52 protein-coding genes and 1 tRNA gene (2 of these 53 only partly in view) are annotated in these 57,671 nt (G+C 66.4%); 22 read left to right on the forward strand and 31 right to left on the reverse strand.

Going from position 1 to position 57,671, the window contains the following annotated elements:
• On the reverse strand, positions 1-901 hold the 5' portion of the coding sequence (locus A7G45_RS25045) for a patatin-like phospholipase family protein (RefSeq protein ID WP_260940974.1). 14 nt of this gene lie to the left of the window's left edge; 901 of the gene's 915 nt are visible here — the first part of the coding sequence; it begins with the start codon at positions 899-901; its stop codon lies off the left edge, out of view.
• Positions 898-1,782: an SDR family oxidoreductase gene (locus tag A7G45_RS25050; RefSeq protein ID WP_260940977.1), complete on the reverse strand. Its 885-nt coding sequence runs from the start codon at positions 1,780-1,782 to the stop codon at positions 898-900. Before A7G45_RS25050 ends, A7G45_RS25045 begins: the two co-directional genes overlap by 4 nt.
• Before the next feature lie 115 nt (positions 1,783-1,897).
• Here A7G45_RS25050 and A7G45_RS25055 point away from each other — a divergent pair, with 115 nt between their 5' ends.
• A complete protein-coding gene (locus A7G45_RS25055; protein ID WP_260940979.1) occupies positions 1,898-2,536 on the forward strand; it encodes a TetR/AcrR family transcriptional regulator in 639 nt (212 codons plus the stop codon).
• A gap of 8 nt (positions 2,537-2,544) precedes the next feature.
• Here the strand turns inward: A7G45_RS25055 and A7G45_RS25060 are convergent, their stop codons facing one another.
• Together A7G45_RS25060 and A7G45_RS25065 are read right to left on the reverse strand one after the other, a co-directional pair.
• Entirely contained in the window at positions 2,545-3,432 is an 888-nt protein-coding gene (locus A7G45_RS25060) for a diacylglycerol kinase (RefSeq protein WP_260940980.1), read from the reverse strand.
• Positions 3,429-5,009 (reverse strand): FAD-binding oxidoreductase, encoded by a 1,581-nt coding sequence (locus tag A7G45_RS25065; RefSeq protein ID WP_377042129.1) that lies wholly within the window; start codon positions 5,007-5,009, stop codon positions 3,429-3,431. The genes A7G45_RS25060 and A7G45_RS25065 overlap by 4 nt, the downstream gene beginning before the upstream one ends.
• Before the next feature lie 50 nt (positions 5,010-5,059).
• Here A7G45_RS25065 and A7G45_RS25070 point away from each other — a divergent pair, with 50 nt between their 5' ends.
• The 5 genes from A7G45_RS25070 (at position 5,060) to A7G45_RS25090 (ending at position 11,066) form a co-directional block, all read left to right on the forward strand.
• Positions 5,060-5,644, forward strand: a complete 585-nt coding sequence (locus tag A7G45_RS25070; RefSeq protein ID WP_260940984.1) for a TetR/AcrR family transcriptional regulator — start codon at positions 5,060-5,062, stop codon at positions 5,642-5,644.
• Positions 5,641-7,182, forward strand: a complete 1,542-nt coding sequence (locus A7G45_RS25075) for a glycerol-3-phosphate dehydrogenase/oxidase (protein ID WP_260940986.1) — start codon at positions 5,641-5,643, stop codon at positions 7,180-7,182. Before A7G45_RS25070 ends, A7G45_RS25075 begins: the two co-directional genes overlap by 4 nt.
• A 199-nt stretch (positions 7,183-7,381) precedes the next feature.
• Positions 7,382-8,515 (forward strand): LLM class flavin-dependent oxidoreductase, encoded by a 1,134-nt coding sequence (locus A7G45_RS25080; protein WP_043986533.1) that lies wholly within the window; start codon positions 7,382-7,384, stop codon positions 8,513-8,515.
• A gap of 2 nt (positions 8,516-8,517) precedes the next feature.
• Positions 8,518-9,717 (forward strand): acyl-CoA dehydrogenase family protein, encoded by a 1,200-nt coding sequence (locus A7G45_RS25085; RefSeq protein WP_260940989.1) that lies wholly within the window; start codon positions 8,518-8,520, stop codon positions 9,715-9,717.
• 65 nt (positions 9,718-9,782) lie between these two features.
• Positions 9,783-11,066, forward strand: coding sequence for an MFS transporter (locus A7G45_RS25090; RefSeq protein WP_260940992.1), 1,284 nt, complete (start codon positions 9,783-9,785; stop codon positions 11,064-11,066).
• A 65-nt stretch (positions 11,067-11,131) separates the two neighbouring features.
• On the opposite strand, the gene A7G45_RS25095 is transcribed toward A7G45_RS25090, so the two are convergent.
• On the reverse strand, positions 11,132-12,013 hold the full coding sequence (locus tag A7G45_RS25095; protein ID WP_260940994.1) for a LysR family transcriptional regulator: 882 nt from the start codon (positions 12,011-12,013) through the stop codon (positions 11,132-11,134).
• An 87-nt stretch (positions 12,014-12,100) separates the two neighbouring features.
• On the opposite strand from A7G45_RS25095, the gene A7G45_RS25100 reads away from it, so the two are divergent.
• Entirely contained in the window at positions 12,101-12,850 is a 750-nt protein-coding gene (locus A7G45_RS25100; RefSeq protein ID WP_260940996.1) for an SDR family oxidoreductase, read from the forward strand.
• Between the two features lie 10 nt (positions 12,851-12,860).
• Here the strand turns inward: A7G45_RS25100 and A7G45_RS25105 are convergent, their stop codons facing one another.
• The 8 genes from A7G45_RS25105 to aceE form a co-directional block, all read right to left on the reverse strand.
• Entirely contained in the window at positions 12,861-13,505 is a 645-nt protein-coding gene (locus A7G45_RS25105; protein ID WP_260940998.1) for a dihydrofolate reductase family protein, read from the reverse strand.
• A 119-nt stretch (positions 13,506-13,624) separates the two neighbouring features.
• The gene (locus tag A7G45_RS25110; protein ID WP_043400516.1) at positions 13,625-15,052 is read right to left on the reverse strand and encodes an acyl-CoA carboxylase subunit beta; all 1,428 of its coding nucleotides are present in this window, start codon (positions 15,050-15,052) and stop codon (positions 13,625-13,627) included.
• Between the two features lie 38 nt (positions 15,053-15,090).
• Complete coding sequence (gene kasB, locus A7G45_RS25115) at positions 15,091-16,344, reverse strand: 3-oxoacyl-ACP synthase KasB (protein ID WP_260941000.1); 1,254 nt, start codon at positions 16,342-16,344, stop codon at positions 15,091-15,093.
• Positions 16,345-16,369: 25 nt separating this feature from the next.
• Complete coding sequence (kasA, locus tag A7G45_RS25120; protein ID WP_260941001.1) at positions 16,370-17,620, reverse strand: 3-oxoacyl-ACP synthase KasA; 1,251 nt, start codon at positions 17,618-17,620, stop codon at positions 16,370-16,372.
• Positions 17,617-17,910 carry a meromycolate extension acyl carrier protein AcpM gene (gene acpM / locus A7G45_RS25125; protein ID WP_043400507.1) on the reverse strand — a complete coding sequence of 98 codons (294 nt, stop codon included), beginning with the start codon at positions 17,908-17,910 and terminating at the stop codon, positions 17,617-17,619. The genes kasA and acpM overlap by 4 nt, the downstream gene beginning before the upstream one ends.
• Before the next feature lie 75 nt (positions 17,911-17,985).
• Positions 17,986-18,906: an ACP S-malonyltransferase gene (locus A7G45_RS25130; protein WP_260941525.1), complete on the reverse strand. Its 921-nt coding sequence runs from the start codon at positions 18,904-18,906 to the stop codon at positions 17,986-17,988.
• Between the two features lie 198 nt (positions 18,907-19,104).
• Entirely contained in the window at positions 19,105-20,346 is a 1,242-nt protein-coding gene (locus A7G45_RS25135; protein ID WP_260941004.1) for a PucR family transcriptional regulator, read from the reverse strand.
• Between the two features lie 117 nt (positions 20,347-20,463).
• On the reverse strand, positions 20,464-23,253 hold the full coding sequence (aceE, locus tag A7G45_RS25140; RefSeq protein WP_260941006.1) for a pyruvate dehydrogenase (acetyl-transferring), homodimeric type: 2,790 nt from the start codon (positions 23,251-23,253) through the stop codon (positions 20,464-20,466).
• 110 nt (positions 23,254-23,363) lie between these two features.
• On the opposite strand from aceE, the gene A7G45_RS25145 reads away from it, so the two are divergent.
• The 5 genes from A7G45_RS25145 to A7G45_RS25165 all read left to right on the forward strand — a co-directional run bounded on the left by A7G45_RS25145 (position 23,364) and on the right by A7G45_RS25165 (position 26,911).
• Entirely contained in the window at positions 23,364-23,945 is a 582-nt protein-coding gene (locus A7G45_RS25145; RefSeq protein ID WP_260941008.1) for an Rv2240c family protein, read from the forward strand.
• Between the two features lie 58 nt (positions 23,946-24,003).
• Positions 24,004-24,486, forward strand: a complete 483-nt coding sequence (locus tag A7G45_RS25150) for a DUF3052 domain-containing protein (protein WP_043986520.1) — start codon at positions 24,004-24,006, stop codon at positions 24,484-24,486.
• Between the two features lie 97 nt (positions 24,487-24,583).
• A complete protein-coding gene (locus A7G45_RS25155) occupies positions 24,584-25,039 on the forward strand; it encodes a peroxiredoxin (protein ID WP_260941010.1) in 456 nt (151 codons plus the stop codon).
• Positions 25,040-25,080: 41 nt separating this feature from the next.
• Positions 25,081-25,155, forward strand: a tRNA-Val gene (locus A7G45_RS25160).
• Between the two features lie 142 nt (positions 25,156-25,297).
• Entirely contained in the window at positions 25,298-26,911 is a 1,614-nt protein-coding gene (locus A7G45_RS25165; protein ID WP_260941012.1) for a class I SAM-dependent methyltransferase, read from the forward strand.
• Between the two features lie 14 nt (positions 26,912-26,925).
• Here A7G45_RS25165 and A7G45_RS25170 read toward each other — a convergent pair whose 3' ends face one another.
• The 9 genes from A7G45_RS25170 to A7G45_RS25210 form a co-directional block, all read right to left on the reverse strand.
• Positions 26,926-27,636 (reverse strand): MgtC/SapB family protein, encoded by a 711-nt coding sequence (locus A7G45_RS25170; protein ID WP_043400659.1) that lies wholly within the window; start codon positions 27,634-27,636, stop codon positions 26,926-26,928.
• A gap of 156 nt (positions 27,637-27,792) precedes the next feature.
• A complete protein-coding gene (locus A7G45_RS25175) occupies positions 27,793-28,872 on the reverse strand; it encodes a hypothetical protein (protein WP_260941014.1) in 1,080 nt (359 codons plus the stop codon).
• A gap of 112 nt (positions 28,873-28,984) precedes the next feature.
• A complete protein-coding gene (locus A7G45_RS25180; RefSeq protein WP_260941016.1) occupies positions 28,985-30,187 on the reverse strand; it encodes a beta-propeller fold lactonase family protein in 1,203 nt (400 codons plus the stop codon).
• 18 nt (positions 30,188-30,205) lie between these two features.
• Positions 30,206-30,439, reverse strand: coding sequence for a hypothetical protein (locus A7G45_RS25185; RefSeq protein WP_043986517.1), 234 nt, complete (start codon positions 30,437-30,439; stop codon positions 30,206-30,208).
• Between the two features lie 46 nt (positions 30,440-30,485).
• Positions 30,486-31,340 carry a carboxymuconolactone decarboxylase family protein gene (locus A7G45_RS25190; protein WP_260941018.1) on the reverse strand — a complete coding sequence of 285 codons (855 nt, stop codon included), beginning with the start codon at positions 31,338-31,340 and terminating at the stop codon, positions 30,486-30,488.
• Between the two features lie 16 nt (positions 31,341-31,356).
• On the reverse strand, positions 31,357-32,169 hold the full coding sequence (locus A7G45_RS25195) for a mycofactocin-coupled SDR family oxidoreductase (protein WP_260941021.1): 813 nt from the start codon (positions 32,167-32,169) through the stop codon (positions 31,357-31,359).
• Positions 32,166-32,996 carry a mycofactocin-coupled SDR family oxidoreductase gene (locus tag A7G45_RS25200; protein WP_260941023.1) on the reverse strand — a complete coding sequence of 277 codons (831 nt, stop codon included), beginning with the start codon at positions 32,994-32,996 and terminating at the stop codon, positions 32,166-32,168. The genes A7G45_RS25195 and A7G45_RS25200 overlap by 4 nt, the downstream gene beginning before the upstream one ends.
• A gap of 24 nt (positions 32,997-33,020) precedes the next feature.
• Positions 33,021-34,478 carry an aldehyde dehydrogenase family protein gene (locus A7G45_RS25205; protein ID WP_260941025.1) on the reverse strand — a complete coding sequence of 486 codons (1,458 nt, stop codon included), beginning with the start codon at positions 34,476-34,478 and terminating at the stop codon, positions 33,021-33,023.
• On the reverse strand, positions 34,475-35,758 hold the full coding sequence (locus A7G45_RS25210) for a cytochrome P450 (protein WP_260941526.1): 1,284 nt from the start codon (positions 35,756-35,758) through the stop codon (positions 34,475-34,477). The genes A7G45_RS25205 and A7G45_RS25210 overlap by 4 nt, the downstream gene beginning before the upstream one ends.
• Positions 35,759-35,871: 113 nt before the next feature.
• Here A7G45_RS25210 and A7G45_RS25215 point away from each other — a divergent pair, with 113 nt between their 5' ends.
• Positions 35,872-36,471, forward strand: coding sequence for a TetR/AcrR family transcriptional regulator (locus A7G45_RS25215; protein WP_043400618.1), 600 nt, complete (start codon positions 35,872-35,874; stop codon positions 36,469-36,471).
• 181 nt (positions 36,472-36,652) lie between these two features.
• On the forward strand, positions 36,653-37,492 hold the full coding sequence (locus A7G45_RS25220) for a mycofactocin-coupled SDR family oxidoreductase (protein ID WP_260941527.1): 840 nt from the start codon (positions 36,653-36,655) through the stop codon (positions 37,490-37,492).
• A 166-nt stretch (positions 37,493-37,658) separates the two neighbouring features.
• On the opposite strand, the gene A7G45_RS25225 is transcribed toward A7G45_RS25220, so the two are convergent.
• Positions 37,659-38,345: a hypothetical protein gene (locus A7G45_RS25225; protein ID WP_260941027.1), complete on the reverse strand. Its 687-nt coding sequence runs from the start codon at positions 38,343-38,345 to the stop codon at positions 37,659-37,661.
• Between A7G45_RS25225 and A7G45_RS25230 the strand changes: the two genes are divergently transcribed.
• Together A7G45_RS25230 and A7G45_RS25235 are read left to right on the forward strand one after the other, a co-directional pair.
• A complete protein-coding gene (locus tag A7G45_RS25230; protein ID WP_260941028.1) occupies positions 38,284-40,314 on the forward strand; it encodes a cadherin-like domain-containing protein in 2,031 nt (676 codons plus the stop codon). The two genes, A7G45_RS25225 and A7G45_RS25230, sit on opposite strands and share 62 nt — an antisense overlap.
• Positions 40,315-40,344: 30 nt before the next feature.
• A complete protein-coding gene (locus tag A7G45_RS25235) occupies positions 40,345-41,805 on the forward strand; it encodes an aldehyde dehydrogenase family protein (protein ID WP_260941528.1) in 1,461 nt (486 codons plus the stop codon).
• A gap of 8 nt (positions 41,806-41,813) precedes the next feature.
• Here A7G45_RS25235 and A7G45_RS25240 read toward each other — a convergent pair whose 3' ends face one another.
• From A7G45_RS25240 to A7G45_RS25255, 4 genes are all read right to left on the reverse strand, one after another.
• A complete protein-coding gene (locus tag A7G45_RS25240; protein WP_260941030.1) occupies positions 41,814-42,152 on the reverse strand; it encodes a thiocyanate hydrolase in 339 nt (112 codons plus the stop codon).
• A complete protein-coding gene (gene scnC, locus A7G45_RS25245) occupies positions 42,149-42,880 on the reverse strand; it encodes a thiocyanate hydrolase subunit gamma (protein ID WP_260941031.1) in 732 nt (243 codons plus the stop codon). Before scnC ends, A7G45_RS25240 begins: the two co-directional genes overlap by 4 nt.
• A 30-nt stretch (positions 42,881-42,910) precedes the next feature.
• Positions 42,911-43,750 (reverse strand): SH3-like domain-containing protein, encoded by an 840-nt coding sequence (locus A7G45_RS25250; RefSeq protein WP_260941033.1) that lies wholly within the window; start codon positions 43,748-43,750, stop codon positions 42,911-42,913.
• A gap of 180 nt (positions 43,751-43,930) precedes the next feature.
• Positions 43,931-47,197, reverse strand: coding sequence for a helix-turn-helix transcriptional regulator (locus A7G45_RS25255; RefSeq protein ID WP_260941035.1), 3,267 nt, complete (start codon positions 47,195-47,197; stop codon positions 43,931-43,933).
• 151 nt (positions 47,198-47,348) lie between these two features.
• Between A7G45_RS25255 and A7G45_RS25260 the strand changes: the two genes are divergently transcribed.
• From A7G45_RS25260 to A7G45_RS25275, 4 genes are all read left to right on the forward strand, one after another.
• Positions 47,349-48,584: a cytochrome P450 gene (locus A7G45_RS25260; RefSeq protein WP_260941036.1), complete on the forward strand. Its 1,236-nt coding sequence runs from the start codon at positions 47,349-47,351 to the stop codon at positions 48,582-48,584.
• A gap of 69 nt (positions 48,585-48,653) precedes the next feature.
• Positions 48,654-49,451, forward strand: a complete 798-nt coding sequence (locus A7G45_RS25265) for a class II aldolase/adducin family protein (RefSeq protein ID WP_407667548.1) — start codon at positions 48,654-48,656, stop codon at positions 49,449-49,451.
• Positions 49,451-50,329: an alpha/beta fold hydrolase gene (locus A7G45_RS25270; RefSeq protein ID WP_260941039.1), complete on the forward strand. Its 879-nt coding sequence runs from the start codon at positions 49,451-49,453 to the stop codon at positions 50,327-50,329. Before A7G45_RS25265 ends, A7G45_RS25270 begins: the two co-directional genes overlap by 1 nt.
• A 73-nt stretch (positions 50,330-50,402) precedes the next feature.
• Positions 50,403-51,116 carry a DUF5666 domain-containing protein gene (locus A7G45_RS25275; RefSeq protein WP_260941040.1) on the forward strand — a complete coding sequence of 238 codons (714 nt, stop codon included), beginning with the start codon at positions 50,403-50,405 and terminating at the stop codon, positions 51,114-51,116.
• A 3-nt stretch (positions 51,117-51,119) separates the two neighbouring features.
• Here the strand turns inward: A7G45_RS25275 and A7G45_RS25280 are convergent, their stop codons facing one another.
• Both A7G45_RS25280 and A7G45_RS25285 read right to left on the reverse strand, forming a co-directional pair.
• Positions 51,120-51,515, reverse strand: a complete 396-nt coding sequence (locus A7G45_RS25280; RefSeq protein WP_260941041.1) for a VOC family protein — start codon at positions 51,513-51,515, stop codon at positions 51,120-51,122.
• Between the two features lie 28 nt (positions 51,516-51,543).
• Positions 51,544-52,371: an oxygenase MpaB family protein gene (locus A7G45_RS25285; RefSeq protein ID WP_260941042.1), complete on the reverse strand. Its 828-nt coding sequence runs from the start codon at positions 52,369-52,371 to the stop codon at positions 51,544-51,546.
• A gap of 36 nt (positions 52,372-52,407) precedes the next feature.
• Here A7G45_RS25285 and A7G45_RS25290 point away from each other — a divergent pair, with 36 nt between their 5' ends.
• Positions 52,408-53,331 (forward strand): cobalamin biosynthesis protein, encoded by a 924-nt coding sequence (locus tag A7G45_RS25290; protein WP_260941044.1) that lies wholly within the window; start codon positions 52,408-52,410, stop codon positions 53,329-53,331.
• A 12-nt stretch (positions 53,332-53,343) separates the two neighbouring features.
• Here the strand turns inward: A7G45_RS25290 and A7G45_RS25295 are convergent, their stop codons facing one another.
• Positions 53,344-54,621 carry a PucR family transcriptional regulator gene (locus A7G45_RS25295; RefSeq protein ID WP_260941045.1) on the reverse strand — a complete coding sequence of 426 codons (1,278 nt, stop codon included), beginning with the start codon at positions 54,619-54,621 and terminating at the stop codon, positions 53,344-53,346.
• A 202-nt stretch (positions 54,622-54,823) separates the two neighbouring features.
• Here A7G45_RS25295 and A7G45_RS25300 point away from each other — a divergent pair, with 202 nt between their 5' ends.
• A complete protein-coding gene (locus A7G45_RS25300) occupies positions 54,824-56,581 on the forward strand; it encodes a DUF3556 domain-containing protein (protein ID WP_260941046.1) in 1,758 nt (585 codons plus the stop codon).
• Here the strand turns inward: A7G45_RS25300 and A7G45_RS25305 are convergent.
• Positions 56,578-57,671 carry the 3' portion of a TetR/AcrR family transcriptional regulator gene (locus tag A7G45_RS25305; protein ID WP_260941047.1) on the reverse strand. 70 nt of this gene lie beyond the right edge of the window, so 1,094 of the gene's 1,164 nt are visible here — the last part of the coding sequence; the start codon falls outside the window, past its right edge; it ends in the stop codon at positions 56,578-56,580. The two genes, A7G45_RS25300 and A7G45_RS25305, sit on opposite strands and share 4 nt — an antisense overlap.

The raw sequence follows: 57,671 nt of genomic DNA on the forward strand, positions 1-57,671 counted from the left end.
CTCGACGCACCGTGTTCGGTGCGGTGGTCATGGCGGATTCGAAGGCCGCGCGCCGCCGGCCGCGCAGCATGAAGTTGGCACCCAGGCCGGCCAGATCGGTGGCGTCGGGCTGGATCAGGACAACCTCGGTGCCACGGGCGCGCGCCGCGGCGATCTCGGCGTCCAGCACCGTGGACATCGGGCGGCGGAGCAACCGGTGCTCGAGGATGCCGCCGAATCCCGGTGCGCGAACGCCGCTTTCGGAGGCCATCGGGGTGATGACGTAGATCAGGTCGGCTTCGTCATTGCCGATGAGGTCGACCGACGCGGTGGACGCGGCGCCGCCGTCGACGAACTTGCGGTCGCCGATGCTGACCGGGGGCATCCAGCCGGGGACTCCCCAGGATGCCCGGAGTGCTTCGCCGGCAGTTGCTTTCGGCGCGCCGGGCGCACCGAAAGCAATCCGCTCGCCGCGCTGGTAGTCGAAGGCCACCATGCGGGCCCCCGGGTGATCCACCCAACCGGAGGCATTGGCGAATCCAGCTGCCAAGTGCTGCAGCCATGTTGCGTCGCCGCGCCCGGTGGGGGCGATACCGGTCACCGCGGCCAGGCCCGATTGGCTGCGCAACAGCGCCGGGTTCAGCAGGCGAAGTGCCGGCAGGGGAGGCAGGCTCGGCGGCGTGGCGTCGATGTGCCGACTCAGGCGTTCGTCGGTGCTGGTGCCGCGGTGCATCGCCACCAGATCGTCGACGGATGCTCCGCCGCCGAGCATCGTGACGATCTCGGCACCCGCCGACGTGCCCTGCAACACGGAGGCATCGCGGGGATCCCAGCCCGTCTGTTCCTGCAGTGCGTGCAGCGCCGCGACAATCCACGCGCCGCCGATGGTTCCGCCGCAGCCGATGACCAGTGCCCGCTTCACGCCTGCAGCTCCGAGTCCGATTCGGCGGCATGCTCTTTCGACTGCCGCTCGATCCGGTCCAGGTAGGCCGACCGGCCGACGGGATCCATTGCGGTCAGTGCCCGCCGGTCGTCCATGAGCGAGCGCGCCGCGCGTTGGACGAACTCCGGGACCAGTGCGTCGACCAACGCCCAGCCGGGTGCCACCCATTCGGGCACCGACGTGCGAGCGGCCTTGGTGCGCAACGTCTTCAGGACCGCCTGCGCCACATCTTCGGGGTCGACCGTCGGCATGCCGCCGCCGAGTTGGACGCCCGATGAGAGTTCGGTGCGCACCGCCGAGGGCAGCACCGCGCACACGGTGACGCCGGTGCCGGCGTACTCGCTGCGCGCCGCCAGTGACGCTCCGACCGCGGCGAACTTGCTGGCGTTGTAAGTGACCATGCCCGGGATGGGGATCATGCCGGCCATCGAGGCGACGTTGACGACGTGGCCACTGCCGCGGGTGATCATGAAGGGGATGACGGCGCGCATGCCGTTCAGCACACCCCGCACGTTGACGTCGAGAATCAGGTCGGTCGTCGACTCGGCCTCGGACTCGAAGGCGCCCAGCGGCATGACGCCGGCGTTGTTCACGAGGATGTCGATGCGACCGGACTCTTTGAGCGCCTGCGCGACGAACTGGTCCCAGGAGTCGCGCCGGGTGACGTCGAGACGGGCGCTGCGACAGCGGGGGATGGTGCGGGCTGTCTGATCCGCGATGTCGGCATCGACGTCGCCGATCCACACGTTGGCGCCGTGCTGCGAGAAGAGCTCGGCAGTCTTGGCGCCGATGCCCCTGGCGCCTCCGGTGATGACGACAGTGGCACCGTCGAGTGCGATTGAACGTCGTGCTAGCTGCATCGATAGCCTCGAATCTGCTGGTAGGAGCCTCGGTGGCTCATTCGAATACTCACGGTATCCGAATTCTCCGAGTAAAGCTAGTACTCGCGGTATCGCAAACCAGTAATATCAGCGCATGCCGCGATTGACCAGGGTGCAGCGTCAGGAACAGACGCGCGCCGAGCTACTCGATGCGGCGAAGGCCCGGTTCCTCAAGCACGGCTATGCGTCCACCAGCCTCGAAGACATCGCCGACGACGCGGGCTACAGCAAGGGCGCGGTGTACTCGAATTTCGGCAGTAAACCCATCTTGTGCCGGGAAGTGCTCGAGGCCATCCACCGCGAGAAGTTCTCCGAGATGTCCCAGCTGGCGATGTCCGACGCCGACATCCCCAGCCGTGTCGAGGCGGTGAACGCCTGGCTGGAACGCACCGCCGGCGACGTGGGCTGGACGATGCTCGAACTCGAATTCGTGGTGCTGTCGCGCAACGATCCCGAGCTGGGGCAGATGGTCACGGCGCTACGCAACGAAGCGGCCCAGATGGTCGTCGACGTATTGCGTTCTCTGGCGGTCGATTTGGGGATCAACGAAGAGCAGCTGGTCGCTGTTGGCGTGATGGACAGCTTCGATGACATCGGCAACCTGTTCCTCAGCGCCGGCATCGGGCTGGGGATTCAGCGTGCGGTCGATCCGACGCTGCCGGCGCGACCGGTCACCGGCGCCATCACCCGGTTGATGAATCTGCTTGCGCTCCTTGCGGCTACGCAGGACTGAAAGTCGGGTTACGGCACCAGGACCCGCAACGCGTCCGGTACCGCGGACACCGTCACCGGCAGCGGGCAGACGAATTCGCCGTCGGCATAGGCGTTTATCCCGGGCACGTCGATGGTTACCGTGCGGGCCCGCCGCGTGGTCACTTCGTCGAGGTGCACGTGCGTGCCCTTGAACACCGTCGGGAACAGCCGGATCAACTTGGCCCGTGAAGCTGAGGCCGCCATGGTGACGTCGAGCAGGCCGTCGTTCAGGTCGGCGCCCGGGCAGATCAGCATGCCGCCGCCGTAGCTCCGGCCATTGCCGAATGTCGCCAGGGTCATCGGCATTTCGGTCTCCGGGCCGCCGTCGAAGCTCACCCGGCACGTCAGCAGCCGCAACTGCGACAGTTCGACCAGCATCGCCGCGTTGTAGCGCATCCGGCCGCGCGGCCACGTCATTCGGTTGGCTCGATCGGTGACCAGCGAGTCGAATCCCGCCGACATCACCGTGCCGAACCACCGCAGCGTGCCGTCCGATCCGTCGATCCGGCCGAGGTCGATGGTCCGGGTCTTGCCCGTCGCGACGATGTCGGCGGCGGCTTCGGGGTCGTCCCGTGGAATCCCGAATTCGCGAGCATGATCATTGCCGGTGCCGGCGGGAATGATGCCCAGCGGCACGTCGCCCTGTGCAAGTGCTTGCAGCGCAAGCGAAATGATGCCGTCGCCGCCGGCCACCACCACCGCGTCGGTGCCATGGTCCAGTGCTTCGTCGAGCAGTTGGCGGGCGTGGGCGGCATCGGATCCGATCAGCTCGACCACGTCGACGCCGCGGCGTTGCAGTCGCGCAACGGCCCGCTGCGCTGCCGCGGAGCCCCGACCCTGGCCGGACGCCGGGTTGGTCAGGAGCGTGATCCTCACGGGATCAGCTTGCCCGGGTTGAGGATTCCGCCGGGATCGAGCACGTTCTTGACCGCGCGCAGCACCTCGACGCCCAGGTCGCCGACCTCGGCCGTCATCCACGGTTTGTGGTCGGCGCCGACCGCGTGGTGGTGGGTGATGGTGGCGCCGCAGCGCACCATCGCCTCGGACGCAGCGGTTTTCGCCGCGCGCCACTGTTCGATCGGGTTGCCGCGCTGGCCGGCGACGACGGTGAAGTACAGCGAGGCGCCGGTGGGGTAGACGTGCGAGATGTGGCACATCACCAAGGCCGGTGTGCCGCTTTCCTGAAGCGAGGTGGTCAGCGCCTCGGTGACGGCCGCTTTGAGCGTGGGCACATTGGACCACGTCGTCGCGGTCTCCAGGGTCTCGCACAGCGCGCCGGCGCTCAAGAGCGAGTCACGCAAGTACGGGGCGCCGAACCGGCCGTGCTGCCAGGCGCGGGCCGGGGCCTCGCCGAGCGAGGTGCCGCCCTGGGCGGCCAGCAGCGCGCGGGTTTCGTCGTGGCGGCTTTCGGTGTGTGCGGCAGTGCCTTCGAACAGTGTGATGGCCAGGCAGCCGCCGGTGATGGTCTGCTCGCCGATGCTCTCGGTGGTCGCCAGGTTGATGCCGGTCTCGACCTCGTCGGACAGTCGGATGACCGTCGGGCCGGTGCCGGTCTGGACGACCGCCCGCAATGCCGCCGCGCCCGTGGCGAAGTCGGGGAAGGACCACGCTTCGTAGCGGGTCGTCTCGGGCACCGGGTGCACGCGCACCCGCACGCGGGTGATGACGCCGAAGGTGCCTTCCGAGCCGACGATCAGCTGACGCAGGTCGGGACCGGCCGCCGATGCGGGCGCCCGGCCCAGGTCGAGGACGCCGGCGGGGGTGACGACCGTCAGGCCGCGCACCATGTCGTCGAACCGGCTGTAGCCCGCGGAGTTCTGCCCCGACGACCGCGTTGCGGCGAACCCGCCGATGGTGGCGAATTCGAAGCTCTGCGGGAAGTGGCCGAGGGAAAAGCCTTCCGCACCAAGGAGTTCCTCGGCTTGCGGGCCGGTGACGCCGGCTTCGAGTTCGGCTTCGCCGGTCTCCTTGTCGATGGCGACCAGCCGGTCCAGGCGGCGTAGATCGAGCGAGACGACGGCGTTGAAGCCGTTGCGGATCGGGTCGACTCCGCCGACCACGCTGGTGCCGCCGCCGAACGGGACGACCGCGATGCGGTGCTCGGTGCAGTAGCCGAGGATGGCCGCGATCTGTTCTTCGTTGCCCGGCAACAGGATCGCGTCGGGCGCATCCTGCTCGCCGGTGTCCTTGCGGCGCAGCAGGTCCAGCGTCGACTTGCCGCCGGCGCGCAGCAGGCGGTCGTGAGCATCGGTGCGGCAGAACTCGTCGCCGACGATGGCCGCGAGCGCGACGCGGTCGGCGTCGGTCAGGGCGGAGGGACGCAACGTGACCTGATCGGCCTCGAGCTCGTCGACCGGGTTGGCGTCGATACCGAGGGCCGCGGTCAGCAGGCCGCGGATGCCGTCGGACAGTGGCTTGGCGGCAGCAGGGTCACCCCAGGCGTTCCACTTCATCGGCGGTTCGAGGTGGTCACGTGTTGCGGTCATGCGTTACAGTATTACACATGATGTCAATCAGTAACGATGAATCTCGGGATTCCCTGGATGCCCGAATCATCGACGCTGCGGCCGACTGCGTGATCGCCTTCGGGGTGGATCGCGTGACGTTGGCCGAGATCGCGCGCCGTGCCGGGGTCAGCCGGCCGACGGTGTACCGGCGCTGGCCGGATACCCAGGCGATCCTCGCGGCGCTGCTGACGACGCGAATCACCAACTCGCTCAAGGAGGTCGCCGTCAGCGGCGCTGATCGCGACGCGATCGTCAAGCGGATGGTCGGCATGGCCGAGCGGCTGCGCGACGACGAGGTCATCATGTCCGTGCTGAGCAGCGCACCTGCGCTGGCGATGGTCTACATCGCCCAGCGGATGGGCACCAGTCAGCAGATCCTGCTGGAAGTGCTGGCCGGCGCGTTGGCCACGGCGCAAGCCGACGGCAGCGTCCGCCCCGGCGACCCCAAACAGCTCGCCGCCATGTGCCTGCTGATCGTCCAGTCGGCCATCCAGTCGGCGCAGATGGTCGCACCCGTCCTCGACGTCGCCGCGCTGGACATCGAACTTGCTCACTCGCTGAACGGATACCTGAAGCCATGACCAGTACTCCTGATGCGGCCCGCCGCAGCTCCCTCAACGCCGCCCGGCGTACCGCCGAGCTGACGGCCCTGGCCGACGGTGACCGGGTCGACGTCGTCGTCATCGGCGGCGGCATCACGGGTGTCGGCATCGCGCTGGATGCCGCCAGCCGCGGACTGTCGACGGTGCTGGTGGAGAAGCACGACCTGGCCTTCGGTACGAGTCGCTGGAGTTCCAAACTGGTCCACGGCGGCCTCCGCTACCTCGCCACCGGCAACGTGGGCATTGCTCGGCGCAGTGCCATCGAGCGCGGCATCCTGATGAGCCGCAACGCGCCGCACCTGGTGCACGCCATGCCGCAGCTCGTGCCGCTGTTACCCGAGATGAACCGGGCCTCAAGGGCTTTGGTGCGCACCGGCTTCATCGCCGGCGACGGCCTGCGCCGCCTGGCCGGCACGTCGGCCTCGGTCCTGCCGCGATCGGGCCGCGTCAACGCGACGCGTGCCGCCGAACTGGTGCCCGCGGTCCGTCGCGATGGCCTCGACGGCGCGTTGCTCGCCTACGACGGCCAGCTGATCGACGACGCCCGCCTGGTCGCCGCGGTGGCGCGGACTGCCGCCCAGCACGGTGCCCACATCCTGACCCGCGTGGCGGCATCGGATGCCACCGGGACCTCGGTGCGACTGACCGACCAGCTCACCGGCGAGTCGTTCGAGTTGGCCGCCCGCGCGGTGATCAATGCCGCCGGTGTGTGGGCCGGCGAGCTCGACAGCGCGATCAAGTTGCGGCCCAGCCGCGGCACCCACCTGGTGTTCGATGCCGCGGCATTCGGCAATCCGACTGCGGCCCTGACGGTTCCGATCCCCGGTGAGCTGAACCGGTTCATCTTCGCGATGCCCGAGCAGCTCGGCCGCGTCTACCTCGGTCTCACCGACGAAGACGCACCCGGCCCCATTCCCGATGTGCCGGAACCGACTTCGGCCGAGATCACGTTCCTGCTCGACACCGTCAACACCGCCCTGGCGACGAGCCTGGGACCCGACGACGTCTTGGGCGCCTATGCCGGGCTGCGGCCGCTGATCGACACTGGCGAGGGCAACACCGCCGATGTCTCGCGCGACCATGCCGTTGTCGAATCCGGCGACGGCGTGCTCAGTGTCATCGGCGGCAAGCTGACCGAATACCGGTACATGGCCGAGGACGTGCTGGACCGGGCGGTGGCGCTGCGCGGGCTCGGTGCGGGGGAGTGCCGAACCCGGAACCTGCCGTTGGTCGGCGCCCCGGAGAACCCGGTGTCGGTGAATCATGTTGCAGCGCTGCCCGAATCGCTGGTGGCACGTTACGGCGCCGAGGCATCGAATGTCTTCGCCGCCGCCACGTGTGACCGTCCCACCGAACCGGTGGCCGACGGGATCGACGTCACCCGAGCCGAATTCGAATACGCCGTCACCCACGAGGGCGCACTCACCGCCGACGACATCCTGGACCGTCGGACCCGCATCGGGTTGGTCGGCGCCGATCGCGATCGCGTCGCTGCCGTGGCGCAGGAGTTCATCTAAGGGTCGCGCGTCCGACGCCGGCGTACGGTCGCCGAAATTTCCGTCGGCATGGTCCCGCGCGATCCGCCGGATCGGGTGCGTTGGAATCAGCATGATTTTTGCGGATTCGGCGACACGTCCGGTGGTCAAGCCTCTCGCGGCAACTCGGGCCGATTCAGGGCCGGTATCCGGTGGCACTGCTTGCCTTTACATTTCGCAGATGGCAATCACTCTGCACTGGTTCCTGCCGACCAATGGTGACTCGCGCACGGACCTGAGCCTTGGGAACGCGGTGGGTGCGGCAGGGAGTCGGGCAGACGCCTTCGGCGCGGACCGAGCTCCCGACCTCGACTACCTGAGCCTGGTGGCCGGTGCCGCGGAGAAGCTCGGGTTCACCGGGGCATTGACCCCCACCAGTAGCTGGTGTGAGGACGCCTGGGTGTTCACGGCGGCGCTGACCCAACGGACTGAACGCTTCAAGTACCTGGTGGCCTTCCGGCCGGGGTTGCAGGCGCCGACGTTGGTCGCCCAGGCCGCCGCCACATACCAGCGAATCTCGCGGAACCGATTGCTGCTCAACGTTGTTACCGGCGGCGACGACGTCGAGCAGCGCCGCTTCGGTGACTACCTCGGCAAGGCGGAGCGCTACGAGCGGGCCGCCGAATTCCTCACGATCCTGCGGCAGCTGTGGTCCGGCGAGCCGGTCACCTTCACCGGCAAGCACCTGTCGGTGGAGAACGCGACCATCATTCCTGCCGAGACCTGGCCAGAGATCTACTTGGGCGGCTCCTCGGCCGAGGCGCTGGAAGTGGCTGCCGAACACGCGGACGTGTACCTGACCTGGGGTGAGCCACCCGCTCAGGTCGCCGAGAAGCTCGATGCGGTGCGCCACCAGGTCAAGAACCTGGGTCGAGCGCGGCTGGCGGCCGGAGAACTGCGGTTCGGGATTCGCCTGCATGTCATCAGCCGCCCCACCGAAGAGGAGGCGTGGGCACAGGCCGACAAGTTGTTGGCGGGCCTTGATCCCGAGAGCATCAGTCGCGCCCAGCAGGTCCAGCGCAACTCGCAGTCAGAGGGTCAGCGGCGGATGTCTGCCCTGCACGGCGGCCGGACCGACAACCTGGAGGTGTCACCCAACTTGTGGGCCGGCATCGGACTGGTTCGTGGCGGCGCCGGCACCGCGCTGGTCGGCAGTCATGAGCAGGTCGCCGACCGCATCGCCGAGTATCACGAGCTCGGCATCGACGAGTTCATCCTGTCCGGATATCCCCACCTGGAAGAGGCCTACTCCGTCGGCGAGGGGGTCACCCCCATCCTCGCGGAGCGTGGCCTGCTCGCTGAACGGCACTCCTGAGCATGGTGCGAACCCGGGCTCCCAGGACGCACGAGCACGTCGTCGCCGTCGCGGAAGAGTTCGCGGCAGCGGTGAAACCCGGTGCAGTAGAACGTGACCGGGTCGGCGCTGTGCCCCGCGCGGAAGTCGCGGAGTTCGAGGACCTGGGCCTGCCGGCCATCACGGTGCCGGTCGACGATGGCGGAGACGGGCTGGGGCCTCGAACGCTGGCAGAGGTCATCAGGATCGTCGCGGCAGCCGATCCGGCCCTTGCCCAGACTCCGCAGGGTCATTACCTCGCCGTAGACATCCTGCGCCTCCTCGGCACGCCACTACAGCGAGCCCGAATCTTGCCCGCTGTCGTCGAAGGCGCACGCATCGCCCCGGTGCTCGCCGAGCGTGGTGGCCACCACGCCCAGGATCTCAAGACTCGCCTGATCAGCGACGGCACGCGCTGGCGCGTCGATGGCACCAAGTACTACTGCACCGGTGCCATCACGGCGCGCTGGCTGGCAGTCAGCGCGCTCGATCCCGACGGTCGTCTCGTGCTGGCGTTCGTCGAACGTGACGCATCCGGCGTGACCATCGACGAAGACTGGGCCGCCATGGGGCAGCGCTCGACCGTCAGTGGCACCACCACCTTGGATGGCGTCGCGATCGACAGCGACCTGGTGGTGCCCTATTGGTCGGCATTCGAGAAACCGCAATTGCTCGGCGCCCGCGCCCAGCTGGTCCACACCGCCATCGAAGCCGGTATCGCGGAGGGCGCCCTGGCCGATGCCGCCGAGTTCGTCCGCACCCGGAGCCGCCCGTTCTTCGAGGCGGTGCGTTACGGCGGCGCCAACGCCGCGAGCGACGATCCGCACATCCTGCTGCGATTCGGTCAACTCGCCACCCGGACCCGCGCGTCAACCCAGCTACTGCGTTGGGCCGCAGGCGAACTCGAAGACATAGGGCTCGACGTCGCCGATCCCGACGCTGCCGCGCACGGCTCGATCGCGGTCGCGCAGGCCAAGGCCTTCGCCAGCGAAGTGGCCGTCGACGTCGCCAGTCAACTCTTCGCTTTGACCGGCGCGAGCGGAACCGACCGCCGCCATGACCTTGACCGGCACTGGCGTAACGCGCGGACCCACAGCGTGCACGACCCCGTCGACTGGAAGTACCACCACATCGGCGCGTGGGAACTCTCCGGCGTGGCACCGCCGAATCACGGGCAGATCTGAGTGCACTTGCGATCCGGCGGATTCTGAATGTTCAGGCGCTGCCAGGTACCCGATAACGTCGTCACATGGCCGCGAATCTGGAAGAGGCACAAGTTGATTCGCCTCCGCTGAAATCGCAACCGTTCAAGCCGGCGCTGTTTGTCGCGGTGACGGCGGGACTTGGGTACGGCTTTGACTCCTACGCGGTGAACATCTACGGCTTGGTCCTGCCCGAGATCAAGAAGACCCTGCAGATCACCGAAGCGCAGGCCGGTTACATCGGGTCGATCTTCCTGGTCGGCTACACCATCGGGACCATCGGTTTCGGTATTGCCGCCGACCGGTGGGGACGCAAGGCCACCCTGGGCGCGTCGATCCTGCTCTACGGCATCACCACGGCATTGGCCGGCCTCACGACAAACCTGGCCGCCTTCACCGGTTTACGTTTCCTCACCGGTGTGGGCGGCGCCGGCGAGCTGGCGGTCGGCGCCCCCTACACCGCCGAGGTTTGGCCGACCAAGACGCGGGCAATCGGTGTGGGCGGGGTGATCTTCTCGCTGTTCTCGCTCGGCTATGTCCTCGCGGCGGCCGTCGCGCTGGTGCTGGTGCCGCGCTACGGCTGGCAATCGGCGTTCATCGTCGCCATCGTCCCGGCCATCATCTTGTTCCTTGTCCGCCAGGGCATCACCGAATCGCCGCGCTACACCGAGGTCAACGAGGCGCGGAAGCTGCACCGCATCCCGAGGACGAAACTGTGGCAGCTACCCGGTGTACGCCGGCGGCTGATCGTGGGCTGGCTGATCTACACGGCCAACGCGGTCGGCTACTGGGGTTCCACCCTGTTTCTGACGACGTACATCGTCAAGAGATTCCATGCGTCCACCACCGATGCAATTCGCTACGCCCTGGTGTTCTTCCTGCTGCAGGTCGTCTTCGTCTTCATCGGCACCGCGTTGGCCGACAGATTCGGGCGCCGTCCTTCCGCGATTCTCGGCGCCGTCATCGAGGCTGGTTCCGCGATCCTGGCGGCCACCTCGGATTCGCTGGCCGAATACCAGGTCTACGGAGCAATTTCCATCGCCACCCTCGGCTGGCTGTGGGGAGTCGGGGATGCGTACATTTCCGAGTTGTTCCCAACAGTGCTGCGTGGCACGGGATTTGGTGTCGCCGTCGGCGGCGGGCGCATCGCGTCGATCGCCGCGCCGACCGTCGTCGGCTGGGCCATCGGTCATTACGGCGTACAGACGCCCTATCTGGCGCTGTCGGCCATCTGGCTGCTGACCATCGTCGGCTATCTGTTCGGGCCCGAGACCAAGGGCAAGGAGCTCGACGACCTCGCCGACGAGGCTCTGGTGGCACGCGTCGGTTAGACAGCGCCGAATGGCCAGTTATTGCACGGGTTTTCGAGAAATGCGTGCCGCAACTGGCCAGTGGTCTAGGGCTGCTGGGCGAGCAACAGGTCGCGAATCGTCGAATGCGTGTGCCGCTGCCACATGGCCTGCACCGGTACCAGCAGCGGTGGCTGCAGGTCGACGACCGTCACCCTGCCGTCCATCACCGGCCCGACCGGATGCGTGACGAACGCCGCGGCGCCCGTCGTCAGCGGGGCGGCCACCGTCGCCGCGCCCTGGACGCGGCTGATCACGTAGTCCGGCTCGAAGCCGGCCCGTCGGCAGGCGCCGAGCAGCAGGTCGCTGTAGTAGGACGCGCCGGGCGGTGCCCAGAGCGCGATTCGTTCGTGGGCCAGGTCGGTGAGGTCGACGGCGTCGCGCTGCGCCAGCCGGTGCGAACTCAACACAGCCACGCGGACCGGGTGATAGCCCAGCACCGCGGTGGCGAGGTCGCGGTCCGGCACCACGCCGCGGCGCAGGGCGAGCTGGATCGATCCGTCGAGCAGCGCGGGGGACAGCTGATCCGGAAACATCTGGCGGAAGGTGAAGGACACGTCGTCGAGGGCGTCGATCACAGGCTCCAACAGCGCGTACGCCTCGGTGCTGTCGAGCGCTGGGGTATGCCCGACGACGTAGTTCTCCCGCGCGGCGCTGGCCGCCCGCTGCACGTGGTCGGTGACGGTCTGGGCGGCAGCGAGCAGAGTGCGCGCATCGCTGTGTAGTTGGCGGCCTGCGGGCGTCAGCGTGACCCGCCGGCCGTCGCGATCGAAAAGTGTTGCACCCAGCTCCTTTTCGAGTTGGCGGATGGAGCTGCTCAGGGCCTGCTGGCTGAGGTGCAGCTGATCCGCGGCGCGGGTGAAACCGCCGGCATCGGCGACCGCGAGGAAATGCTGCAGCCGGCGCAGATCGGGATACGGCCTGGTCATGCCGCCACCTTATCTACAACTATTGCTTGTGGATAGGTAGAAAAGATTCGTTTCTGTTTGTGGTTTGGCGTGGCTAGCGTGGGCGGCATGAGCAATCTCGAAGGCAAGTCAGCAGTCGTCGCCGCCGGCGCCAAGAACCTGGGCGGTCTGATCAGTACCACGCTCGGCGCGCGCGGCGTCAACGTCGCGGTGCACTACAACAGCGCCGCCACCGAGGCCGACGCCGACCAGACCGTCGCAGCGATCGAGGGCTCCGGTGCCAAGGCCATCAAGGTCCAGGGCGACCTCACCATCCCCGGCAACGTGGAGAGGCTGTTCGACGCGGCGGCCGAAGCGTTCGGCGGCGTCGACATCGCGGTCAACACCGTCGGTAAAGTGCTGCGCAAGCCGATCGTGGAAACGACTGAGGCCGAATACGATTCGATGTTCGACATCAACGCGAAAGCCGCGTACTTCTTCCTGCAGCAGGCCGGTCGCCGGCTGAATGACGGCGGATCGGTCATCACCATCGTGACGGCGCTGCTGGCGGCGTTCACCGACGGGTACAGCACCTACGCCGGCGCCAAGAGCCCTGTCGAGCACTTCACCCGCGCCGCGGCGAAAGAGTTTGCGGCGCGCGGGATCAACGTCAACAACGTCGGCCCCGGACCCATGGACACGCCCTTCTTCTACGGCCAGGAGACCCCGGAGCGTGTGGCGTTCCACAAGTCGCAGGCGATGGGCGGCCGGCTGACCCTCATCGAGGACATCGTGCCGCTGGTCGTCTTCCTCGCCGACGAAGGGCACTGGGTGACCGGCCAGACCATCTTCGCCAACGGTGGCTACACCACGCGGTAGGCGCGAAAGCTCAGCGGCGCCAGAACAAGTGGTGGATGACGCCGCTGGAACTGGGCACCACGTCGCAGTGGTACCGGTCGAGCAGCTCGTCGGGGGACTCCCAGAGTCGTGAGCCCTCGCCGAGCGTCACGGTGGGGGACACCACCACGTGCAGGGTGTCGATCAGGTCGGCGTCGAGGAACTCCCGCACCGTGGTGGCGCCGCCGCCGATGCGAATGTCTTTGCCCTGCGCTGCTTCTCGGGCGAGTTCCAGCACGTCGGCCGGCCCCGCGTCGACGAAGTGGAACGTGGTGTCCGACAAGGTGAATGACGGCCGTAGGTGGTGCGTCATCACGAACACCGGGGTGTGGAACGGCGGCTCGTCGCCCCACCAGCCCTGCCAGTCGAGGTTGGCCGGTCCGCGGTAGGGGCTGAACTTGTTGGCGCCCATGATCTCTGCGCCGATGTTGTGGTGGAAGTCGCGGACGAGGAAGTCGTCCAGGCCGCGCGTGCCGCCCGGCTCGGTGCGGTTGGGCCAGTTGGCAGTCGCGCCGGCCCAGGCGAACATCACGCCCGGATCGGCGTGGCCGAAGGGCCGCTCGAAGCTCTGCCCGACACCGGCGCCGAAGCCGTCCGCCGAGACGTTGAAGTTCTGCACTTTCACCAGTTGCGTCATGGTTGTACAGACTCCCATCGCCGGCAGAACTCATCGCCCATCAACGGCGAATGGCCAGTTATCGCACGAAATTCTGAAGAATACGTGCAATAACTGGCCACTCGGCGCCGGGAAAACCCCTAGAGCGCGATGTTCTTGTGGCGACCGCGACGGGCCGGGGCCTCGGCGAGGGCCTGGGTGATCTTCGACCGGGTGTGGGCCGGATCGATCTTCTCGTCGACCACGCCGATCTCGATGGCCGAGTCGACGCCACCGGCAATGCGCTCGTGCTCGAGGGCCAGCTCTTCGTGCAGCGCCTCGCGCTCGGCGGCGTCCTCGACAGCGGCGAGCTTGCGCTTGTGCAGGATGCCGACGGCAGCCTTGGCGCCCATGACGGCGACCTCGGCGTCCGGCCAGGCGAACACCTTCGACGCACCGAGCGACCGCGAGTTCATGGCGATGTACGCGCCGCCGTAGATCTTGCGGGTCACCAGCGTGACGCGGGGGACCTCGGCCTCACCGAACGCGTGCAGCAGCTTCGCGCCGCGGCGCACCACGCCGCCCCACTCCTGGTCCACACCGGGCAGGTAGCCGGGGACGTCGACCAGGACGACCAGCGGGATGCCGAAGGCGTCGCACAGGCGCACGAAACGTGCGGCCTTCTCGGCGCTTTCGGAGTTCAGGCAGCCGCCCAGGCGCAGCGGGTTGTTGGCGATGACGCCGACGGAGCGGCCGGCGAGGCGGCCAAGGCCGACCACGATGGACGGCGCCCACTTGGACTGGAACTCTTCGAACGGCACGCCCTCGTCGAGCAGGGCCTCGACGATCGGGTGCACGTCGTAGGCGCGCCGGGCCGACTCGGGCATGAGGGCGCGGATGTCGGTGTCGCCGGCCTCGGCCTTGTTGCGGTCGAAGTGGCCCTGCTGGCTGAACAAGCCGACCAGGCGCTGGCCGCGCGCGTAGCAGTCGAGTTCGTCGTCGGCGACGATGTGGCACACGCCGGACTTCTTGTGGTGGGTATCGGGTCCACCGAGGGAGACCATGTCGACGTCCTCACCGGTGACGCTGCGGACGACGTCCGGGCCGGTGACGAAGACGCGGCCCTCCGGGGCCATGACGATGACGTCGGTCAGCGCGGGGCCGTAGGCGGCACCACCGGCGGCGAAGCCGACGACCAGCGAGATCTGGGGGATGTAGCCCGAGGCCCGGATCATGGCCTCGAAGACCTGGCCGACCGCGTGCAGCGCACGCACACCCTCGGCCAGGCGGGCGCCACCGGAGTGCCAGATGCCCACGATGGGGGCCTGCTCGTCGATGGCGGTGTCGTAGGCGCGAACGATGTGCGCACAGCCGTCGACGCCCATGGCGCCACCCATGACGGTGCCGTCGGTGGCGAACGCGATGGTGTGCACGCCGTTGACGGTGCCGGAGGCGGCCAGGACGCCCGACTTGTCGCGCTCGTGCAGCGGCTTGACGCTGCCGGCGTCGAAGAACGTCGACAGGCGCAGCAGTGGGTCACGAGGATCAAGTGATTCGGCGGCCGTCGCCTCAGGTGCCAGGGTCGTCATTTTCTAATCTCCTTGATCTCGCGGACTGTGCTTGGCGCTCAGTACCGGCCGAAGGTGAGTGCGACGTTGTGTCCGCCGAACCCAAACGAATTGTTGATTGCGTACTTGTAGTCGCCCAACCGCGGAGCCTTGGAGACCACATCCAGATCGATCTCCGGATCCAGGTTCTCCAAGTTCAGTGTGGGGGGAACCACGCCATCGCGCAGCGCCATCACGGTGAGGATGGACTCCACCGCGCCAACCGCGCCGACCGAGTGGCCCAGCGCGGACTTGGGGGCGTACACCGCGGGCTTGTGGCCCTTCATGGCGTTGTTGATGGCCACGCCCTCGGCAACGTCACCGACGCTGGTGCCGGTCGCATGTGCGTTGATGTGGTCGATATCCGTCGGCTGCAGACCCGCGAGCTGGATGGACCGGCTCATGGCGTGTCCGGCCTGTTCGCCGTTGGGGTCCGGCGCCACGATGTGGAAGCCGTCCGAGGTCACGCTGGCACCCATCAGGCGCGCCAGGATGTTGGCGCCGCGGGCCTTGGCGTGCTCCTCGGTCTCGATGACCATGAGGGCACCGCCTTCGCCGAACACGAAACCGTTGCGGTCCCGGTCGAACGGCCGACAGGCGCCGGTCGGGTTGTCATTGGAGGTGGACAGCACGATGCGCATCTGAGCGAAGCCTGCGATCGGCACTGCCTCGATCTTGGTTTCCACACCACCGCAGATGGCGATATCGGCCTCACCGAGGACGATGTTGCGCCAGGCGTTGGCGATGGCCTCCGAGCCGGAGGCGCATGCCGAGATCAGGGTGCTGACGCCGGCCTTGGCCTTGCGATCGAGCCCGACCGCGGCGGCCGAGCCGTTCGGCATGAACATCTGCACGACCAGCGGGGACACCCCGCGCAGGCCTTTCGACCGCATGTTGTCGTAGGCGAACACCAGCTCTTCGGCCGAACCGATGCCGGTGCCGATCGACACCATCAGGCGCCGGGTGTCGACATCGGGCGCGCCGGCGTTTTCCCACGCACGGCGGCCGATGACCGTCGACATTTTTTGTAGATACGACAGCCGACGCAGCTCGACGCGCGTCAGCTCACTCTCGAAGTCCTCGTGGAGGTGACCGCCGATGCGGACAGGCAGGTCGTACTCCTCGATGAACGGGTCATCGAGGAGGCGGATCCCGCTCTCTCCTGCGAGCAGCTTCTGCCAGGTGGTTTCTGCGTCGGTCGCCAACGCGGTCGTCATGGCAAAGCCAGTGACGACCACGTTGGGCAGTCCGTTCCCCGTCGAGAGTGGAGACATCTACGTGCGACTTTCCTCTTTAACCTCAGTACTTACCGAAAGCGAGTGCCACATTGTGGCCACCGAAACCGAACGAGTTGTTGATGGCGTACTTGAAGTCGCCATAACGAGGCTCGCCCGCAACCACATCGAGATCGATGTCGGGATCCGGCGTCTCGTAGTTCAGCGTCGGGGGGATGACCCCGTCGCGCAGTGCGAGCACTGTCAACACCGACTCGAGCGCACCGACCGCACCGATGGAGTGGCCGAGCGCCGACTTGGGTGCGTACACCGCGGCGTTCTGACATCCGGCGACCCGGATGGCATTGGCCTCGGCAGTGTCACCGATCGGAGTCGCCGTGCCGTGGGCATTGACGTGGTCAATGTCCTTGGCGTCCAGCCCTGCGGTCTCCAGTGCACGCTTCATCGCGGCACCGGCCCGCAGGCCGTTGTCTGCCGGGGCCACCATGTGGAACGCGTCCGAGGTGATACCGGCACCCATCAGCCGGGCCAGCGGCTTGGCGCCACGGGCCAGGGCGTGCTCTTCGGTCTCGATGATCATCAACGCGCCGGCCTCGCCGAACACGAAGCCGTCCCGGTCCTTGTCGAACGGGCGGGATGCGCGCTCGGGCTCGTCGTTACGCGTCGACATGGCGCGCATCATCGAGAACGCCGCGATCGGCAGCGCTTCGATGGTGCCCTCCACACCGCCGACGACGGCGAAGTCCGCGTCGCCCATCACGACCTGACGCCAGCCGTGGGCGATGGCCTCAGAACCCGACGAGCACGCAGACACTGGGGTGATGACCCCGGCGCGGGCGCCGAGCTCAAGACCGGCGACCGCAGCCGCGCCGTTGGGCATGATCATCTGAACGGCGAGCGGGCTGACCTTGCGGATGCCGCCCTCGTTCATCGCGTCGTAGGTTTCGACGATCTTCTCGCCACCACCGAGACCGGTGCCGATCACGACCGAGAAACGATCGGGATCGACCTCGGGCGCGCCGGCGTTCTGCCAGAGCCGCCGGGCCAGCACGAGCGACAAGCGCTGCACATAGGAATTGCGGCGCAGTTCGACACGAGTCAGCTGGCTCTCGATGTCATCGACCAGGTGGCCACCGATACGCACCGGAAGGTCCCACTTGGTGACGAAGTCGTCGGTCAACTCACGGATGCCGCTTTCGCCTGCCAGGAGGCCCTTCCACGTGCTCTCGATGTCAGCAGCGAGCGCCGTGGTTGCCTCCACGGCGGTCACCACTACGTTCGGGAAGCCTCCGTTAGCAGTGGAAGGCCTGGTCACTTCGTGAACTTATCGCGCAGCGCGGCAGCAGCCTCGGGGTTCTCTTCCTCGAGCTTCTGGATGTAGGCGACGACGTCACCGACGGTGCGCAGGCCAGCCAGATCCTCGTCCGGGATCTTCACGCCGTACTTGTCCTCGGTCTGAACGGCGATCTCAACCATCGACAGCGAGTCGATGTCCAGGTCGTCGACGAAGGACTTCTCCGGGGTGACCTCAGACGGCTCGATACCGGTGACCTCTTCGATGATCTCGGCGAGGCCGGCGATGATTTCTTCTTGGTTGGCAGCCACGATGGCTCCTTCTTTTTGTTGTGTCGGCACACCGGATTTGGTGTGCCGGGTTGGTTGTTTCGGCAAACAGCCCTGTCAGAACTCGGTGAGTCCGTCCAGGTCTGCGGGTGTCTTGATGGCGAAGGTGGGCACGCCCTTGACTTCGCGCTTGGCGATCCCGGTGAGGGTGCCGGCCGGCGGGAATTCGATGATGCCGGTGATTTCCTGGCCGTCGAAGCGCTCGCGCAGCGTGGCCGAGCACAGGTCCCAGCGGACCGGACGGGTCATCTGGGCGACCAGCTTGGTCATGGCGTCCGCGGCGTCGGCGACCGGCTGGCCGTCGGCGTTGGACAGCAGGGTGGTGGTCGGCTCGCTGGGGCTCACGGTCGCCGCGGCAGCCGCGTACGGCTCCTGCGCCGAGCCCATGAAGTGCGTGTGGAAGGCGCCGGCGGTGGCGAGCACCCGGACCCGGGCCTTTGCCGGCGGGTCCTCGGCCAGCTTCTCCAGCGCCGCGACGGCACCGGCGGCGACGATCTGCCCAGCCGCGTTGCGGTTGGCCGGGACCAGTTCCAGGGCTTCGAGACGGGCCAGTACCTCGGCCTCGTCGCCACCGAGCACCGCGGCCATACCGGTGGGCTCCAGTGCGCAGGCCTTGGCCATCTCCGCGCCGCGGGTGGCCGCGAGCTTGATGGCCTCGTCGGCGGAGATGACGCCGGCGATGGCGTAGGCGGCGATCTCGCCGACAGAGTGGCCGGCCACGATCGTGGTGGCGCCGGCCAGCAGGCCGCGCTTGGTCAGTTCTTCGTGTGCGAGCAGCGTGGCCGCGACGACCAGGGGCTGGGTCACCGCGGTGTCGGTGATCTCCTCGGCGGTCGCCGTGGTGCCCAGCTGGGCCAGATCCAGGCCGCTGATCTCCGACCAGGTGGCCAGACGGTCTGCGGCGCCGGGCAGCTCCAACCAAGCGGTGAGCATGCCGGGCGTCTGAGATCCCTGCCCGGGGGCAAGCAGCGCAAGCACAGGTGTTTGAGGCACGGATTAAGAAAACACTGTGAAGGGGGTTTTATGCCGTGTAAGAGATTATGAACCTCGTCTTAAAGTTTTGTGGAATGTCTACAAAAACGCACGTTATGCAACGTTGGCGAGACCTCGCTGCGATGTGGATCACCCCTCGGAGTCGCTTATTACCGCCCAGTAGGCCACGTCCGGGTGCTCTGATCAGGCGATTTGTGGGTTGTTTTGGGGTGTCTGACGGCTCAATCGACCCACTGTGGACGCCACACGGAGCACATACGCATCCCTGGGCACCATGGGATCGCGGCCGGTGAAGTCCGCGATTCGGCGCAACCGGTACCGGACGGTGTTTGGATGAACGAACAATTTGCGGGCACACGCTTCTATGGCGCCGCCCGCGTCGAGGTACGCGTCGAGCGTCTCCGTCAGCGCCGGACCCGCGTCTGCCAACGGCCGGACCACCTCGAGTTCCAGGGCCGCCATGGCCAAACGGTCGCCCAATAGCGCCCGTTCGGGCAGCAGTTCACGGGCCGGCACCGGGCGGGGCGCGCCCGTCCACCCACCTACCGCGTTCATCCCGGCGATGGCCTCCGTGGCGCTGTAATGCGCCGCCGCCAGCGTGGCTGCCGTCGGCCCGATCACCACCGGGGCGTCGGCGAACACGGCCATCAGCTCACCCAGGAACCGGTCGGTGGGGGAGAGCTGCCCGGACACGATGGCCACCAGCCAGGTGCCGTGTACGTCAGACAGTGCGACGCGGCCGTGGCGGGTGACGACGTCGTGCACGTCCTCGCTGGCCAGATCGGCCCGGTCGGGCCGGGGGAAACCCACCACGACGGTCGCGGGCGCGGTGGCGTCCCAGTTCAGCGCCGCGGCCTGGGATTGCAGTCCGGGGCCGACGTCGCCGCGCACGACAGCGTCCACGACATTGGCTTCCATTCGGGTGTCCCAGGCGCCGCGGGCCTCGGCCTGGTCGGCATAGGCGCTGGCGGCCGCGAAGGCCAGGTCGCGGCTGTACCGCAGAATGCCGGCGGTCAGCGCGGTCAGTTGCTCCTCGGTGCGGGCCAACAGCGGCACCACTTCCTCGAAGAACTCCATGGTGGTCCGCACCATCTCCACCGACTGCCGCAGCGCGATCCGGCGCCGTAGGTCCTGGGGCACCACCTCGAAAGCCTCAGCGGTGTAGCTGACGTCGCTGTTCGGATCGCGCATCCACTCCACGAAGTTGACCACCGCGGTCTGCACCACCAGATGCACGCTGGCGCGCTGGGAGGCCTCCAACTCGGCGAAGAATGGCAGCCGCTCTTCGAGGGCATGTACTGCCTGGGTCGCCAACGTGCCGGAGTACTGCTTGAGGCGACGCAGCACCGTCTCCGGCACGTTCTCGAGCACTTCGAGCGTCGACTTGGGCGGAACGAACCGATTGCCGGCCGTGTTGTCGGGCATAGCTAAAAGCTACGCCTGATTTCTAGAGATTACTGCCAACTGGAGACGCCGAGATGACGGTTTCTGACGTATATCGGGCGATTTTCGTCAGAAAGCGTCATCTCGGCGCACGTGTTGCTACGCGCTGCCGGTGTCCGCGTACGACACCTCGGCCGCGGAGACGTCATCGATCCGGTACTGCTTGGCGGCAGCGACGGCCACCGACGGATCGATCTCGCCGTCGCGGGCGAGCGCCTCCAGTACCGCGACCACCACCGACTCGGCGTCGGTGTTGAAGTAACGACGGGCCGCCGGACGGGTGTCGGAGAAGCCGAAACCGTCAGTGCCGAGGGTGACGTAGGTGTTCGGCACCCACGGACGGATCTGCTCGGGCACCGCGCGCATCCAGTCCGACACCGCGACCACGGGGCCCGCGGTGTTCGCGAGCTTGGCGGTCACGTACGGCACCGGCGCCTGCTGGTCCGGGTGCCGCAGCGCGTGCCGGTCGATGGACACGCCGTCGCGGTTCAGCTCGCCCCAGCTGGTCACCGACCACACGTCGGCCGCCACATCCCAGTTGGCGGACAGCATGTCCGCGGCGCGCAGCGCCTCGGGCATCGAGACACCGGACGCCAGGATCTGCGCCTTGCTCGAGCGCTTCTCCGGCGCGGCGCGGAACCGGTACATGCCGCGCAGGACGCCCTCGGGATCGAAGTTCTCGGGCTCGGCCGGCTGCTGGTACGGCTCGTTGTAGATGGTGATGTAGAAGTAGACGTTCTCCGAGTTCTCGCCGTACATGCGCTCGAGACCGTTCTCGATGATGTACGCGATCTCGTACGCGAACGCCGGGTCGTACGCCACTACCGCGGGGTTGGTCGAAGCCAGCAGCAGCGAATGTCCGTCCGCGTGCTGCAGGCCCTCGCCGGTGAGCGTGGTGCGCCCGGCGGTGGCACCCAGCACGAAGCCGCGGCCCATCTGGTCGGCCGCCGCCCAGAACCCGTCGCCGGTGCGCTGGAACCCGAACATCGAATAGAAGATGTAGATCGGGATCATCGGCAGGTCGTGCGTGGCGTACGACGTCGATACGGCGGTGAACGACGCCGTCGACCCGGCCTCGTTGATGCCCTCGTGCAGGATCTGGCCGATCTCACTTTCCTTGTACGCCAACATCAAATCGGCGTCCACGGCGGTGTACAGCTGGCCGTTGCGGTTGTAGATCTTCAGGCTCGGGAACCACGAGTCCATGCCGAACGTGCGGGCCTCATCGGGGATGATCGGCACGATGCGCGGCCCGATGTTCTTGTCGCGCAACAGTTCTTTGAAGGTACGCACCGTCGCCATGGTGGTGGCCACGGCCTGGTTGCCCGAGCCCTTCTTGAGCGACTTGTACACCTCGCGGCTCGGCAGCGGCAGCGGCTTGGACTTGGTGCGCCGCTCCGGCAGGAAGCCGCCGAGCGTCCGGCGTCGGTCGAGCATGTAGCGGAGCTCCGGCGACTCGGACCCGGGGTGGTAGTACGGCGGCAGGTACGGGTTCTCTTCGAGCTGGGCGTCGGTGATCGGCACCCGCGTCGCGTCGCGGAACTTCTTGAGGTCGTCGAGCGCCAGCTTCTTCATCTGGTGCGTCGCGTTGCGGCCCTCGAAGTGGCTGCCCAGGGTGTAGCCCTTGATGGTCTTGGCCAGGATGACCGTCGGCTGCCCCTTGTGCTCCATGGCCGCGCGGTAGGCCGCGTACAGCTTGCGGTAGTCGTGGCCGCCGCGCTTGAGGTTCCAGATCTCCTGGTCGGTCATCGGGTCGACCAGCGCCTTGGTGCGGGGGTCGCGCCCGAAGAAGTGGTCGCGCACGTACGCGCCGTCGTTGGCCTTGTAGGTCTGGTAGTCACCGTCGGGCGTGACGTTCATCAGGTTGACCAGCGCGCCGTCCTTGTCGGCGTGCAGCAGGGCATCCCATTCGCGGCCCCACACCACCTTGATGACGTTCCAGCCGGCGCCGCGGAAGAACGACTCCAGCTCCTGGATGATCTTGCCGTTGCCGCGGACCGGGCCGTCGAGGCGCTGCAGGTTGCAGTTGACGACGAACGTCAGGTTGTCCAGCGCCTCGTTGGCGGCGACCTGGATCAGGCCGCGGCTCTCGGGCTCGTCCATCTCGCCGTCGCCGAGGAAGGCCCACACATGCTGGTCGCTGGTGTCCTTGAGTCCGCGGTCGTGCAGGTAGTGGTTGAAGCGCGCCTGGTAGATGGCGTTCATCGGCCCCAAACCCATTGACACCGTGGGGAATTCCCAGAAATCGGGCATCAGGCGGGGGTGCGGGTACGACGGCAGGCCGCCGCCGGGGTGGCTGTGCTCCTGCCGGAAACCGTCCAGCTGGTCGGTCGACAGGCGGCCCTCGAGGAAGGCGCGGGCGTAGATGCCGGGGGAGGCGTGGCCCTGGATGAAGATCTGGTCGCCGCCGCCGGGGTGGTTCTTGCCGCGGAAGAAGTGGTTGAAGCCGACCTCGTACAGCGACGCCGACGATGCGTACGTCGAAATGTGCCCGCCCACACCAACACCGGGGCGCTGCGCGCGGTGCACCATGATGGCGGCGTTCCAGCGGATCCAGCGGCGGAAGCGGCGCTCGACCTCTTCGTCACCGGGGAACCACGGCTCGAGATCGGTAGGGATGGTGTTGACGTAGTCGGTGGACGTCAGCGCGGGGATGGACACGCGCATCTCGCGCGAACGCTCCAGCAGCCGAAGCATCAGGTAGCGGGCACGCGCCGGCCCGGAACGGCCCAACAGGTCGTCGAACGATTCCAGCCATTCGGCGGTCTCGTCGGGGTCGATGTCGGGTAGGTATGACGCGACACCGTCACGAATCACCCGGACCCGGTCGGGTTCGGCTGAAGTACTGGAGTTTTGAGCCAGGTCTTGGCGCACGAACTCAGTGGTCAACTGCCACTCCTTGCTATTCGATTTTGGCGGTGCTTTTGGCACTGCCAATCGTCCACCTATCGTGCCGCAGGATAGGCGGCGGGGTGGGCTACCGGCGAGTACGCGTTGTGATGACGATGATTGGCGGAATCACCCTGTACGGTCAGCTGATGGTGACGAGCGCGGTAGGTGTCTCGCGGCTTCGCGCAGCCGCTCTGGCGTTCGGGGGCCTGGCGGTATCCGCCATGGTGATCGTCGGTTGCAGTAAGTCCGTAGAAGGCAGCTCCACGGTCGACCAGCCTGGCGCAGCGGCGTACCGAACTTCGGTGTCGTTGTCGGCAGCGGCGTCGGCCAGTTCGAGTTCGTCGAGTGCCTCGGTCGCGGCGACCCAGGCGGCGTGCCAGGTCTTCGTCGACACCGGTAAACCGGCGATGCAGGCGGTCAACGCCTACGTCGATGCCGAGAACGCCGGTGGCACCGATGCCGCCAAGTTGCAGGCCGCGGTTGACGCGCTGCACCACGCGGCCGACTCGGTGACCAAGAGTGCGACGACAGTGCAGTCGGACACTCTCAAAGCCGCGCTGGCCGGCTGGGCCGCAGCGGCCCAGACGCTGGCCACGGCGATCAGTACCAATGCGTCGACCTCTGATTTCAATGCGGCGGTCGACTCGTTCAATGAAGCCAAGTCGTCGACCGAGACGGCGTGCGGGTAAATCTCGCGCTTATCTCGGCGAACAAAGATGTGTCTTGCGTCGAATGAATCGTCGTCGCATGCGACTATTGGGTTCCACACACACAGACTGCATATCAGCAGGTAAGAGGAGGACACCGGTGGCCGCGGCGGACGCGCCGAACTACGCCCAGAGACTGGGCATTCAAAAAAATCAAATCGTCCAAGAGCTGGGCTGGGACGAGGACACCGACGACGACATCCGTCTCGACATCGAAGATGCGTGCGGTGCAGAGCTTCTCGACGAGGATTCCGACGAAGTCGTGGACGTCGTGCTGCTGTGGTGGCGCGATGACGACGGCGACCTGGTGGACCGTCTCATGGACGCCATCACCCCGCTGGCCGAGGACGGCGTGATCTGGGTGGTCACCCCGAAGACCGGCAAGAGTGGCCACGTCCAGCCTGCCGAGATCGCCGAGTCGGCGCCGACGGCGGGCCTGGTGGTCACCTCGTCGGCCAACCTCGGGGACTGGATCGCCAGTCGCCTGGTGCAGCCCAAGTCGAAGGCTGCGGGCCGGCACTAGTGCGGTTGGGTTTGCTCCCGCAGGTTTCCTGTGGCGCGAGCCTGACCGGGTGGCGGAATTTCGAACCCCATTTCGCCCTGTGGTCAGGCTCGCGACCGTGATCGACGTCGGGTCCGTCGCGCCGGACTTCACGCTGAAAGACCAGCACGGCCGTGCGACGACGTTGTCGGCGTTGCGCGGCCGGTCTGTGCTGTTGGTGTTCTTCCCGCTGGCGTTCACTCCGGTGTGTGCGGGGGAGCTCGGCGAGATCCAGGAGAACCTGGCCCGGTATCGGAATGACTCGGTGGCGACGCTGACCATCTCGGTCGGCCCGCCGGCCACCCACAAGGTCTGGGCCCGTGAATCGGGCTTCGAGTTCCCGATCCTGTCCGATTTCTGGCCGCACGGCGCGGTGTCCCAGCTCTACGGGGTGTTCAACGCCGATGCGGGCTATCCGGACCGTGGGACGTTCCTCGTGGATCGGGACGGCGTGGTGCGGTTCTCCGAGTGCACATCGCCGGGCGAGGCGCGCGACCAGTCGGTCTGGGTCGACGCCCTGGCCGCCCTTGACTGATTTTCCCTTGGCACGTCATCCCGTGTAGCGTGCCCGAGGCGGGGCGCGTAGCTCAGTGGTAGAGCTCTGGTTTTACACACCAGCGGTCGGCGGTTCGATACCGTCCGCGCCCACCAATAAAACGAGGATTCGTTGGACCGGCCATCGCAGCCGGCGGCTCTGTCGATAGTTCATCGGCCGGCTGTACAGCGGATTCGCGGCAATGGCACAGGGCTGTCAGGCCTTGGTCTCACGTTGGCCGGGCATCCTGACCTGCTGATGGACAGTGCACTGGAGAAATTGCGGGCCAGCTACGACGAGTCGCCGTATCCGCTGAATTCGTATCCGCAGTCGGCGCCGGGACAGCTCGCGGCCGTCGCCCACCTGTTTGGCTTGGACGCGCCGCCGGTCGCTGACGCCCGCGTGCTGGAGATCGGCAGCGCGGTCGGCGGAAACCTCATCCCATTCGCCGCGGAGCATCCGCGAGCGCACGTCGTGGGTGTCGATCTGTCGCCGGCGCAGACTGCCGCAGCCCGCCGCTACGTCGGTGCGGCCGGACTGGACAACGTCACGCTCCTTGCCGGTGACATCTCCGATATCGATGTCGCGGCGCTGGGGCCGTTCGATTACGTCGTCTGCCACGGTGTGTACAGCTGGGTTCCAGAAAATGTCAGAGCATCAATACTCGCCGTCATGCGCCGGGTGCTGTCGGCGGACGGAGTCGGGTATCTGAGCTACAACGTCTACCCGGCTTGGAAGTCGAAAGAGATCGTGCGCGAGGCGATGCTGCTGGCAGCGGCCGGCGCTGATACGCCGGCGGCCCGGGTGCAGGCGGCGCGCGGGGCGGCCGAATTCTTGGGGGAGGTCGCGCTTCCCGGCGGAGCCGCGGCGCGGGCAGTCGCAGAGCACCGCGCCACCGCCGCCGGACATGAGGACTACTGCCTGCTGCACGATGAGCTTGAATTGTTCAATACGCCTTGCTATTTCATCGACCTCGTGCGGCAGGCCGAGTCGCACGGCTTGGCCTATCTGGCCGAGGCCCAGCCGCAATACATGCTCGCCCGAAATTTCGGTGACGATCTGGCCGACCGGCTGGCGACCAGGTGCGGGGACGACCGGGTGCTGTTGCAGCACTACTTGGATCTGGCCATAAACCGGTCATTCCGCCAATCGCTGTTGGTGCCTCATGAGCGCATCGCAGACGTTCGAGACACGCTGGACCGTAAGCGTTTTGGCGCCCTGCACTTCGCCGCCTGGCTACCTCCCGTCGAAGGGGAGACGCGGCTCGACGGATCGGCGCAGGAGTACCGAGGGGAAGAAGGAACTCTGACGGTCGCAGATTCGGTGCACAAGGTGGCTCTTGATCTGCTCAACGTCAGTTGGCCGTGGACGGTATCGCGCGCCGAGCTGATCGAATCGGCCCAGGTATCGCTGCCGTTCTCGGGTGGCGCCGATCGGTTGGAATCCCGCATCGATGAACTGCTGGAGACGTTGATTGTGCAGGGCAAGGTGCGCTATCGGTTGGATCCGATACTGCCACAGCAGCATTCGATGCTCCGGCTGGTCAGCGCGGCGCGGATGTTGGCGGCGGCGACGCGTGATGACCCGGAGGCCTACAGCTTCACTGCCTGGCACGAGATGACGGCTTTGCCGCCGTTCGACCGCTATCTGTTGCCATTGCTGGATGGCACACGTAGCCGCGCAGAGCTGATCGAGACGATGCTCGGCTACGCTCGTCGTCATCTCATCGGGTTTCGCCGCGGCGGACGGGAACTGACCGATGGCACCGAACTGCGTGAGGTCGTCGGTGGGCAGATCGATGGGCTCCTTGGCCGCTATCCGGGCTTGCAGTTGACCGAGCTCCCCGAAATGGAGCAGCAGACCCCGGCGTGAGCTTTCGTTTGGCCTCAGTCGACCGGGCTCATGTCGTCGGCGCTCCACCGCACCGCCGTGACGGCGGGGGCCTTGATGACATCTGCCAGCGCGGCCTCGATGCGGTGGTCGTCGCGTTCATCGGCGATGACGGTGGCGGTGATGCGCACCCCCTCGTCATCGGGCAGGTCGACCGCGGAGATGGATCGCACCGTGAGGTTCGGGTGCGAAATCGCGTCGAAGATGAGGCTCCGGATGTGGAGTTCGGCGCTCGTGGCGCACCGCACCTCGAACCGGTATTCGGCAGAGGACTCTTCGGCGCCGGGCCGGCGGTGCCGGTCCAGCGTGCGTCCGACCGGTCGCAGGAAGATGTTGGCGGCGATGACCGCGCAACTTCCGATCACGGCGGGCACCATCAGTCCGCCGCCGGCCAGGGCCCCGATGGCGGCCGACGCCCATAGGGTGGCCGCGGTGTTGAGCCCGGAGATCGTCGCGCCTTGCTGCATGATCACGCCGGCACCGAGGAAGCCGATACCGGATGCGACCTGGGCGGCGACGCGGGTGGGGTCAGCGTGTTCCCCCGCGAAGGTGTAGCCGCCCATGATCACGAACAGCGTTGACCCGAGGCTGACCAGAGCGGCGGTGCGCAATCCGGCGTTGCGGGACCGCCATTGCCGCTCCAGCCCGATCGCCGCGCCGAGGCCCAGGCCGGCGCCGATCCGCAGCGCGATATCCAGTGTGTCGATCACCTTGTGCTCCTGTTGCTTTCGAGTTGATGCACGCGCTCTCAGCGCGCCCATCGGCTGCGACGGCAGTAGGGGCGGATGGTAGGGACAGACTGCGAACTCAAAGTGAACAGTGGCCGACTCGCAGTGAGACGCGGATACCGTTGATGCTCGGCCTCAGGCGGCGGCCTGCGACGTCGCGGCGGCCTTCGTGCTCTGGGTCTTCTTGCCGGACTTCGACTTCGGCTTCTTGGTGCTCGTCTTCTTCTCGGTCTTGCTGCCGGTGTCCGACGTGCCCGAATTGGCGTTCGAAGTGGTTCCGGCACCGGTGGCGTCCGGCTTGGTCCCGTTGTCAGCACCGGTGGTGTCCGGCTTGGTGGCGTCCTTGGTGTCTGTCGGGTCCTTGGTGTCCGTCGGGGTGGTCGCCGCGGGCTTGGCTGCTGTGGGCACGGGCTTGAGTGCAGGCTTGACCTTCGTCGCCGCAATCTTCGGTACTGCGGTGACCGCGACCCCGGACGCTGGGGTGGGTGTCACCGCCGCGATCGGCGCCGGTTGAGTGGCCAGCGCGTTGGCGATGGTCTGCTGCGCGAAGGCGATCCCGTCGACGATCTTGCCGGCGCCGGTGTTGAGCCCCTGGACGACGAGCTTGACGCCGTCGACGACGGCAGTGACGAGGTTGCCGATGTTGATGGGCAGCAGGGCGGCCACGACGTTTTGGGTGGCGATGATCGCCGAGGTCGCGAAAGCGTTGAAGCCGCCGAGCAGGCCGGTGCCGAGACCGATGAGTGCTACCGGGACTGCCTGCACCAACGCCTGGTCCACCGCCAGCGCGCGTTGGTCGCGCGCGATGATGGACACCAGGATCGGTCCGCCGATGACGGTCACTGCGCCGATCACTCCCGCTTCGACGGTGCCGAGCGCGCCGACGAAGTCTCGGGCCAGAATCTGCTGGGCGACGGTGGCCACGAGCCCCGGGATGGCGCTGATCGTTTGTCCGACGCCCTGGCCCGCTTTGGTCAGGCCGACGCCGACCGTCACGACGTCGGTGATCTGGTTGACCACCCACTGCTTGAACGCGGGGAACTGCAGGATGTCCGCGATGGTGGCGGTGAGCTGGACGTCCGGCATCTGCACGCTGTGGATCACCGGTGCAGGCAGAGCGGTCAACACCGGTGGTGGGGGTGCGGTGACGATGATGCCCGCGGCCATCACGGCGGCGGCGGTGGGCAGGCTCAAACGAGTTGTGAGTGTATGCATTTGAAAGCTCCTGACCGAGGGTGTGGAACTCAAGCAATATTGACGGTATCGACAAATTTGCCTCGGTGCTGAGCTATTTGCAATGTTTTTGGTGCGACGACTTCGGCTGCGACTAGTGCTGCGGGCGATGCCCATCGGGGTGGAAGCTCCCGGGCGCCATTTTCGGGGCTTCGGGATCGGACTCCAGGGTGCGGCGCAGGCGCTGGCCCAGCTCGTGGTTCTGCACCGGCTTACCGACGTGTGGCGAGAGTGCACGCGCAATGGCCTGGAGTACGGGCTCCCGGGGTGGGATCGGATAGAAGTGATCGCCGATGACCAGCCAACCGTTCCCGCCCGCGGCAGCGCCACCAATCAGCTTGCCGACCAGATCCGGCAGGTCGATGCCCCCGGGGAGGGTGTGCAATTGCGCGATCACCGACACCGTGTTGTTGAAGCGGTTGGTGACGTAGATCCGCGAGCCATTGGGCGAAACAGCAACGGCCCCTGCGTAATTACCGACGTTGACGGTATCGGTCACGGCCATGGTGGCGGTGTCGATCCGGCTCACATCGCCGGTCAGCTGGGTGGCGTAGAGCGCCGAGCCGTCGGGCGCGACAGCAATGTCGGTGAGCTCCTGGCCGAGCGGGAAGGTGACGCCGGTGGTGACCGCACCGGTGCCGACGTCGACCACGGTCACATTGCTCGTGGTCACCCCGAACTTGACTCCGCCCATCACATAGATGCGACTGTTGTCGGGGCTGACGACGAGCCCGCTGATCGGCTTGCCGAGGTCAACGGTTTTCACGATGCTGTGGCTAGCGGTGTCGATGGCCCAGATCAGGCCGCCGGTGTAGCCCGCGACGTAGAGCCGGGTGCCATTGGGGCTGACGGCCAGGTAGTACGCCTCGTCGACCTTGATGGTTCCGGTCACCGTGTTGGTGGCGGCGTCGATCAGCATGACCTTCGGGTCAGAAGTGCCATCGGTGTCGCCGCCCGAGGCGAGATAGACGGTGGAGCCGTCGGGGTGGACCGCCACCTGTCCGGACCAGCCGGACAGCACCACGGCCACAACGGATTTGGTGCTGACGTCCATCACCGACAGCCCACCGAGGTTGTTGCAGTACAGCCGAGTACCGTCCGGATGCACGACCAACTGCTGGGCGCCCTGCAATCCGACGCCGGGGCCGATGGCGTCGACCACGGCGTTGGAGGCCGTGGCGATCACGGAGACCGTCGAGCTACCGCTGTTCCCGACGTAGAGGCGATCGCCACCCGGACTCGGCACCGCCGATACGGGACCGCCGCTCTCGGGGATCGTTGCGATGACTGCGAGCATGGCGACGGCTCCTTCGGGCTACAGGGATTCGATGACCCGGGTTGCGGTGGGCAGGTCGACTCCGGCCTCATCGCGGTAAGCCTTGACGGCGGCAATCTTGTTGCCGGAGGCCAGCAGTTCGAGCACTCGGTCCGACACTTGTGATTGCGCCATCGACCGCACGTCGGGCACGGGGATCCCGGTCTGCGCGTAGAGATGTCGAACCAATTGCTCCAGCGCGCCGAGCCGCTCGTAGATATCGTTCGTCGTCACGTCGCCAGTGTGGCACCTATGCGCCGGCTGTGGACCGAAAGTGACATCAGGTATCGGCGGACTCCGGGCCGAATTCATCGGCAGGTGGTCGTCCGGCTCCATCTGTCTCGGCAGCCCATTCCTGCGTGACGCGCTGTTTCTGCTCGGCTGCAACCCGACTCAGGTGTGCAGCTTTCGGCCAACCGTAGTGCGCGGCGAAATGCAGTATCAGTTCGTCCATTTCTCCGAACGACAGGTCACGGCTCTTCAACGCGGCGTAGACGTGGCTGATGATCGGGAACGGTGCGTCCTGAAAGGCGACACAGGCCACGGTGATCAGCCGCCGCTCTTTCCTGGCCAGCCCAGGCCGCAGCCACATTTCGCCGAAAACGAAGTTCAGGATGCCGGCACCCTGGAATGGGTTGTCCTGGTTGGGTGCGAACGACAGGCAGTTGATGTCCTTGAAGCACGCCGCTCCGACCGCCAGCCGTTCTTCGGGGTCACTGGGGGTCGAGAGCGGCAACAACGGTTCGGGCTCCGGTACCGGCAGGCCGCGCTCCTGATGGATTCGGCTCCACTCCTGGTCGACGATCATGTTGAACCGGGAAGCCTTCGGCCAGCCGGCGTACACCGCGAAATGTAGAACGGTTTCCCGGATTTCGAGGATGGTGATGTCACCACTGTTCAATGCCGCATAGACGTGCGCGCGTAACGGGTCTTCGGCATCGGCGTCCGCGACGCAGGGGAGGGCGATGAATCGTCGTTCCCGCCGGGTCAGCCCCGGACGCTGCCACACGTCGGCGAAGACGAAATCCCGCAAGTGGTCGTCCACCGGTGTGGATTCCGGTGGTGCGGGAACGGTCATGACGTCGGCGTACGCCAGCTTGCCGCGCTCCATACGGTCGGTGTCGAGTCTGGTCATGCTCGTCCTATCTGACTCACCGAATGGTGACGCCGGCATCGACCTTGAATTCAAGGCCTGTGACATATCGGGATTCGTCGGACATCAGGTACAGCACCGCGTTGCTGATGTCGATGGCTTCAGCCATGACGATCGGTAGTGCATTGGCGAAAAGCGGTGCCAGATCGGGCCGTTTGTCCCGAAGCAGGCCATGTAGGGACCCCGGCTGCATTCCGGTTGCCACCCCTGTCGGATGCACGGTGTTCACGCGAACGCTCTGCGCGGCAAGCTCATTGGCCAAACTCTTGCTGAGCCCCACGATCCCGTGCTTGGAGGCCGTGTAGGGATGGTGGAGGGGGGTTCCTTTGGTGCCGGCGGCTGAGCTGATGTTGACCAGGCTGCCACCGCGGTCGACCAGGTGGGGCAGCGCCGCCGAGCACGTGTTCCACGTCCCGATCAGGTTCACATCGACGACAGTGCGCCATTGTTCGGCGGTGGAGGTATCCCACGTTCCCGCAGTGAGCACACCGGCATTGGCGACGGCCCCGTCGAGGCCGCCCAACTGGCCGACGCCGTCATCGACCGCGGCACTCAATGCGTCGGCATCGCGAACGTCGACGACGAACGTCACGGCGCGGCGGCCGTATTTCCTGACGAGCCTGGCAGTTTCGTCGAGGTCCTCACGCGTGGCCAGTGGGTACTCGAGGGCGGAGAGGGACTGGCAGATGTCCACGAGGATGAGGTCTGCTCCCTCCTCTGCCAGACGTATGGCGTGGCTGCGGCCCATCCCGCGTGCTGCGCCCGTGATGAGGACTCTCTTGCCGGCCACGCGTCCGGTTGCCGCGCTCATAGCTTGTTGCAGAAGCCGGCGTCGACCGGGAGGGTGACTCCGGTGATGTACTGCGCAGCATCGGAGACCAGGAAGGCTACGGCGTGACTGATGTCTTCCGGCTCGAGTAACCCGACCGGCATGGGGTTCTGTAAGTGTGGTCCGCCACCGGGATAGTTCTCCAGGAACGCCGTCATCGCCGGGTTGACCGCCATCATGGTGTTGACCGCGGTCGGGTGCACAGTGTTCACCCGGATGCTTTGTGGGGCAAACGCATTGGCCAACGTCCGCATGAGTCCGACGATGCCGTGCTTGGATGCCGCATAGCCCAGACCGCCGGCCTGCGAACCACCGAAGCCCTTCAATCCCGCAGTGGAGCTGGTGAAGACGATGGACCCGCCGCGTCCGCCGGCGATGATATGGGGGATCGCGGCCTTGGCGGTGTGCAATGCCCCGGTCAGATTGACGTCGATGACGTCGGTCCACATTTCGAGCTCTCCTTCGATCGTCAATTCACGGAACGCCATCGTGGCGATACCGGCGTTCGCGCACACGATGTCGAGGCGGCCGAACTGCTCGACGCCGGCATCCAGTGCTGATTTGAGTCCGGCGAAATCACGGACGTCAGCGACGGCGGTGACGATCTTGCCGCCCACCGATTCGACGAGGGTCGCGGTCTCGGCGAGTTCGTCGCGGCTCGCCATGGGATAACCGCTCGATGCGATGTCGGCGCAGATGTCGACCGCGATGATGCAGGCGCCCTCTTTCGCCAGATGCACGGCGTGACTACGCCCTTGCCCACGGGCCGCTCCGGTGATGAAAGCGACCTTCCCGTCCAACAATCCCATCTGAACTCCTTGCTCGTCATGCACTCAAAGTTGGGCGTAAACCGTCTTGGTCTTCAGGAAGCTCTCGATGCCGTCGCGTCCCCACTCATGGCCCCAGCCGGACTGCTTGTAGCCCCCGAAGGGCATCGAATGGTCGAACACCATCTGGCAGTTCAGGGTTACGGTGCCGGCGTCGAGCCGCTTCGCCAGCCGGTGCGCGCGGCTGATGTCCTTGGTCCAGGCGGTCGCGGCCAGCCCGTACTCGGAATCGTTGGCGAGGGCGACGACTTCGTCGTCGTCATCGAACGGCAGGATCGCGACCACTGGCCCGAAGATCTCCTGCTGGTACAGGCGAGCGGTGGGAGCGACGTCGGTGAGAACGGTTGGGTGCACGAAGAACCCACTGCGATCCAGCCGGTTTCCGCCGGTGACCACCTCGACCCCGTCCCGGCGGCCCCCTTCGATGAAGCCCAGTACCTGGTCGAGTTGTTTGGCGCTGATGATCGGGCCGATCAGGACGCCATCCTCTGCCGGTGCGCCGAGCTTCACCGAGTTCGCGATGTTCGTGACGCCCTCGACCACCTTGTCGTACACGTCGCGCTGTGCGAAGATTCGCGATCCGCTGATGCAGCCCTGCCCGGAATGGATGAAGATGCCCATCGCGGCCATCGTGATGGCGGTGTCCAGGTCAGCGTCGTCGTAGATCAAAACCGGTGACTTGCCGCCCAATTCGAGCGCGACCCGCTTGAGGTTGCCGCTGCCGGCGGCCTGCACGATCTGCTTACCCACCACGGTGGAGCCGGTGAACGCGACCTTGTCGACGCCGGGATGCGCGGTGATCGCGGCCCCGACCGTGTGGCCGTATCCGGTGACGAGGTTGACCACGCCGTCCGGAACCCCGGCCTCGGCCAGGACTCGCTCCAGCAGCAGGGCCGAAAGTGGCGTTTCTTCAGCAGGTTTGACGACACAGCTACACCCCGCGGCGAGGGCGGGCGCGAGCTTGGTGCAGGCGTTGAACACCGGCCCGTTCCACGGGAAGATCAGCCCGACGACGCCGTAGGGCTCCTTGAGCGTGTACGCGTGCATGTTGGTGAACGCGCCGGTGATGCCGCCGGTCTGTTGTACGTCGTGAGCGATGCCGTTGAGCTTGGTGCACCAGCCCGCGTAGTAGCGGAAGGATTCGGCGCACGTCGACATGATCATGAACGCCTGGAAGTACGGCATTCCGGTATTCAGCGAATCGATCTGGGCGAGTTCGTCGGCGTGCTGATCGATCAGATCGGCCGCCCGCCACAGCACTTTGGCGCGCTCGCTACCGGGCAGTCCACTCCACACTCCGGACGTGAAACTCTCGCGCGCACGGGCCACGGCTACGTCGACGGCTTCGGCGCCGCCGTCCCGGAACTCCGCCAGCACTTCCTCGGTGGCGGGGTTGATGATCGGGATGACGTCGCCGGCTCCAGGCCGACTCGCGATGGCGTCCAGGACCGACTGCACCGTCATCGCGGCACCTCGGTGAACTCGATGTGCAACTCGGTGAGGCCGCGCAGCAGGAAGGTCGGCTCGTAGCCGTAGGTGCGGTTGTTCGGGCCGCCGTGCTTGGCCTCGCTGATGCGGATGTCGCGCGTGCGGTCGAGCAGTCGGCTGATGGTGACGCGGCCCTCGACCCGGGCCAGGGGAGCGCCGGCACACGTGTGGATGCCACGCCCGAAGGCGATGTGCTCGCGTACGTTCTTGCGATCGAGGTGGAAGTTGGTGGGGTCCTCGAACTTTCGGGGATCACGGTTGGCTGCGCCGAGGCACAGCATCAGGACCGTGCCGGCTTTGATCGGCACGCCACCGAGAGTGGTGGACTTGCGGCAGAGCCGGAAGTCCACCTTGGTGGGGCTCTCGAGGCGCAGCGCTTCCTCGATGAACGGGGAAATCAGATCACGGTTTTCCCGGAGATGGTGCTGCAGCTCCGGCTGGTCGCCGAGCACCTTCACCGCGGAGCTGAGCAGCTTCGTCACTGTTTCCTGCCCGGCGGCGAAGAGGAACGTTGCCGGACGTACCACCTCCAGCAGCGGCGGGACGGAGCCGTCGGGGTAAGTGGCGGTGGCGAGCCCGGTCAGCACATCCTCCCGGGGGTTCGCCCGGCGGTCGGCGATGTACCCGCTGAACAGATCATCAAGGTACTGAAGGGGATTGGAGCCCACGGGCTCGTGGTCGAGGGCGCCGACCCGGGAGCCCGGGGCGTTGCCGGCCCCGAGGTTGCGCCGGATTTCCGGACGGTCCTCTTCCGGAACCCCGAGCAGATCCGCGATGGCCAGGGTGGCGAAAGGCTTGCCGTATTCGCCGAGGAACTCGCACTGGCCGTTCGCGATGAACTCATCGAACTGGCGGTCGGCGAGGTGCCAAATGTAGTCCGCGTTCTCCTGCAGGCGGCGCGGCGTCAACAGCCGGCTCAGCAGGGATCGGGCATTTTCATGCTGGGGTGGGTCCATCACCACCATGTGTTCGAAAATCGGGAACTCGTGACGGTGCGCCTCGATGAGCACGCTGATGTCGTCCCCGTCCGGGGTGAACGGGAGCGGTGGGAACGGGCCGCCGATGGCGTTGACAGCGGAAAACGAATCGACATCCTTGAACGCCGCCTGGACTTCCTGGTACCCCGTCACCGCGACCACGCCGTAGTGCGGTTCGCGCACGACGGGTCCCTGCTGGCGCAGGTGGTCCCAGTACGCGTACGGGTCCTGGGCGATCTCGGGGTTCGTGAAGTAGTCGACGTCGGCGATGTCGGTCACGGTGGACTTGGGCTGCATGACAGCAACTCCTGATCGATCGATCAAATGTTAGACTGCCGTATGCCTATCACGCGCCGCGACGGCCGGTCAAGCATTTCGGGGCGGACTCGTCGATGACTCAGGGGCGCAAATCGAAGGCCGATGACGGCGGTGCTCGGCAGCGCCTGATCGAGGCGACGGTGCAGATCATGCATGACGAGGGGTATGCCGCGGCCACCTCGCGGCGGGTCGCGGCCCTGGCCGGCGTCAAGCAGGCGCTGGTCTATTACTACTTTCCGACCATGGACGACCTGTTCGTCGAGGCCCTGCGCGCCGGTGGGGAAGTAGCGCTGGAACGGCTGCGGGAGGTGCTGCTCGACGAGGATCCGCTGCGTGCGTTGTGGCGTATCAACAGCGACCCGCGGCAGACCGTGTTGAGCACGGAATTCATGGCATTGGCCAACCACCGCAAGGCCGTTGGCGCCGAATTGAAGGCGTATTCGGAGCGCGTACGCGACATCGAAACCGCGGCGGTGACGCTGGTTTTGCGGGCGGGCGGCGTGGATTTGAACGCCTACCCGCCGGTGGTGATGTCGATGATCGTCGCCCAAATCGCGCGCAGTGTCGGCAATGAGGCTGCGGTCGGTGTGACCCGGGGGCATGAGGAGCTCCGCGCGTTCATCGACCGGCAGATCGATCTGCTGTCGAAACCTTCGGAAGTCGTGCGCGACTGATCGTCGGGCGGTTTGCTCGGCGCCCGTCCGTTCGGCGATCCCGCGATCTTCCTGGTATCTGGTCATTGACAGTGCGCTGCATCGCATGTCATGGTTCCTGATCGATCGACCAAATTGTGAGTCGACGAGCCGAACCGTCCTTTCCGCGGCGGTGGCGACAACCAGACAGTGAGGTGGACTCATCGTGGGACGGGTAGCAGGCAAGGTCGCGTTCATCACCGGCGCAGCACGCGGTCAGGGGCGCAGTCACGCCGTGCGGCTCGCCGAAGAAGGCGCCGACATCATCGCCATCGACATCTGTGGACCGGTCAGCAGCAACCCGCAGATCGCACCGGCGACCCGCGACGACCTCGCCGAGACGGCGGACCTGGTCAAGCAGCTGAACCGGCGCATCGTCACCGCCGAGATCGACGTGCGCGACTACGCCGCGGTGAAGGCGGCCGTCGACAGCGGGGTCGAACAGCTCGGCAGGCTGGACATCATCTGCGCCAATGCCGGCATCGGCAACGGCGGCCAGACGCTGGACCACACCAGCGAAGAAGACTGGACGGACATGATCGACGTCAACCTATCCGGCGTCTGGAAGTCGGTCAAAGCCGCAGTGCCACATCTCATCTCGCAGGGCCAGGGTGGCTCGATCATTCTGACCAGTTCAGTGGGTGGCCTGAAGGCCTACCCGCACACAGGTCACTACATCGCCGCCAAGCACGGCGTGGTCGGACTGATGCGGACCTTCGCCGTGGAGCTGGGGCGCCACTCGATCCGGGTGAACTCGGTGCACCCCACGAACGTGAACACCCCGCTGTTCATGAACGAGGGCACCATGAAGCTGTTCCGTCCGGATCTGGAGAGCCCGGGTCCCGACGACATGAAGGTCGTCGCGCAGATGATGCACGTGCTGCCGGTGGGCTGGGTCGAGCCGGTGGACATCAGCAATGCCGTGCTGTTCCTGGCGTCGGACGAATCCCGTTACGTGACAGGCCTTCCCATGACCGTCGACGCCGGAAGCATGCTCAAGTAACCCTCTCGCGTCACCGAACGGCAACCAACTGAATAGGAATCAACCCAACGGCAACGGAGCCAAAGCCCATGGCCAGTAACAGTTCTCGTGTCAACCCCCTGTTCGCCGCAGGCACACCTGACGTGCCTGCCCACCACTCATCTCAGCGAGCCGCGAAGATCAGCGGTTACGGCGGCCTGGCGGTCGCGGCCTGGCTGGTCACCGCGGTGGCGACGGGCCACGGGGTCGCCGTCGCGGATACCGCCGGCGGATCGGCGAGTTCGTCGTCATCGAGTTCGTCAAGCTCGTCGAGTGGTTCGACGTCCTCGGGTTCTCCTAGTTCGTCCGGCGGGACATCGGGTACCGCGAGCGGTGCGGCGTCCGGGTCGACGGCAACCACCGGCGCAACCGGCACGGCGGGGACCACGGGAACGACCGGGCCTACCGAAGCGACGGGCGCCACGGGCAGCTCCAGCGTCAGCGGGTCGTCATCGACATCCGCGACATCGGGATCGACTTCGTCGAGCACCGACGTGGCCTCGGGGGTGATCGTCAGCAGCAGCGGCGGAGCCCATACCGGCAGTTCGTCCACGACTCCGAAAGACAGCACCCACGAAAGCGCCGGCGGCAGTGAGGTATCCGGATCGACCAAGTCGAGCACAACTGCCAAGCCCTCGTCCAAGTCGGGTACGAGCCCCAAGTCCTCGGCCAAGCCGACGCATGCGGAGACCACCAGCGCCGCCCCGAAAACCTCGGTGCAGACGACGGTGAGCGCCGCCGCCAGCACGAACGTGACCGCAAAGACCTCCGCGGTGACCGCGGCGGCCGTGGCCCCCGCGGCGCAGATTGTGCAGGCCGCCGCGACGCCGGCCACGCTGTCCGCCGCTGCGGTGCCGGTCGCCGTGGTGTCTCAAATTACTGCTCCGGCAACGAGTTTGGCGGGGTTCATCAACAATGTGGTGACCAACCTGCTCAATCCGTTCCTCAAGCCATCACCCAACACTCAGGATCCGTTCACCCCCGCGGTGTGGGCGGTGCTGGCCTGGGTGCGGCGCAACGTGTTCAACCAGGCGCCGACCATCTCCTACAACCCTGCCACCACCGTCCAGACCGGGCAGACGGTCACCGGTAACGTCGGCGCCTCCGACGCCGAGGGTGACACCCTGACCTACAAGGTGACCACGGCGCCGAAATACGGCACCGTGACCATCGATCAGGCCACCGGCAACTTCACCTACACCCCGAACGACATCAATTACACGGCGGTGCAGACCGATTCGTTCTCGGTGTCGGTGACGGACGGCAAGGTCAACCTGCTCGGTTTGTTCAGCCCACACAGCGCCAAGGCGGCCGTCGACGTGTCGGTGCTCAACCCTGAAGTCCAGCGGGTGATCCTGAACCTACCCAATACCATTGCCAGCCCGGCCAATCCGCGTTACTCGGCCGACGGCAAATCCATCTTCTTCGCCGGCCAGCCGACCGCCGGGGGCCGCTCGGAGATCTACCAGATCAAGACCGACGGTACTGCCCTGCAATGTGTGACCTGTGGCGTCAGCGTCAGTGAAACCGGGAATCTGGCCAAACCCGTTCCCGTCGACGATGGTTCGGGCCGCGTGCTGGTGCTGGTGAATGTCGCCGGGCAGACGCCGCGGTACTCCATGTTGGAAACCGGAATCAATGGCGCCCAGCTGGTTTCGATCACCACCCCGGCCGGCGGTGGATTCGCTATCGACCCGCAACGCGAAATGCGGGTGTCGCCGGACGGCACCCACGTGCTGTACACCCGTGTCGTGATCGGGCCCAACAACCTCCTGCAGGCCCTGCCGATCGTCGGCACGCTCACCCGCACTGACACCGGCTACACGGTTACCGATGCCCGGGTGGTGTACGCCACCGGTGAAGGCAAGCAGTGGACACCGGACGGCAAGGGCGTGGTGATCCTCGGCGGTCAGTTTGATGCGGGCAATGTGGACGACATCAAGGTCGACCTCGCCACCGGCAAGATCACCCGGGTGACGGCCAACCTCGACTATGACGAGGACATGGACTACTCGCCCAATATGCAGTGGATCGCGATCGGCAGCACTCGCGGTCTCGACGCGCTGACCCCGATGACCCGGATCATCCGGCAGAACTTCCTGCCGGTGTACGTCGGCGCACCCGTGTACCTGGAATGGGCCACCCCGATCAATGTCTCGAACCAGGAATGGATCGTCGCGGCTGGCGATGAGCTCAACCGGGAGAACGGTATTCCGCTGTTCGCCACCAGCGACGGATACACCGCCCGTAGCATGCCCAGCTGGAATCCGACCGGGGATGCGGTGACGTTCTGGGAATCCAGCGTCACCGATCCAACGGTGTCCCGACTGGTCATCGCCAACCTTAAATACACCACCAGTGTCGGGCCGGTGGCCGCGGATCGATCGACCCCGAACTCGGATTCGTGGGCGCCTGCCCTCGGCAGCTACGTCGCCGCCACGACACCGCTGCCCGCCACCGGAACCTATTCGGGCAAGGGCGGTGGCACCGCGGTGGTGACCGAGGCGCCGGACCCGAACGATGCCACGCGCACCGTCCGCACGGTCACCTATACCAACTACGTCAACGAGCTCGGCGAGATCTTGAACGGCACCGAGTCGGCCGACTACAACGCAAGCCAGACGACGGTGCACTACCTGGCGAATGTCACCGTCACCGGAGCCCACACCGGCTATCTGACGGCTGACGCCAACATCAACGCGTTCCAGCAGTCGCTGACCGGCACCATCACCTCAAGTGTCGACGGCGATGTGCAGTCACTGCCGGATCCGGATGCGGCGCACCAAGCGCAGCAGGACGCCTAGCAGCCGCATCCCGGCGAATGAAAGGACCGCATCATCGGAACCGGCAGCGAATTACCCAGTGGTGCACTGCTTCTGGGTGAAGACCGGGTCACGGGCTCCTCCGGCGGATTGCACCACCACGTCTATCCCGGTACCGGTCGCGTGAACGCCATCGTCGAGATGGCTGGAGCCGCTGAAGTCGACAGAGCGGTTGACATAGCCACGCAGGCTCAGCGGAGGTGGATGTCGTACCCGCCCGATCGGCGCCGCGACATCCTGTTCGGCCTGGCGGATCTCATCAGCGAGCACCACACCGAATTCGCCCGGATCAACACCCACGACTACGGTGTGCCGACGGCGTTGGCAGCGACGTCGGTGCTGACCGAGCGGTTCCTCCGTTTCTACGCCGGGTACGTCGATAAGGCCGATGGCGCAAGCACTCCCGTGATGGGTGGCTTCGACCTCAACTTGGTGGAGCACGAACCGTACGGCGTCGTGGGTGTGATCGCGCCATGGAATGGCGCCCTCGTGGTGATCGGGCTGGCGGTCGCTCCCGCCCTGGCCGCGGGCAATGCCGTCATCGTGAAGCCGTCGGAACTTGCGCCGCTGGCGGCACTTCGGTTCGGCGAGCTGTGCCTGGAGGCCGGCTTGCCTGCCGGGCTCGTCAATGTGCTCCCCGCTGGAGCGGACGGCGGCGAAGCTCTCGTGCGGCACCCTGGAGTGGGCAAGATTCATTTCACCGGAGGCACTGCCACTGCCCGGCGGGTGCTGACCGCTGCCGCGGAGAACATCACCCCGGTGGTCGCCGAACTCGGGGGCACCGCCGCCGGCATCATCTTCGACGATGCCGATTTGGACTCGGCGGCGAGTCTGTCCGCGCACCAGGGCCCGATCATGCAGGCTGGCCAGAGTTGTGCCTGCAGCAGCCGAATCTTTGTTCACGACAACGTATATGACGCATTCATGGAAAAGTTTCTCGCTGCCGTGACACGCGCCCCGATCGGCGACCCGCTGCGCTCCGATGTGCTCTTCGGCCCGGTGATCAACCAGATCGCCGTCGAGCGCATCCTCACGACCGTCGAGCTGGCGGTCACCGAAGGGTTCGGCGATCTTGTGCTCGGTGGCAATCGGATCGGCGGCGAGCTGGCCTCGGGGTTCTACGTCGAACCGACGGTTTTCGTGGATGTCGACAACCGGTCACCGCTGGCCCAGCAGGAGACGTTCGGGCCGGTCGTTTCGGTGATGCGGTTCAGCGACGATGCCCAGGCCGTGGACCTGGCCAATGACACCCGGTATGGGCTCAACGCTTTCGTTCACACCACGAATCTCCAACGCGCCCATGCCGTGTCACGGCAGCTTCAGGCCGGGTCGATCTGGGTGAACAGTCGAAGCGACATCCAGCCCCAAGGTCCCTATGGCGGATACAAGCACAGCGGCATCGGCCGGTCGGGAGGAACCGAGGGCCTTCGCGAGTTCCGGCAGACCAAGAACATCCGGATCAAGTTGTCCTGATCAGCGTGTCAGGCCTCCAGCCTGGCCCGGACGCTCGTGAGTCGTTCCTGCAACTCGGCCTCGCTGATGACGCCACGGGCGACGAGCGAGTGCGCGAGCGCGACCAGCTGGCTCTCGGGGTACGGCAGGCTCGCGTACACGGTGGCAGAGAGGGCGTCTTCCTCGTCGCGGCGTTCCTTGAATCCGAGCACCTCCGCGTCGCACGCCGAATGATCGAGCGCGTCGCACAGGCCGTCGAGGCTGGTTTTCCATGGGGGAACCGGGTTTTCCACGCCCCACTTCGCGGCCATGCGTGACCAGACCTGGTCGCGCGCCACGATGTCCTGCAGCGGGGCGATGTTGCTCATCCGGCCGTCCCCGGGTGCATGGCCGGGCGGGTTGTCACGATCACGTTGGTGGTCACGCCCGGCTTGGGGAGTGCCACCCCGATCAGGCAGTCGCGTGTGATGATCTCGGCGAGTTGATCTTCGGTCCACCCGTCGGTGCCCTCGGGGCGCATCGGCATCACCATGAAGCGATGCTTCTGGTTGGAGTCCTCGACCCGGACCTCGACGTCGTCGGGCAGGTAGAGCCCGAACTCGGCCAGCACCTGACGCGGCCAGCGGACCAGCCGCCGCCGGTAGTTGGGCGTGCGGTACCACTCGGGCGAGTTCCCCAGAATCGGCCGGGGATAGCACGAGCACAGCGCGCAGACGATGACGTGATGCACCGTGGGTGTATCGGCGAGGATCTGGAAGGCGACGAAATCGCTTGGGGTGCCGAAGCCGGTGGGCTCCAGCCAGTCGACGCCGACGGCCTTGCTGGCGGCCAGTGAGTCGTTGACGGCGAGTTCGGCGAACTCGGGATCGAGCCAGGCGCGGGCGACCAGCCGGGCTGCCGGGGTGGGGCCGATCTGCTCGGCGAACTCGGTGAACCGCCGATGCTCCTCGGCGGTGAAAATGCCCTTCTCGATGCACAATTCGCGCAGCGCGATCTCGAGCACCTCGAAGTCGGTGATCTCGTCGACCATGGGCTTCACCGTGCGGGCGTGATCGTGGTCATGATCATGGTGGTGATCGGAGCCGTGATCCGACATGCAAATCCTTTCTGGCAATAGTGAATTGAGCTAGGTGGCTGCTTGGAGCCAGCGTTCGGGGATTTCGGTGCGCAAGGTGTCCTTCGTCGTCCCGGTGTAGTCGTGCCACAGCTCGGACTGGTTGAACTCGACGACGTAGAACCACTCGGGAGGTGCTTCGGGGATATCCCAGGTCTCGTCTTCCGGCGCCGGGCTTTCGTAGGCCTGCGCGGCGATGGTGCCGGTCGCACCGCGCACATATTCGGGAGTGCGGGTGTAGAAGATGACGGGCAGCTCCCGCACCGCCACCTTGTCGCCGATCTTGAATTTCGGCGTGCCCGCCTTACCGGCATAGATCTGCGGATCGCCGATGCCGACTGCCTCGATGTGGTGCTTATTGCGTTTGACGTCGGAACCGTCACCAACCGACTTGGGCTGCGCGTCCAGCGTCTTCCCGTCGAGCCCGCCCTCGTAGCGGCCCTTGACCTCGGCCATGCGCTCCATGAGTTCGCCGAGGCTGATGTGGTGCTTCTCGATCAGCACCCGCGCGACAGACAACAACCAGCGGCCGTAGTAGGGCAGGCCCAGGTATTCGGCGCGGCCAACGTCGACGTTGCCGATCCGGCGCCGTTCCTCCGACAGCCAGATCCCGCGCCAGGCCAGCACCTCGCAGATCACGTACGTCATGTGTTCCCACAGTTCGTACTGCTTGTTGACGTACTCCATGGGCGCATCGGGTTCGCCGCCCACGTCGTGGACCGGTTTCAGGTACGCCGCGATGCGGGCGGAGTCGAGCATGTCGGGGTAGGGGGCGTCGGGAAGTTCCGGATAGGACGATTTCAGTCGGGACGTCAAGCCCAGTTGGGCTGCGCGCTCGGCCGCTGTGCTCATGACAGCTCCTCGGGTTGTGCAGACGCAACAATCTGACGCGAGGGGCCGATTCGGCATCCAATACATGCTGAGGAACGAACGCACCCCCGGCGTCCTCGCTCACATGACTACGTGACGACGATAGCTCCGCGCTGGTGGCCCCGTGTCATTTTGCTGGAATCGACTGAATGCCGTTGATACTCAGCGGTATTCGTCCAGCTGCACCGCCCGTCGGTTGGCCTCCTGGGCCAGTTGCACTCGGGACGTCAGCCCCAGCTTCGAGTAGATGTGTGACAAATGGGCCTGCACCGTGCGCGGTGAAACGAACAGGCGCGCCGCGATCTCCTTGTTGCCCAGCCCGTCCCCGGCGAGCTTCACCACGTCCAGCTCGGCGCGGGTGATCGAGTCCCATCCGCTCGTCGACCGCCGGCGCTCACCGCGTCCGCGCTGTACGTAGGCGATGGCCTCGTCCGTCGACAGCCCCGCACCTTCGTCCCACGCCGCGGTGAATTCCTCCGGCGCCATCGCCGCGCCAAGTGTGGCGACGGATTCGTCATACGCGGCGTCGTACATCGGGAAGCGGACGACGCCGGTCCGCTCGCGGAAGGCGGAGGCCGCGCCGAGAATTCGTGCCGCGCGTGAGGGATCGTCGCAAAGGGTAAGGGCGGCTAGGTGTTCCAGAATGTCGGGGAGTGGCAGGAGCGCCCCACTGTTCGCGACGGCGGCCACTGCGTCATGCGCGTGGCGCTCGGCCTCGTCGGCCTCTTGCTCCGCCAACGCAACGCGCGACCACGCCAGTTGGGCCAGCGCCAGATGCCAGCCAGTTGACGAGCTGACTGCGGTCTCGGCGTAGTGCCGGGCGAGCGGCAGGTCACCCTCTGCCAGCGCGACGTTCACGGCGTGGTGGGCCAGCTGCGCCGACGCTAGATCGGGGTGGGTGGTGCTGAGCTGCTGCCAATTCTGGGTACCGGCCGCACGGGCGGCGGTGGTGTCGCCGTTGGCCAGTTCGGCAATGGCCAGGGTGCCCGTGCTCAGTCCGAGGAAGTATGTGTCGAGTCCACCGGCGATATTGATGGCATTCTGCGCCACGGCGCGGGCTGAACCCGCCTGGCCCTGGTGGGCGTACGCAACGCCCAGGCCGAGGATGGCGCCGATCGCGCTCATTTCGTCGTGGGCGGCTTCGGCGTCGGCCTGGACCAGGTGGAACAACGCGATAGCTGTGGCGAGCTCGGCCCGCTGCACGGCGATCCAGCCGCGCGACAGCCGGCAGATTCGCAGGCCGTGCCGGTCGTCGATGGCCTCGGCCAGAGCGCAGCCCTCTTCGGCGTACGGCCGGGCGGCGAGTGGGAAGCCAGCGGATTCGGCGACGTTGGATTGCCACGCCAGAATCTGGATCAGTGACCAGCCGTCGCCCGCCGTGCGGGCCAATTCACCCGCTTCGCTGAAGAAAGTCGCGGCCAATTCGGCATCGCCGGTGTACCCGGAAGTGAAGCCACAGGCGGTCAGGGCTCTGGCGAGCAGGGTCGGCTCGTCGACTTCGCGTGCGATGGCCAGCGCCTGGCGCGCCTTGTCCATGGCGGCCGACCCGGTGACCCAGGTGTCCAAGAAGGAGTGTTCTGCCAACGCGCGGGCGTAGACCTCGGCGGACACGTCGGGTCGCTCGTCTTTGGGCAATGCGGCGTTGAACCACGCCCGACCCTGCTGAACGCGGCCGCGGGTCCACCACAACACGTGGAGCGACGAGGCAAGTGCCAACGCTTCCTCGGTGTCGTGGTTTTCCAGGCTCCACTCGAATGCGCCGCGCAGATTGTCCATTTCGGCCTCGGCCTGCGCGACGCGCTGATCGTGCCCCGTTTGCGCCGGTGCGCTCAGCCGAGAGACCATTGCGGTGTAATAGTCGCGGTGCCGCGACCGGGTGGCGTCGGCTTCGCCTGACTCCCCGAGCTTTTCGAGCGCGTACTGCCGCATGGTCTCCAACAACCGGTATCGGGTAATGCCGCCGGAGTCGTTGACGACCACCAGTGATTTATCCGCCAGCAGGGTGATCTGATCGAAAACCTGATAGCGCTCGACGCTGTCATCCCCGGTGACCGCCCGGACTGCGGCGAGATCGAAGCTGCCGAGGAATACCGCCAAGCGCCGGAACAGGATTCGCTCATTGTCGGTCAGCAGCGCGTGGGACCAGTCCACAGAGGCGCGCAGCGTCTGCTGACGGCGCACCGAGGTGCGTGAGCCGCCGGTCAGTATCCGGAAGCGATCATGAAGGCTGTCAATGATTTCCGCCAGTGTCAGGGTCCGGACACGGGCGGCGGCCAGTTCGATGGCCAGCGGCATGCCGTCGAGGCGACGGCAGATTTCGGTGACCGCGGAGATGTTGTCCTCGGTGAGCGAGAACCCGGCCCGGGCCAGTCGCGCGCGGTCGGCGAACAACGCGACGGCCTCGTCGGCCAACGGCAGCGACGGCACCTGCCAGGTCGCCTCGCCGGCGACCCCGAGCGGTTCCCTGCTGGTCGCCAGGATCGAAAGTTGCTGGGCGTCGGCAAGTATCGCCGTGGCCAGCTGTGCGCTGGCCTCCAGCAAGTGCTCGCAATTGTCCAGCACAAGTAGCAGGTGGCGGTCACGCAGGAAGCGCCGAAGGGTGTCGGTGGTCGAGCGGCCGGGTTGGTCCGGCAGGTTCAGCGTCCGCGCTGCGGTGGCCGCGACGGCCTCGGGGTGGTTGATGGGCGCCAGATCGATGTAGCAGACACCGCCGAAGTCGCCGGCGGCCATGGCGGCCACATGCACCGCCAGCCGGGTCTTCCCGGCTCCGCCGGCTCCCGTCAGCGTCACCAGCCGGTGGTCGTCGAGCGTCCGCCGGACATGCTCGATTTCCGTCTGTCGCCCAATGAAATTGGTCAACTGGATCGGTAGGTTGGAACTGCCGACCGCAGTCCGTAGCGGTGGAAACTCGTTGTGCAGGTCGGGGTGACAGAGCTGCGCGACACGTTCGGGCCGGGGCAGATCGCGCAGGGCGTGGGTGCCCAGGTCGATGAGCGTGACCTCGGGCGGAAGCTGTTCGGCCACAAGGGCTTCGGTGACCACGGACAGGACGGTCTGGCCGCCGTGGGCGAGATCGCGAAGCCGGGCCGCGCGGTTGATGGTGGGGCCGACGTAGTTGTTCTCGTCGCGCAACTGGATGTCCCCGGTATGCAACCCGATGCGCAGCGCGATCGGGGACAGCGGGGCGCGTTGCAGGTCCACAGCGCATGCCACCGCGTCGGCCGCTCGCTGGAAGGCGATGACGAAGCTGTCGCCTTCGCCCTGTTCAAGGGGGCGTGCGCCGTGGTGGGTCAACGCGACAGCGGAAATGACTTCGTCGAGGCAGGTGACGGCGGCGCGCATGGTGTCGGGCTGGGTGTCCCAGAGCCGTGTCGAGCCCTCGATGTCGGCCAGTAGCAGCGTGACCGTTCCGGTGGGAAGTTCGCTCATATCAGTCAGCTTGCGTCGGTGCGGATGGGCTAAGCATCAGCCAAATGGCCAATAGTTGTCCAGCATCCGCTCCCGCGTACGCATGTCGGTGGCCAGCTTTTACGCACATCAGCCGACGCAGTACAGGCTGCCGTGCGGCGATAGTCGAAACATGACCACCGCAACGGCATTGCCGACCCTGACCTACGGGCCCGAGAGCACGCTCGACGAGTTCCGTACTGCGCTCGTCGGAGCCCGTCGGCGCGGGCCGATCGCATTGGGTCAGTATGGGCCCGAGGTGCTGAGTTATGACCTGGTGCGCACAGTGCTGCGCGACTCGCGGTTCGTCAACCCGCAGGGCAGTGGCCTTGTGGTGCAGGGGATTACGTCGGGACCGCTCTGGGATTTGGTCACCGAGCTGTTGATCAGCCTGGAGGGTGCCGAACACAATCGATTGCGCCGGCTGGTGGCCCGTGCCTTCACCCCGCGGGCGGCCGAGCAGATGCGGGACGCCTGCGTGGAGGTCATCACCGAGTTGGTGGACCGGCAAATCAGCGCCGGGCGGTGCGACGTCGTCGCCGACATCGCCACGCCGTACCCGGTACCGATCATCTGCGCCATGCTCGGCGCACCCGCGTCGGACTGGCAGTTGTTCACCGGCTGGGCGTCCGACATCACACAGATCTTCGGGCTCAGCGTGCGGGAGTACGAGGCGAGCATCCTGCACGCCTGGACTGAATTGAACGGGTATGTGGAGCGGTTGATCGCCGACCGCAGAAGTGCCCTGGGCGACGATCTGATCTCCGAACTGATCCGCTCCGAGGACGACGGCGACCGGCTGAGCCACGCCGAGTTGGCGAACCTGACCGCGCTCCTGCTGATCGCCGGCACCGACACCACGCGCAATCAACTGGCCGCCGCGGTGCAGGTGCTGGCCGGGCACCCTGAGCAATGGGAGTTGCTGGCGCAGCGTCCTGACCTGGCGCCGCAGGCCGTCGAAGAACTGATGCGGCACACGCCGATCGTGCTCGGTGCCATGAGGGTCGCCACCGTCGATGTCGAGCTGGGTGGCATGACGTTCCCGGCGGGCTCGACGCTGATCGTCAATTCCGCTGCGGCCAACCGCGATCCGCAGGTTTTCATCGATCCCGATCGCCTCGACATCACCCGACAGGGCGCCGCACCGATGCAGACCTTCGGCGGCGGCGTGCACTACTGCCTCGGCGCCCACCTGGCCCGCGTCGAAATGACCGAGGCGCTGCGCGTCATCACCGCGCGGCTGACCGAGGTGCGCGTCGCCGGCCCGGTGCCCTGGAAGCCGATGACGGGCATATCCGGGCCGGTCGCCTTGCCGATCGAGTTCACTGCGCGACGGTCAGCAAATCCCGTCTTTCCCCGCGGGGCCTGACGTGTGATGCTGGGCTCGGCGACCGCGGCGGAAGGGCCTGAGATGGACGTGAGCACGATCAGCGACGAAATGCGGGAACTGCTGGAACGCGCGCTGGGCCCGTTGCCCGATCCGTGCGATCTGCCGCTTCCGCCCATTGGCCTGTCGCTCGAGGAAGAACGAGAGCAGCGCAAGCGCGACCTCGCGGTGGCGTTTCGCGTGTTCGGGAAGCTCGGGTTCTCCGAAGGCGTCGCCGGGCACATGACCGCCCGCGACCCGGAGCACCCGGATCTGTTCTGGGTCAATCCGTTTGGCATGAGCTTCAACCACATTCGCGTCAGTGACCTGATCTGCGTGGACCACCACGGCCGAGTCGTGCACGGGACCCGGCCGGTCAACGCCGCGGCGTTCACGATCCACGCACAGGTGCACAACGCCCGGCCGGACGCCGTCGCCGCCGCCCACACCCACTCGCTGTACGGCAAGGCGTTCTCCGCGCTGGGCATCCCGCTGGAGCCGCTCACCCAGGACGCCTGCCCCTTCTACGAGGACCAGGGTCTCTACCTCGACTACCGCGGGGTGGTCCTCGCCGAGGAGGAGGGCAAGAACATCGCCGCCGCGATCGGTGACAACAAGGCCGCCATCCTGCGCAACCACGGCCTGATCACCGTCGGCACCTCGGTCTCGGCGGCCGCGTGGTGGTTCGTCACGATGGAGCGGTCATGTCAGGCGCAGCTGCTCGCGATGGCTGCCGGCACGCCTACCGTCATCGACCACGACACCGCCAAGCTGGTGCACAGCCAGATCGGCAGTGACCTGGTCGCGTGGTTCCAGTTCCGGCCGCTATGGGAACAGATCGTCGCCGGCCAGCCGGACGTCTTCGACTGATGGGATTTTTCCCGGGCTTCACCGACGAGCGGCTGGCCGTCAACGGGGTCGAGATTCAGGCGGTGATCGGCGGGTCGGGTCCACCGCTGCTGCTGCTCCACGGCGCACCGCAATCGCATGTGATGTGGCATCACATCGCACCCCGACTGGCCGAGCGGTTCACCGTCGTCGCGACCGACCTTCGCGGCTACGGTGACAGCTCAAAACCGGCCGGCGGAGGCGACCACGCCGACTACAGCTTCCGGACGATGGCGGCCGATCAGGTCGCCGTGATGAACCAGCTGGGGCACGGCTCCTTCAGCGTCGTCGCCCATGATCGTGGTGCGCGCGTGACGCATCGGATGATGCTCGACCACCCCGAGGTCGTGACCCGGGCTGCGCTGCTCGACATCGTCCCCACCAAGTACGTCTACGACCACGCCGACACCGCGCTCGCCACGGCCTACTTCCACTGGTTCTTCTTCATCCAGCCCGCGCCGCTGCCCGAGCTGATGATGCAGCCGACCGCCGCACTGCTGCTCAAGGCATTTCTGGGGGCCTTCGGTGGTACGGACGTCTACGACCCCGAGGCCATGGCCGAGTACGAACGCTGCTTCGCCACACCGGAATCCATCCATGCCATGTGCGAGGACTACCGCGCCGCGGCCACCATCGATCTCACCCACGACGCCGCGGACGAAGGACGCACTGTCGACTGTCCGTTGTTGATCCTGTGGGGATCACGCGGCGTCGTCGGCCAGCTCTACCAGCCACTGGAAGTATGGCGGCGGTACGCCAGCGACGTGCGTGGCCACGGCCTCGACGCCGGCCACTTCCTGGCGGAAGAGCGCCCGGACGACGTGCTCACCGCACTGGATGAATTTCTCGGTACCAGTTGACCGCGGTTCCACGCCCAGCGTCTTCATATCAATATCTGAGCTGATTCATTGCTGGGCCGTTCACTGTGGGCTCATGTCCACTACAACTCGTGCGCGGCGCTACGGCGTCGTCACCCTCGCCGGATTCGCTGCGCTCTCCCTGTCGGCCTGCGGATCATCGAACACACCGGCGCCGAGCTCGAAAGCTGCCAGCACCTCGTCGTCACCGTCCGCCAGCCCGGCTCCTGGAGGTCCGGGCGGCAAGGACCGGGTGTCCGGGCTGGTCAACTCGGTGTCGGGCGGCACCGTGTCGGTCACGGGGAAGGACGGGCCGGGCACCGTGAACATCACCTCCTCGACGCGCATCACCCAGCTCGCCCCCGGCCAGCTGACCGACGTCACCGCCGGCGAGTGCGTCGCCGTCCGCCCGGTCAAGGGCAACGACGACAACAACAGTGCCGCGGTGACCGCCGCGAACGTCCTCGTCGGCCAACCGCGCAACGCGCAATGCGGTGAGAAGGGCGGGAAGCGCGAACATGGCATCAACGGCACGGTCGCCTCGGTGAACGGCAACACGATCACGGTCACCGACGCCGACAACAGCCAGATCACCGTGACGGTGACGCCCGATACCCGCTACACCAAGAGCGCCGGCGCGGACGCGAAGGCGATCGCCGCAGGGATGTGTCTGGGCGCGCGCGGTACCAAAGATGGCAGCGGTGTCCTGCAGGCCACGTTTGCGATGGTGCGGCCCGCGATGAACGGCGCGTGTGGCGGCGGCGGAGGCGGCGAGCACCAGCACCGCTAGCGATCACCCCGGCGGCGCGAAGAACTCCAGCGCGATGCCGTCGGGGTCGCGGAAACTCAGGCCCGACCCGTAGGGCGCGTCGATGACGCCGCCGTGCGCGACGCCCAGCTCCTCGAGCCGGCCGGCCCAGTCGACGAGGTCGGCGCGGGAGGCGCAGCCGAAGCCGACGTGATCGAGGCCGGCCCGGAACTCGCTGAACTGGCCGGGCTCGATGGCGCGGTCGTGCTGGTGGATGCCGAACAACGTGCCGCCGGGCAGTGCCCACACCAGATGTCGGTAGCCGGCGTCGGTGTGCTCGTCGAGCACCGGGTCGTCGCCGATCAGGGCGCGATACCAGGGACCGCTGACGGCCATGTCACTGACCGTCACTGCGACATGGTTCAGTGCTGCGAACGCCATGAGATGCCTCCTGATTGTGAATGTTGGGTCATACCACCGGTTTTCCGCGCCGCGCGCGGGCCCGCATATCCCACAGGTACAGCTGGTAGCCGAACAGCCACACATCGCGCGGGATCACCCGGTCGGCCAGCCGCAGCGCCGTCATGAGCCGGTCGAACCAGCGCTGGTGCGCGGGCGTCCAGGCCAGCTTCATGTGGGTGCGGAACTCGGCGGGCAGGAAGCCCGTCGTCGCGAACAGGTTGAACGGACCGGCGAGCTGCCGCAACGGGGTGGGCAGGAACGCCAGCGAAGCCACGCCGTGCAGGTGTTCGCGCACGGGTTCGTCGATCTGCAGCTGATCGAGCGTGCGTTTCCAGTACTCGTCGAAGGCGAGCCGGTCGGCCGGCCACATGCTCTCGCGCACCTGCAGCGTGGTGCCGAGGGTGCGGGCGTCCCGATAGATGGCGTCGGCGGCCTCGGGGCTCAGCGGGCCGTACAGGAACTCGTGCTGATCGATGTAATAGCGGTACAGGCACGACGCCACCCACAGCTGCAGCTTCGGATCGAACGCGCTGTACTTCACCGGACTGGACGCCGTCGACCGCACCAGGGCGTGCACCCGGTCCACCTCGCGGCGGATCAGCGCACGGTCGTCGTCGGTGCCGTACACGGCGGCCGCCAGATAAGTGCCGGTGGTGCGGGCGCGTTTGAACGGGTGTTTGTAGACATTGCCGCTGTCGACGGGGCTTTCGAGCACGCCGTAGCCGACTCCGGGCAGAGCCAGTTGCATGATCACGTTGGCCGCCGGTGCCAAGGCTGCCGCGGGGTTTATGAGGTCGACTACCCGCTTCGGGTGCCGAGGAGGACCGAGCCGCATGATGCCGAGTAAACACCCTGTGAGACGCTGCCCGGCGTGTTTGACAGAAGCGCCGCGCGTGCGGCTGGTCTGGCGCTCGGCTACCTGGCCGATGTGTGCTGGGCCGACCCCCGCCGCGGCCATCCCGTAGCGCTGTTCGGAACGGCGGCCGCCGCCCTGGAGCGCCGTACCTACCGCGACAACCGGCTGGCAGGTGCCGGTCATACCGCGGCGCTGCTGGTCGGGCTGGGGGCACTGGGTTTCGGGCTGGAACGCATCGCGCGGGGTCCGGTCGCGAAGACCTTGGTCACTGCCGCGGCGACCTACACGGTGCTGGGTGGCACGTCGCTGGCCCGTACCGGGGCCGACATGGCGGCCCGGTTGGACCGCGACGACGTGACCGCGGCCCGCGAACTGCTGCCGTCACTGTGCGGGCGGGATCCGGCGTACCTGGACGCCGACGGGCTGGCCCGGGCCGCACTGGAATCGGTCGCGGAGAACACCTCCGACGCGCAGGTCGCACCGATCCTGTGGGGCGCGATCGCCGGAGTGCCTGGCCTGCTGGTGTACCGCGGCGCCAACACCCTGGACGCGATGATCGGGCACCTCAACCCGTGCTACACCCGGTTCGGTTGGGCGGCAGCACGATTCGACGACATCCTCAACTACGTGCCGGCCCGCGTGACGGGGCTGTGCGTGCTGGCGGTGTCCGGCCGGCCCGCTGCGGCATGGCGGGCCTGGCGGGGTGACGCGCACAAGCACCCGAGCCCCAATGCCGGTGTGGCAGAAGCGTCATTCGCCGGCGCCCTGGGTGTGCAGCTCGGGGGACCGACGCAGTACGCGCACCGTCTGGAGATGCGGCCGACGCTCGGCGACGGTCCTGCGCCGGCCGTCGCGGATCTGAAAAGAGCTGTGCGGCTTACCCGCCGGGTTCAGACGTTGGCAGCGGTGGTGGCCGTGGTCGTCAGCGCTGCGCGCTGACACCCGAACCGGCTAGCCGGACAAGATCGACGTGCCGTACCACCGGCAGACCGACAACGCGAGCTCCACGTCGAGACGGTCCTCGTGAATGGGCCGGCCGCGGCGCTCGACGGCCCGCTGCACTCGGTACTTCACGGTGTTGAAGTGCAGATTCAGCTCGTCGGCAGCGACCTTGTAGCTGGCCCCGTGTAGCAGGAAGACCCGTAGCGTCTCGCGTAGCCGTGCGTCGCTGTCGGTGTCGCCGGCAAGCGGGCCGAGGACCTCGTGCACCCATTCGCGGGCCTCGTCGAGGCTGCCACCGAGCAGCGCTGCGGCCGACAGGCCGGGATCGGCGGCGGCGGTGACCCGTGCTGCGTCGGCTCCGGCGGCGATCGCCACATCTCGTACCCGTTGTGCCTGCCGGTGCGAACGCCGGAATCCGTCGACACCTGATAGCGGCGATCCCACCGCAATGTGCGGCGCGCCGTCTTGTCTGGCAACAAACCGCCGGATGTCGGACACCGCAGTCGGGACGGCATCGGGCCGTAGCGGTATCCAGCCCCAGCCGCTCAATCGATCCGCCGCGACGAACAACGGACTTCCTTGCGACGCAAGGGCTTCAGCCAGTCCGCGGAGAGTTCTCTCGAGCCTGGCGAGTTCATCACCGCTATCGGCGTCCGCCGTCAGCCACAGCACCAGTGCCAGGTGGATCCGGCGCATCGGGTAGCCGATAGCCGACGTGATCGCATCCGCATCGGAGCCGGCGGCTTCGAGCACTTCCCGGACACGCATGGCACGTGCGCTGTTGCGGTTCTCCAGCCAGTGGTCCCGCTCGCGCTCGTAGACCGCGACCACTTGCTGCGATATCCAGTCGACGTAACGGAAGGTGACCGGCGTCAGCCGCTCGAACACTGCCACGCTCATCGCCGGGTCCAGGCCGGAGTGGTTGATCTCCTCGATGATGTCGCCGAGCGCCCATTGATGAGCCAGCCGGTAGGCCCGTACCAACGCATTCATCGGCACGCCACGTTGTGCCACCCGCCGCGCGTATTCCAGTGCCGCCGTTGGCGGTTCGACATTCTCGAGGGGGATCTGGTGGCGCAGGGCATGGAATATCGTGTCGACGTTTCCCTCGACGCTGGCGCCCAGCAGCTGTACCAGACTCGGGTCCTCGTGCAGCTCGGCGATCTCCACGGCCAACCGTTGCTTGATGGCGCGGGTGATGTCGGCCTGGCGCTCGATCAGCCCCGTCATGACTGCCGCTGACGCTTCGTCGATCGCGGCGTCGTCGTAGCGCGTACGGGCCCCCATTGCTCGACTCTAGGACGCGCGCCATGTCTCGGGACGACAACCCCGGTGCGCTAGTTCGTTCCTCCGAGACACTGTGATCCGCTTTGGCACTTCCTACCGTGATCACACCCACCACATTCATCACAGCAAGCCCGCGCCGCGCATGCCGAGCGTCCCTGCCTCCCAACAGACCTGGCCGCAGAACTATCAATAGGAGCTCATCGTGGGATTCACAACGCCGGTCCTTCCGGAGGTCGAACCCGAGTGGTTTCTGCGGCAACCGCTGATGGAGCGCATCAGGATCATCACCGTCAAATGGGTCGACCACGGATATGGCGTGCCGCGAATGATCCACGTCCTCTATCTCGTCAAATTGGTGTTCTTCTACGCACTCGGCGGCATCGTCATCGCGACCGCCACATCCGGCCTGCCGACCTTCTGGCACGTGTCGGAGTGGTGGAGCCAGCCGATCGTGTACCAGAAGGCGATTCTGTGGACAGTGCTGTTGGAGCTCATCGGGTTTGCCGGTTCCTGGGGGCCGCTGGCGGGCAAGACCAAGCCGATGACGGGCGGGTTCCGCTTCTGGGCGAAACCCAACACCATCCGGTTGCGGCCGTGGCAGTGGGTGCCGTTCACGGCGGGGGACCGCCGGACCTGGCTCGACATCGTCGTGTACCTGGCTCTGGTGGTCAGTGTGGTGGTGCCGATGGTGCTTCCAGGCGTGCACAGCGACGCGTTGTCGGCTGTGCTGCCGTCCAACACGTCAGGGCTGGTGAACCCGGCACTGCTGATCGCGCCGATCGTGCTGTTGGTCGTGATCGGGTTGCGGGACAAGACCATTTTCCTGGCGGCCCGTGGTGAGCAGTACCTGCCGGCGCTGGTGTTCTTCGTGGGGCTGCCGTTCGTCGACATGATCATCGCGCTCAAGCTGCTGATCTTCACGGTGTGGTTCTGGGCGGGCATCTCGAAGTTCGGTTTGCACTTCACCAACGTCATTCCGCCGATGGTGAGCAACAGCCCCACGATGCCGTTCAAGTGGTTGAAACGCGCCCATTACCGCGACTTCCCGCACGATCTGCTGCCGTCGCACCTCGCCAGCTTCATGGCGCACGGCCCGGGCACTGTGGTGGAGATCATCGCCCCGCTGGCTTTGCTGCTGTCACCGTGGCCGTGGCTGACGATCGTTGCGGGGAGCGTCATGGTGGGCTTCCACCTGTTCATCCTTTCGACGTTCCCGTTGGCAATGCCGGTGGAATGGAACGCGTTGTTCGCTTACGCGACGATCTTCCTGTTCTGGGGCTTCCCCAGCTGGGCGGGCTACGGCATCGCGGACATGTCCTCGCCGTGGCTCACCGTCGTCGTCCTCGGCGCGCTATGTTTCTTCCCCGTCCTGGGCAACCTGCGCCCGGACCTGGTGTCCTTCCTGCCGTCGATGCGGCAATACGCGGGCAACTGGGCATCCGCGACATGGGCGTTCGCACCCGGCACCGAGCAGAAGCTGAATCGGGTGACACGCTCGTCACCCAACCAGGTCGACCAGCTGATCGCTTTCGGTTATGACCCGGCAACGGCCGAGGTCTTCACTCAGCAGACACTCGTCTTTCGTGCCTTGCACAGCCAGGGTCGCGGACTGCTCTCTGTGTTGTTGAAGAATCTCCCGGATATCGAGAGCAGGACGGTGCGAGAAGCGGAAATGATCTGTAACTCGGTGCTCGGCTTCAACTTCGGTGATGCCCATCTGCACAACGAGGACATGATCCAGGCCGTGCAGGACGAGGCCCAATTCGAGCCCGGTGAGCTCATCGTGGTGTGGGTCGAGTCGCAGCCGATTCAGCGTAGGGTCCAGGAGTACAAGGTGATCGACGCGGCGCTCGGGGTGATCGAACGGGGCACGTGGAACGTCGAGGATTGCGTCAAAGAACAGCCGTGGCTGCCGAATGGGCCCATTCCGCTGAACGTGACCTGGACCCGCACCGGCTAGCCCGTCAGCAGGTTCATGCCGATCCCGACCAGAGCTTCCGTCACATTCGCGTAGCGGCGCAGGTGTCCGGTCAGCGCGATGTCGTTGACCATGTTGATGACCGCCTGGACGCGAATCCTGCTGCTCGTCGCATCACAATTCGGGTGCACCGACCGAACCAACTGAACCCACTCCGCCACGTACTGAAACTGAGCCGTCCGTATGCGGTGTTGTTCCTCTGGTGGCAGCTGCACGATCTCGGTGATCAACAGCTGCACCAATTGTGGGTATTCGAAAGCGAATTCGCAGTAGCTCGTCAACAGACGACGGAGGCCATCCGCGCTGTCGGCGGCTCGGGCGAGGGTGCGTTGCATGTCGACCCGCAGCCATTCGTCCCCGCGCTGCATGGCAGCGACGAGGATGTCGGCCTTGGTATCGAAATGGTTGTAGACACTGGGCCCCGCGATACCTACCGCGGCACCGATATCTTCGATTCCGACATTCGAATAGCCTTGTTCGGCAAAGAGTTTCACGGATCGAGTGATCAAGGCGTCGCGGCGAGAACGCTCCAGGGTCTCAGTGACCGTCGGTTCAGTGGTTCGGGTGATCAACGGTGGTACATCGCCCTCGAGCACGGCGACAACCAATGCGGTCAAGAGCCGACTGAAATCTGGCTGGGGGAGTGAGAGATTGTGGAAGGAGATGCTCGTTCCGACCCCGAGTACGCACCAGGCGAGCAGGTCGGCCTCGGCGGTTCCGATGTCCGGTCGCTCGCCGGCGATCATCGCCGCCAGCCGCGCCCCGATGTCGCGCACCTGCACACGAATGGCAGCCCGGCTGTCCGGGTCGAGGTTTCGTGACTCCCGGTGCCACAGAATCCCCACTGAACGGTGTTCGATCATGCTGGTCGCGACATTGGCGGCGAGCACCTGCGTAGCAGGGCCCGATTCGGCCAACATCTTGTCGGTCGCGTCCAGCCCATTGACCACTACCTGCGCCAGCAGCTCCTGCTTGCTGCGGAAGTGGCGGTACAGCGCCGAAGCTCCGATTGCGACGGCGTCCGCGATGTCACCCATCCCAACGTTCGCAAAGCCATTGCGATAGAACAGGT

The sequence above is a fragment of the Mycolicibacterium llatzerense genome, assembly GCF_025331195.1.
Classification (GTDB): Bacteria; Actinomycetota; Actinomycetes; order Mycobacteriales; family Mycobacteriaceae; genus Mycobacterium; species Mycobacterium llatzerense.

Coding starts and splice junctions, on each gene's coding strand:
- A7G45_RS25050 (WP_260940977.1), bottom strand. CDS start 1,782: ATGCAGCTAGCACGACGTTCAATCGCACTCGACGGTGCCACTGTCGTC.
- A7G45_RS25055 (WP_260940979.1), top strand. CDS start 1,898: ATGCCGCGATTGACCAGGGTGCAGCGTCAGGAACAGACGCGCGCCGAG.
- A7G45_RS25065 (WP_377042129.1), bottom strand. CDS start 5,009: ATGAAGTGGAACGCCTGGGGTGACCCTGCTGCCGCCAAGCCACTGTCC.
- A7G45_RS25070 (WP_260940984.1), top strand. CDS start 5,060: ATGATGTCAATCAGTAACGATGAATCTCGGGATTCCCTGGATGCCCGA.
- A7G45_RS25075 (WP_260940986.1), top strand. CDS start 5,641: ATGACCAGTACTCCTGATGCGGCCCGCCGCAGCTCCCTCAACGCCGCC.
- A7G45_RS25080 (WP_043986533.1), top strand. CDS start 7,382: ATGGCAATCACTCTGCACTGGTTCCTGCCGACCAATGGTGACTCGCGC.
- A7G45_RS25085 (WP_260940989.1), top strand. CDS start 8,518: ATGGTGCGAACCCGGGCTCCCAGGACGCACGAGCACGTCGTCGCCGTC.
- A7G45_RS25090 (WP_260940992.1), top strand. CDS start 9,783: ATGGCCGCGAATCTGGAAGAGGCACAAGTTGATTCGCCTCCGCTGAAA.
- A7G45_RS25095 (WP_260940994.1), bottom strand. CDS start 12,013: ATGACCAGGCCGTATCCCGATCTGCGCCGGCTGCAGCATTTCCTCGCG.
- A7G45_RS25100 (WP_260940996.1), top strand. CDS start 12,101: ATGAGCAATCTCGAAGGCAAGTCAGCAGTCGTCGCCGCCGGCGCCAAG.
- A7G45_RS25105 (WP_260940998.1), bottom strand. CDS start 13,505: ATGACGCAACTGGTGAAAGTGCAGAACTTCAACGTCTCGGCGGACGGC.
- A7G45_RS25110 (WP_043400516.1), bottom strand. CDS start 15,052: ATGACGACCCTGGCACCTGAGGCGACGGCCGCCGAATCACTTGATCCT.
- kasB (WP_260941000.1), bottom strand. CDS start 16,344: ATGTCTCCACTCTCGACGGGGAACGGACTGCCCAACGTGGTCGTCACT.
- A7G45_RS25135 (WP_260941004.1), bottom strand. CDS start 20,346: ATGCCCGACAACACGGCCGGCAATCGGTTCGTTCCGCCCAAGTCGACG.
- A7G45_RS25145 (WP_260941008.1), top strand. CDS start 23,364: ATGACGATGATTGGCGGAATCACCCTGTACGGTCAGCTGATGGTGACG.
- A7G45_RS25150 (WP_043986520.1), top strand. CDS start 24,004: ATGCGACTATTGGGTTCCACACACACAGACTGCATATCAGCAGGTAAG.
- A7G45_RS25165 (WP_260941012.1), top strand. CDS start 25,298: ATGGACAGTGCACTGGAGAAATTGCGGGCCAGCTACGACGAGTCGCCG.
- A7G45_RS25175 (WP_260941014.1), bottom strand. CDS start 28,872: ATGCATACACTCACAACTCGTTTGAGCCTGCCCACCGCCGCCGCCGTG.
- A7G45_RS25180 (WP_260941016.1), bottom strand. CDS start 30,187: ATGCTCGCAGTCATCGCAACGATCCCCGAGAGCGGCGGTCCCGTATCG.
- A7G45_RS25190 (WP_260941018.1), bottom strand. CDS start 31,340: ATGACCAGACTCGACACCGACCGTATGGAGCGCGGCAAGCTGGCGTAC.
- A7G45_RS25195 (WP_260941021.1), bottom strand. CDS start 32,169: ATGAGCGCGGCAACCGGACGCGTGGCCGGCAAGAGAGTCCTCATCACG.
- A7G45_RS25200 (WP_260941023.1), bottom strand. CDS start 32,996: ATGGGATTGTTGGACGGGAAGGTCGCTTTCATCACCGGAGCGGCCCGT.
- A7G45_RS25205 (WP_260941025.1), bottom strand. CDS start 34,478: ATGACGGTGCAGTCGGTCCTGGACGCCATCGCGAGTCGGCCTGGAGCC.
- A7G45_RS25215 (WP_043400618.1), top strand. CDS start 35,872: ATGACTCAGGGGCGCAAATCGAAGGCCGATGACGGCGGTGCTCGGCAG.
- A7G45_RS25240 (WP_260941030.1), bottom strand. CDS start 42,152: ATGAGCAACATCGCCCCGCTGCAGGACATCGTGGCGCGCGACCAGGTC.
- scnC (WP_260941031.1), bottom strand. CDS start 42,880: ATGTCGGATCACGGCTCCGATCACCACCATGATCATGACCACGATCAC.
- A7G45_RS25250 (WP_260941033.1), bottom strand. CDS start 43,750: ATGAGCACAGCGGCCGAGCGCGCAGCCCAACTGGGCTTGACGTCCCGA.
- A7G45_RS25255 (WP_260941035.1), bottom strand. CDS start 47,197: ATGAGCGAACTTCCCACCGGAACGGTCACGCTGCTACTGGCCGACATC.
- A7G45_RS25260 (WP_260941036.1), top strand. CDS start 47,349: ATGACCACCGCAACGGCATTGCCGACCCTGACCTACGGGCCCGAGAGC.
- A7G45_RS25265 (WP_407667548.1), top strand. CDS start 48,654: ATGCGGGAACTGCTGGAACGCGCGCTGGGCCCGTTGCCCGATCCGTGC.
- A7G45_RS25270 (WP_260941039.1), top strand. CDS start 49,451: ATGGGATTTTTCCCGGGCTTCACCGACGAGCGGCTGGCCGTCAACGGG.
- A7G45_RS25275 (WP_260941040.1), top strand. CDS start 50,403: ATGTCCACTACAACTCGTGCGCGGCGCTACGGCGTCGTCACCCTCGCC.
- A7G45_RS25280 (WP_260941041.1), bottom strand. CDS start 51,515: ATGGCGTTCGCAGCACTGAACCATGTCGCAGTGACGGTCAGTGACATG.
- A7G45_RS25285 (WP_260941042.1), bottom strand. CDS start 52,371: ATGCGGCTCGGTCCTCCTCGGCACCCGAAGCGGGTAGTCGACCTCATA.
- A7G45_RS25295 (WP_260941045.1), bottom strand. CDS start 54,621: ATGGGGGCCCGTACGCGCTACGACGACGCCGCGATCGACGAAGCGTCA.